Source organism: Fusobacterium sp. (assembly GCF_032477075.1).
GTDB lineage: Bacteria > Fusobacteriota > Fusobacteriia > Fusobacteriales > Fusobacteriaceae > Fusobacterium_A.
In genome coordinates this window covers 57,672-115,342 of sequence record NZ_JAWDXO010000012.1, presented here as the reverse complement: position 1 = coordinate 115,342, position 57,671 = coordinate 57,672, and the positions used below count along the sequence as shown (strand labels likewise).

The following is a 57,671-nucleotide window of genomic DNA, read 5'->3' as shown; positions in this document are numbered from 1 at the left end:
TAAAGGCGACTGTCATTTCTATGACGAAAAAGAATATGAGCTGATAAAGAAAACTTATGGTTCTATGAAGAGATTCCAGACTTTAGATGGAAAGGAGTAACTATGAGAAAGATAGGAGCAATAACAATAGGACAATCTCCGAGAAAGGATATTACCAAAGATATTCTTCCTATATTAGGAGATAAAATAGAATTAATAGAAGCAGGAGCATTGGACGGCTTAAAAAAAGAGGATATAGAGAAAGAAAAACCTGTAAATGGAGAAAAAGGGCTTATTTCTGTTCTTAATGATGGGAGCAGTGTATTTTTTGCTGAGAGATTTATCCAACCTAGAATACAAGAGTGCATTAATAAATTGGAAGAAGCAGGAGCAGAGCTTATACTATTTTTTTGCACTGGAAAATTTTCATATGATTTTAAATCTAAATTTCCAATTATTTTTCCATATGATATATTAAAAAATTTACTTCCTTTGTTCAGTGCGAATTCATCTATTGGAAATATTACTCCAAAAGCAGAACAGCTGGAGTATACTAAAAAGAAATGGTCTTCTATAATAAATAACATAGAAGCAGTACCTGGTTCTCCATATGGGGATATAAAAGAAATAGAAAAAGCAGCACTGGAATTGGAAGATAAAGATATCGATATAATAGTTTTGGATTGTATGGGATATACTTTAGAAATGAAAAAAATAGTAGAAAAAATATCAGGGAAACCTGTAATTTTATCAAGAACTCTTTTAGCAAGAGTGGTATCAGAAATACTGGATAATTAAATAAAAATTTATGGAGCAGGGAGAATAAAAACATTTTTCCTGCTTTTTATTATTCTTATTAATATCTTAATTTTTTGAACCCAAAATATAATTGATTTAATGCATATTTATTTACAACAAATAATGTAGATGTTATAATAAAATAAGTATTTAAGTTTTAATATTACACCAGAGTAATCTATATATGTAACATGGGAGGAAGTAAGTGGGAGAGAAGGAAAGAGTAATAGCACTATACAACTATATTTCAGAAGTTGCTAAAAGCTCAAAAGTAGTGAAAATTAAGGTTGATGAAGAAAAATGGAGTTACTATTTAGATAATTTACCTAAACATGAAAATGTTATTTTGAAATATAGAGACCTGGAAAATCAAGATGCTATTCAAGAAGATGATATAATATTACAAATAAAGAAGCCTAATTTTATAAAACCATTGATAATAGAAAAAGAATTATTGGAATGGATGGTAGGAGATTGGAAAGATTATAAAACAAAAGTAGAAATAAAAGAAAGTAAAATAATAGAAACAATTATTTTAAATGATCAGGGAAAGAATGAAAAAATTAGTGAAATAAAAACAATTCCTAAAGAAATTAAAGAAAAAATATATAAAGAGTTAGAGAAGAGAAAATTATGGGTGGATGAGCAACTTCTTATAGATAGAACAAGAGGTGTGTTTGATAGTTTGTATATTCAATATTTGGAGTTGAATAAGGCTACAGAAACATTGGAGATGTTGGTAGGAAATGGAATAGTAAAAATATCAAATAAGAACATAAGCTATCCAATTTTATTAAAAAGAATAAAAATAGAATTTGAAGCAGAAAATAATGTAATAACTATATTAGATACAGGGTCAGATGAAAATTTTTCATTAGAATTTTACACTAGTTTTTTAAATGGAATAGAAGATATAAATTTAGAAAGTACTTTAGAATTAGAAAATAAAGTCCAAGAAAAGAATTTACATCCAATGGATAAAAACAGTATAAAGAATTTTTTTAGAGAATTTATACATAAATTAAGTGCTAAAGGGCAATTTTCTGAAGATATGGAGATACCAGATCAAGAAGCTATAATTATTGAATATAGACCATTACTTTTTATTAGAAAAAAAGAAGACGGAATAGTAAAAGCAATAGAGAATATAATTGAAAAAATAGAAATTTTTGGAGAAATTCCAGAGCAATTATCTGAGTTAGTTGGAATAGTAAAAATTTCTGAGGATAAAAAAATAGAAAGAAGTATTCAGACTGAAGAAATTTTATTTACTAAAGAGTCTAATAAAGAGCAGATAGAAATAGCAGAAAAAATAGAAAAATATAATGCTGTTGTTGTACAAGGACCACCTGGAACAGGAAAAACACATACTATTGCAAATTTACTTGGACATTTTTTGGCACAAGGAAAGAATGTTTTAGTAACAAGCCATACTCAAAAGGCTTTGAAAGTTTTAAAAGAGAAAATTCCTAAAAATATTCAAGGACTTTGTATTTCAATTTTAGATAATGATAATAGTGATATGAAACGTTCGGTAGCCAGTATTTCAGAAAAAATGGGTTACTTTAATTCAGAAGATTTAAAAAAAGAAGTGGATATTTTAAAAAAAGATAGAATACTAGAATATAAAGAATTAAAAAATATAAAAGATCAAATGTATGCTATAAAATATCAGGAATCTCAATCAATTATTTACAATGGAAAAGGAATTTCTATAAAAGATGTTGGAATATATTTAAGAGAGAATGAAAATAAATTAAATAAAATTCCTGGAGAAATTTCTAAAATGGATCCTTGTCCAATTAATAATGAAGAATTAAAATTTATACAAAAGGAATATAAAAAAATATTAGAAGAAAATGAAGAAAAAGAAATAATTTTGGGGTTAAATGATATTTCTAATTTTATTGAACCAGAAAAATTTAAAGAGTTAATTGAAAAGAAAAAAGAAAATATAGAGAAACTAGAAAAAATTCTAGGAGGACAAAACTATATATTAAAAAATGAAAATCTATATATTGAAGGTCAGAAAATTATAGATTTAAAAAAATTTAAAGAATATGAGAATAGAAGAACAATCATTTCTAAAGAACTAAAAGATATTAGAGAATGGAAAATAGATGCAGCTATAGCAGGAATAACAGCTGGTGGAGATAGAGAAATTTGGGAAAAATTTATTGAAGATACAGAGAAGCTATATAAATATTCTGATAAAATAAAATTAAAACTTTTTAAGAGAGAGATAGAGCTTGATGGGATTAATGTAAAATCTGGAAAAAATCTTGTTTTAGAATTAAAAGAGGGAATAAAAAATCCAGGTTTCATTTTTAAAGGAGCTCTTAAGAAAGCAAAAGAAAATATAGGAACTAAAATAATTTTAGATGAAGAAGTAATTGAAACAATAGAAGAGTGTGATTTAGTATTAGAGTATTTGGAACTATTGTTACAAAAAGAAACGTTAATAAAAAGTTGGAAGGTTCTCATAGAAAATAAAGGTGGGATAGCTAGTGATATTCCAGAAGAAAATTTTATAGAGTACCTATATGAATATTTAGGAGAAATAAAATATTTTTTAAATTGGAATAATCAAGAAAAAAATAGTTTTTTAAATAATATAGAAAAATGTGGAATAGAAAAAGAAAGTATTTTTGAAGATAGAAATATTCATATTTCTTTGGAGGAATTAAGAAAAATATTAAATTCTATTCCTATAATAGAAAAAAGGATAGAAATTGGAGAAAGAGCTTTGGAAGTAATAGAAACTCAGAAAATATTTGAAGAATATTTGAGAAAAATAGAAAAAATAACTAAAGAAAAATCTCCTTTTGACAAAGAATTTAAAACTGTAATAGAAGAGGAAAATATTGAAGGATACTTTAAATATTTTAAAATTTTAAATGAAATGCTGGAAAAAGAAAAAATATATAATAAAAAAGAGAAAATTTTACAGAAAATAGAAAAAGTAGCTAAAAACTGGGCAAAATCTTTAAGAGAAGAAGAAATGATTGAAGAAATGCAAGATGTATATGAGAATTGGAAATGGAAACAGTTATCTCAAGAAATGGAAAGATTGGCAAAAGAGCCATATGAAGAGCTTCAAAAAGAAGCTACAAAAAAAGTTGAAACTTTAAGAAAACTAACTTTAGAACTAGTTGAAAAAAAAGCATGGTATCATGTTTTATGTTTTGTAGAAAAAAAAGAAAATCTTTTAGTGAATCAAGCACTTAGAGGATGGGGACAAACTATTCAAAAAATTGGAAAAGGAACAGGAAAAAATGCTCCATTATATAGAAAACAAGCTAAAGAAAAAATAGCAGCTTGCCAAAAAGCTGTACCTGTATGGATAATGCCAATGGGAAAAGTGATAGAAACTCTAAATCCTGCTGAAAATAAATTTGATATAGTTATAATAGATGAGGCAAGTCAGTCAAACATAAACTCACTGGTATTATTATATATGGGAAAAAAGGTTATTATAGTTGGAGATGACAAACAAGTAAGTCCATCAGATATAGGAGAAAGTGTTGAGAAAAGCAATATGCTTAGAGATAAACATATTAAGGGAAAAATTAGCAATGATGACTTATATGGGCTAAGATCTTCAATTTATTCAATAGCAACAACAACATTTACTCCTTTGATGTTGAGAGAACATTTCAGATGTATTCCAGAAATAATTGGCTATAGTAATAAAACTTCTTATGATTATAAAATTAAACCTTTGAGAGAGTCAAGTGCATCTAAATTAAAACCAGCAGTGGTCAACTATAGAGTCAATGGACAAAGAAATGATAAGAAAAAGATAAATGAGGTAGAAGCTGAAACAATAGTGAGTCTAATAAAAGCTTGTCTGGAACTGGAGGAATATGAAAATGCTTCTTTTGGAGTTATATCTCTTTTAGGCGATGAGCAAGTAGAATTGATTCAAAAATTAATTGTTGAAAAAATAGTAGCAACAGATATAGAAAAACATAGTATTTTATGTGGAAATCCAAGCCATTTTCAAGGTGATGAAAGAGATGTTGTATTTTTGAGTATGGTAGATAGTAATGATGAACCTGGACCTTTAGGAATGAAAAGGGAAGGAATTGAAGATGGGAATAAAAAAAGATACAATGTAGCTGTTAGCCGTGCTAAAGATCAACTTTGGATAGTACATTCTTTAGATATGGCAAATGATTTAAAAGATGGAGATATTAGAAGAGGACTGCTAGAATACAGTGAAAATCCACAAAAAGTTATGGTAGAGGAAAGTGTAAAGAAAAATTCAGATTCAATATTTGAAGAGGAAGTAGCAAAATATCTTTATGCCAGAGATTATAACATAATACAGCAATGGGAAGTAGGAGCTTATCGAATAGATATGGTAGCTTTTTTTGAAAATAAAAGAGTAGCTATAGAGTGTGATGGAGAGCGATGGCATAGTACAGAAGATCAAGTAAAACAGGATATAGAGCGTCAAGATATACTAGAACGTTGTGGATGGGATTTTATTAGAATAAGAGGAAGTAATTATTTTAGAAATCCTGAAGATACAATGAAAGAAGTAGTGGAAAAATTAGAAAAAAAAGGAATATACCCAGAAAAAACTAAAAGTGAAAATTATGAAGCAAAAGAAGAGGAATTATTAAATAAAATAAAAAGCAGATCTTTTGAAATAATGAAATCATGGAAAAGTGAAGCAGACACAGATGAACCAGAAATTGTTAAAGGATTAAATGATATAGAAAGAACAATAAAAGAGGAAAGAATAAAAACTCCAGAATTAAATTTTAAAGCAGAAGATTCTAAAACTGAAAATGAAATGAAATTGCAACAAGAGGAGATGCCTTTTACTAAACAAAAGCAAATTAAAGCAGATGATTCAAAAGAAGAGAAAAATAAGAATGATAAGGATATTTTTTCTCTTTTAAAAGAGGAGAAAATAGAGTATATTGATAATAGAGAACTTTCTGGAATAATTTGGATAATATATGAACCTGAAAAAGAAAAAATAATAGAGAGATTTTTACAAGAGAAAGATTATAAGCATTCATTAGATAAGAGAGGAACAATAACTACAAATAATAGAGCAGCTTGGAGAGTAAAAGCTATTATGGAGGAAGAAGAATGGAAAAGAAAGAATTAAAATTTGAAGTATTAAATGAATTGGGTACTATTTCAGAAGGGAGCAAAGGTTGGAAGAAAGAGCTTACTCGTGTAAGTTGGAATGCTGAAGAGCCTAAATACGATATTAGAACTTGGGATCCAGAACATAAAAAGATGGGAAAAGGTATAACATTAACTGAAGAAGAATTGAGAAAACTAAAAGAATTAATTGATAAGGAAATAGAGCTTTTAGATAGATAAAATTGATAGTGTGAAGTTTTCTCTGTAAATCATAACTTTCTATGATAAAAATTATTTAATTAAAATTTATTTATATACTAAAATATACTAAATATTTTTTCTATGCCAAGGGGCTGTTGCAAATTTAAAATAGTCTAATTACCAAAAAAGCTAACTTGAAGTTTTCCTTCTTGTCAGCTTTTTTTAATAAAAAAAGGTATAAAATACTAAGAATTTTTTCAAACCCTTCTGGTTCTAAAATTTTGATTCCATTTTTAGAGAAAATTTCATCTCAAAATATAGTAACTGACACAGAATATGAAAGTATTTCAAATTATGAATATTTGGAAAAGATGAGCTATACTTCATATATAAAACCAATATATTTTGAAAAGGATAAAACTAAAAAATTTAAAAATGATTTAAATAGAGTAGAAAATTTAATATATAATTCTTCTGAAAATAAGCTATTCAGAAAAGATGAATTAGAATTAAAGTTTCTGTACTCTAATAAAAATAATACAGTTCAATATTTTTGGAATCTTGAAACTAACAAAAAAAATTAAGTACAATGCGAGTTTTAGAATTCTATCAAATAAATCAAAAGAGAATATATCAAGCGATTATGGAAAACAATTAAGAATAAATAGAAGATTTAGGTAGAAGGTGCTTTTGTAGTTTTGAAAGGAGATTTGAAGTTATGAAAATTAAAAATTCGAAGTAAAAAAAGTGTTTTAAGAGAAATATGTCTGTTTTATATTGCTTACAACTTCAATAGATATTTAAACAAAAGCATAAATAATCGCTTAGGGACAACACTTCATTCATTAAAAGTAGCTTAGATAAATAAAAAATCATCTATTTCTTTTTTGATACTTAAAAATAAATATTAAAGTATAAACTAGTAGAAATCTATAAAATGGATTTCTATTTTTTCATAAAAAAATAAATATTGACAAATTAATAACAGAAAAAAAACAAATAAATTACAAAATACTTGTATAATGAAAGAAAAAAGACAGAGGGGAAATAAATATGGAGAAGCAATTACTGAAAAATGCAGTAATTTATACAATGGATGATGAAAAACCACAGGCTGAAAATATCTATATAGAAAATGGAAAAATAAAAAAAATAGATATGAATATTAATGAAATACCAGAAGGAACAAAAATTATTGATATGGAGGGAAAATGTCTGTTACCTGGATTTCATGATAGTCACATGCATATGCTGAATACAGGAATAAATCTTATAGAAGCAGTAGATCTCAAAAGTGCAGAATCAATTGATGATATAATAAAGTTCACAAAAGAGCATATTGAAAAAAATAATATCCCTGCTGGAAATTGGGTATTGGGATTTAACTGGAATCACGAGAAGCTGGAAGAGAAAAGAATGCCAGATAAAAATGATTTAGATAAAATATCTACAGAACATTATATTTTTTTGAAAAGAATCTGTATTCATATAGCCAGTGTGAATAGTAAAGTCTTGGAACTTTCTCTAAGTGATAAAAAAATACAGCTGGAAAATAAAAATATAGGTAAAGATAAAAATGGAAAACCTAATGGATTGATATATGAAGAAGTAATCAATGAATTTTTGGAAAAAAGACTTTCATATACTGTTGAAGAACTGGAAAATATAATGAAAAAAACTTTGAAGCTAATAGCAGCAAAAGGACTTACAGTAATACAGACAGATGATATGAACTTTTTTTCAAAGGATACAGACAGATTAAATATATTGCAGGCTTTTCAAAATCTTTATAACAAAGGAAAACTTCCTATAAGAATATTTGAGCAGTTACAGATAAGTGAATTTTCAACTTTACAGCTCCTTATGAAAAAAAGAGAAGAACTTGGAGAGAATGAATATTTTAATATAAAGACTGTAAAGGTTTTATTAGATGGTTCACTTGGAGGATGGACAGCAGCTCTAAATCATTCTTATGCTGATGCTCCTGATAAAACTGGAATATTAAATTTCAGTGATGAAGAACTTTATAAAATATGTGACTACTGTTACTCAAAGAAAATACAGATAGCCTGTCATGCTATTGGTGACAGAGCAATAGATCAAATTTTAAATATTATAGAAAAAATAAAAGAAAAATATAATAATATAGATTTAAGACCAAGAATTGTACACTGCCAGCTTCCTATTTACAGGCAGATAAAAAAAATGAAGGAATTAGAAGTGATTGCAGATATTCAGCCAATGTTTGTACCATCAGATTATGAACTAGCAGAAAAAAGAATTGATAAAAAATATAGAGATAATATTTATGCGTGGAAGATATTATTAAAAAATGGAATCTCTCTATCAGGAAGTTCAGATAGTCCAGTAGAAGATTTTGCACCACTTTCTGGAATAAGAGCAGCAGTTGAACGAACTACAGAGGATGGTAAACCTCTTGGAGGATGGAGACCTTTTGAAAAACTTACATTGAAAGAAGCATTGGAGTTATATACCACAGGTTCTGCTTATTCAATAGGGATGGAAAATATAATGGGAAAAATAAAAGAAGAATATTATGCTGATATAGTTGTACTCAATGAGGATATATATATAGCAGAAAATATAGACAGAATAAATATTGAAAAAATATTAGTAAATGGAAAATAATTAAAAAAGGAGAGGAATATGATATGGATATGATTATTTTTAATGGTAAAGGTTATACTATGGACAACAATAATTCTAGATTTACTGCTGTAAGTATAAAAGATGGATTGATTTATTCTGTTGGAAGTAATGAAGAGATTTTAAGAGAGAAAACTTCAAAAACCAAATTGATAGATGCCCAAGGAAAAATGATACTTCCAGGTTTTAATGACAGTCATATGCATCTTTTAAGTTATGGATACAGTTTGGAAATGGTGGATCTCAATGATTGTAAAAGTGTAAATGAAATGAAATCAAGGATAAGAAAATATATAACTGAAAATAAAATTGAGAAAGGACAATGGATAGAGGGAAGAGGATGGGATGATAATCTATTCCTAGATAAAAAAATGCCATCAGCAAAGGATTTTGATGAAGAATTTAAAGAATATTATATTGTGCTGACTCGAACTTGTGCTCAAGTTTCTGTAGTAAATACAAAAGTATTAAAATTGGCTGGGATATTTAAACACCCTGTTCAAATAGAAGGGGGAACTATTGAAATAGGTTGTAATGGAGATGCTACAGGAATTCTTACAGGGCTGGCTACAGAAATAGTATATAAAATAATTCCTAAATTGACAACTGAACAGATAGAAAGAGCTATTTTAAAAGCTTCAAACAAATATACAAGTTCAGGAATTACCTCTGTTCAAACAGATGACTTTGAACTTTTGAGAGCAGGAACATTTAGAGATATATTGAAAGTTTATTTTAAATTAGATAGGGAAAATAAACTTCCAATTCGTGTAAATCTTATGTTACATCTGGCTACTTTAGAAGAGATAAAAGATTTTATGACACTGGGATTAAAAAGTGGAGATGGAAGCCCATATTTTAAAATAGGTCCTTTTAAAACTATAATAGATGGTTCACTGGGTGTAAGAACAGCAGCATTGAGAGAACCATATTCAGATAATCCTGAAGATAGAAAAAATAATGCAGGAGAGATGTATCTTACAAAAAATGAATTAAGAGAACTTCATAACTATGCTTTTGAAAATGGTTTTCAATTAGTATCAGATGCCATTGGTGACAGAGCAATGAGAAGTATTTTAGATGTATATATAGAGATATTAGAGAAAAATAAGGGAAAAGATCTTCGTTTTGGAATAGATCATTGTCAGATAACAACTGAAGGGATAATAGAAGATTTTGTAAAATATAATATTATAGGAGGACTGGAATTTATATTTTTATCTTCAGATATTGATATGTTGGAAGATAGAGTAGGAGAAAAAAGAAGAAAGGAATCATATAATTTTAAAAAATTTTATGATTTAGGTTGTGTAATAGCTGCTGGTTCAGACAGCCCTGTTGAAGAATACAATCCTCTTCATGGGATATATGCAGCAGTGACAAGAAAAACATATAACTATCTTCCAGAGGGAGGATATAATCCAGAACAGAAAATAAGTGTAGAGCAGGGAATAAGAGCTTTTACAACAGGGCCAGCTTATGCAACATTTGAAGAGAATAAAAAAGGAAGTTTAGAGGTTGGAAAATATGCAGATATAGTTATTTTAGATGAAGATTTATATGAAGCAGAACCTGATCATATTAAAGATATAAAAATATTGAAGACTATCATAGGAGGGAAAATTGTTTTTGAAGCAGAATAAAAATGGTATGTTGCCAGATACTATTATTTATAATGGAAAATTTGTATCAATGAATGAAAGAGGAGATATTTATTCTTTGATAGGAATTAAAGATGGAAAGATTATAGAGGTTTCAAAGAATAATTTATTGGATGATAAATTAAGTTTTGGAGTAAATATTATAAATTTAGAAGGAAAAACAGTTCTTCCAGGATTTTATGACTGCAATGTTCATGCAGTACAAAATGGAATAGGGCATTATTGTATAAAAATTGAAACAAAAAAAAGAGGGGAGTTTTTAAAAAAACTACAGAAAACTGTGAAGGAATATAAAAAAAATCAGCTTATATGGTGTATAGGATTTAACTGGGAAGAGAAGGAAAGATTAAATCGTTGGGATTTAGACAGAATTTCTTCTCTCCACCCTATTGTTGTGAGCAAAGATGAAATACATTCTACTATTGTCAATACTTATGCCTATAATTTACTGGCAATTCCATCTACTCTCAATGGAGTAGTGAAAGATGAGAAAGGAATGCCTACAGGATATCTTTTTGGAGAGGCCAGTGGTTTTGCCAGAAAAAAAATACAGAAGCTTTTTATAAATTATAAAATGAAAGAGCAGGCTATGAAGATGACAGTGAATGAGGCATTAAGAAATGGAGTTACCACTCTGAATGCCATGGAAGGAGGAGCTTTTTTTGATGATGAGGATATAGAGATAGTACAGAAGTATGAGAAAAAAAATAAAATAGATATATCTATATATGCTCAAAATACAGATATAGAAAAAGCTGTAGAATTTGGTTTGGAAAAAATAGGAGGAAACTTTTATTTAGATGGAACTATTTCTTCTAAGACAGCAGCTCTCTATGAATCTTATGAAAATGAGCCAGAAAATTATGGGATTCTCTATTTTTCCCAGGAAGAATTAAATAAATTTGTATTAGATGCACATAAAAAAAACATGCAGATAGCTCTTTCCTGTATAGGAGAAAGAGCTATAGATCAAGCTTTAGAAGCCTACGAAAATGCGATTAAAAGTTATGGGAGAAAAAATCACAGACATAGACTGGAGCATTTTGTTCTTCCAAATGATGAACAGATAAAAAGAGCAGTACAATTAGGGATAATTTTTTCTATGCAACCAGGTTATGATAACAAATGGGGAGGAAAAAATGGAAAATATATCAAAAATATAGGTGAAAGATATAAAAGAGCTAATCCAATTGGAAAGGTTATCAAATTCGGGGGAGTTGTAGCAGGGGGATCAGAAAGTAATATAACACCTCTTTCACCTATTTATGGAATCTATAGTGCTGTAAATCATACTGAAGAGGAAAATAGAATAAATATAGATGAAGCTATTAAACTATATACTGTAAATGCTGCCTATGCTAATTTTGAAGAGGATAGAAAGGGAAAAATAGAAAGAGGTTTTGATGCAGATTTAGTTGTTTTAGACAAAGATATTTTAACTATAAAAAAAGAACAGATAAAAGATGTAAAGATATTAAAAACTATAAAATATGGTGAACTAGTATATGGATAAAACAAGAATAAATATATATCTTTTAAGTACTCCAAGAATAGAGATAGATGGCAGGGAGATATTTCATGAGATAAGCAGCAAAGGAGCAGGGCTTATTTTTTATCTGTGCATGAACAGCAAAAAGAAATTTTTTAAAAACATTCTAGCAGAAATTTTCTGGCCTGAATCTTCAGCAGAAAAATCAAGTTCAAACCTCAGACAGGTACTTTTTAATATAAAAAAGGTATTGGAGAAAAATGGAGTATTAAATCCTATGATTATTTCAGAAAAGGGAAAGTGTTTCATAAGTGAGGAGTTTGAACTTTGGATTGATGTAAAAGAGTTTTATAAAAATATAGATAATGGAATAAAAAATTCTGATGCAGCTCTTTTGAAGAAAGCTTCTGACTTATACGAACAGGGATTTTTTGAAGGATTTTTTGTAAAAGGAAGTGCTGTTCTTGATGAATGGATAATGTTTGAAAGAGAACACATATCAAGACTTCTTCAAGATGGGATCTATATGGCTGCGGAAGTATATGAAAAACAGGGAGAGATAGAAAAAGGGGAAAATTTATTAAAAAAACTTTTAAAAATAAATAATCTCACAGAAGAAACTCATCTGAAACTAATGGAGCTCTATTTAAAAAACAATGAAAGATACAAAGCTGTTCAACAGTATAATATCTGTGCAGAAATTTTGAGAAAGGAATTAAATATAAGTCCTTCACAGAAATTGAAAGAAATTTATGAAGAAATTATCAATACCAAAAACAGGGAACAAATTTTTCAGGAGGCTCTGCCAAAAAAATCTTCGGTCAAAGAGATAAAATTTTTTAATAACTATATTCTTGAAGAGGGGGCAGAGGTTCTTGAAACATTTCTGAAGAAACAAAAGGGGGAATATATATTTCTGCATACTGGAAATCAAATTTTTCAAATGTTAGAAGGAGAGGGAATATATAATCTTCTGGAAAAAATTATTTTTATAAAAGAGTACCACTATAAAAATTCAAAGGAAGAACTAGCAGTATTATTTCCAGAATTGGACAGTTCCCAAGAAAAGAAAGAGGAAAGTAGTGAAATAAAAATTTTTTATGTAATAAGAAAATTTCTGGAGGAAGCAGCAAATAAAAAGAATATAATAGCTGTTTTTAGAAATTTTATTGAATTAGATGAAAGGAGCAGAAAACTTTTTTATTATCTTTTTCAAAATGTGAAAAATGAAAAGCTAGTAATAGTAGGAACTTATAAAAAAAGTAGGGAAACAGAAAAAATTATAAATGCAGTAGAAAACAGGATAGGGGAGGAATTGTTATGGAAGAAAAAGGATTGAAAAAAGAACTGGGATTATTTCACGCAGTTTCAATAGTTGGTGGAATAATGATAGGTTCAGGAATATTTTATGTCAGTACTTTTGTTTTGCAAAGATCAGGAATGTCACCAGGATTTGCTATTTTAGCATGGTTGATAGCAGGATTGATGTCTTTGATGGCTGCTTTATGTTATGCTGAACTAGGAACATCTATTCCTAAATCAGGAGGAACATATACATATATATCAGAAGCATTCAGTCCAGCAGCTGGTTTTGCAATGGGACTTACAGATTTCTTTATATCACAATCAGGTTCAATCAGTGCTCTGGCAGTAGGTTTTGCCACATATTTCAGCACTATAGTAGGACTTACAGATACCCAGATAAAAATAATGGCAATTGTTATGATACTCGTACTTTCAGGAATTAATATGCTGGGAATAAAAGAAGGTGGAAATGTGCAGGGAATTTTTATGGTAGCGAAGCTTGTACCTATTGCATTAATAATAGTTCTTGGACTTGTAATGGGAGATGTTAATAATCCTATGACAATGGTACCAGGAGAAGGGAAAAGTGTAGTCACAGCTTTTGCTCTTTCAATAGTTGCTGCCCTCTGGGCATTTGATGGGTGGAGTTCTGTATACATAGTATCAGAAGAATTGAAAAATCCCAAGAAGGATCTTCCAAAAGCAGTAACAATAGGAGTAATAGGGGTGACTTTAATATATATACTATTTAATCTTGCTCTTTTAAAGACACTTCCTGCTGTAGATATTGCAGCTAATGATGCACCAGCAGCATTGGCAGCTACAAATTTAATTGGAAAATCAGGAGGACTTCTTGTGGCAATAGGAGCTCTTTTAGCAATATTTGGTTCATGTAACGGATGCATACTGGCATATCCTAGAGAGTATTATGCAATGGCTAGAGATAAGAGATTCTTTTCAGTGTTTGCTAAAATCAATCCTAAAACAGGAACACCTATCAATGCTCAAATAGCAACAGCAGTGGTTTCAAGTGTATTGATTTTATTTGGTACTTTTGAACAGCTGACAGCTCTTGTTGCGTTTTGTGCTTGGATATTCTATACAATGGGAGTTTCATCAGTATTTGTTTTGAGAAAAAAATATCCTAATCTTCCACGACCATATAAAGTAATAGGATATCCATTCTTGCCAATAATAACAATAGTTTTATCACTTGTTGTATTGATAGCTACTTTATATGAAGATCCTAAAAATTCTGTGATAGGTGTAGTGATCCCTATTATTGGTGTGGTCATATACTATCTATTCTTTAAAAAGAATGAAACAGGAAAATCAGTATTTGATGAAATTGATGAGTAATAATTAGTTGAAACATTAAAAGAAGTGACTGTTATATTTATAAGTAAGAGATATTTGTAACAGTCACTTTATTTTAAGTTAATTTTATAGTTTAGAGGGGAAATTTATCATTAAAACTGGAATTTAAATCCTACATAATAATTTCTCTCATATGCAGGGTCATATAAAAATTCATTAGTAGAAGAACTATATGAAACATAATCATAGTATTTTTTATCAAATACATTGTTTACTCCAGCATATAAATTAAGACTTTCAGTAGCTTTAAAGTTAGCTCTGATATTAGCTACAGCATGTGCATTTTTCTTTCCACCTTCATTATTGTTTGTAAGATAAGTTGCACTTTTATAAACAACATCTCCACCAATATTAAATCTTTCATTAAATGAATATAATACACCTAAAGATAATTTATGATTAGGAACATAAGCTATTCTTTTTCCATCTAATTTTTCTCCATTATCATCAGCTTTTTTTACTTTAGCATGTACATAATTATAGCTTTCAGTAAAAGTAAATTTACCTACATCTTGTTTAGCTGCAAGTTCAAAGCCATATCTTTCTGTTTTATCTAAATTTATATTTTCTATTGAATGTTGAGTATTAGATGCATGACCTGAACTTCTAATTTCATCATTTGTCAAAGTATAAAAAATAGCTCCATTTAATTCTGAAATTCCAAATGTATCCCTAAATCCTAACTCAAAAGTGTTATAAGTTTCAGAATCAAGATCATTGAAATAATATAGACCAGCTTTACTTGGATCTGGATGTGAAGTAGAATATCTGTTAGTGATTAAAGCAGGAGCAGGAGATGTGAATCCTCTTTCATACTTTAAATAAACATTACCAGTATCAGAATAAAGATAATTTACTGCTAATTCAACAGCAAAATTATCTGCATCTTTTGTACTTCCACCAAGATCTACTTTCTTTCCAGAACTTTTTCTTTTCATATCATAATCAGCTTTTTCATATCTAAATCCTTGAATAAATTCAAAATCCTGATATTTATATGTATTTAACACAAAACCACTAATAGATTCTTTAGTAGCTTTTAAATCAATGTTAGTCATTGGTATTTTAGTACCCATTTTTTCCATATACATATTCTGTTTTCTGTGCAGTTCATTATCCAAATATTCTAAACCAAAAATAATATTGCTGTCATTTCCATACTTGTATTTTAATTTTGCTGTTGCACCTTTTTTCTCATCATCAAAAGCAGCTTTCATATTCATACCACTTTTAGCAGTAACCATTTTATAGTGCATATCAGTATCCTGGAAATAACCTATTAAATTTAATTCCATATTATCACTTATTTTTCCAGCATATTCTAATGAAAATTCATCTTTATCTCTATCCCATTTATCAATATCACCAGAACTTTTTCCACTTTGTTTTCTATCACTTTCTATTTGAGACTTAGTCAATGAATTAGGAATTTCAGATTCACTATCATATTTTGAATATCTAAAAATAATGCTATGGTCATCAGATATATCATATCTCAATTTAGTATTAAAATGATTCGAATCTTCTTCATTATATTTTCTGTATCCTTTTATTTCATTTCTTGTATAGGCTAAATCTATATCAAGTTTTCCAATTGTATGTCCAGCAGATACTTCATAGGTATTTCCTCTGTAGTTTCCATAACTGTATCCAGCAGTAGCTCTAGGACCAGTTTGCTTTTTAGTAATGACATTTATTACTCCACCAGAAGTACCACTTCCATAGAGGACTGCTCCTCCTCCAGGAATTATTTCTATTCTCTCTATCTGGCTGATAGATATTGTATTTACAGGAGTACCAACATGAGAAGTATCAGAAGCATTGGCACGAATACCATCAACAAGAAGTTGGACATTAGTCATAGCTTTTGCCATTCCTTGCCCTCTCATATCAATTACAGGCATTCCCATTTGATACTGTACATTAACAGCTGGAACATCTTTTAAAGCGTCTTCAATTGAAGGATAATGTTTTTCTTCAATTGTTTCACTTACAACAATAGTGGGATTACTTGCTACATCCCTTACAGTAGTTTCAAAACCTGTACTAGAATAAATAACTGTATTGCCTAGATTTATTCCTTCTACATTTTCAGAATTTGAACTAGCAAAAATTGTAGTTGAAATTAATAATGAGTGTAAAGCTAATTTTTTTAAATTCATTTCTTTCTCCTTATCTTTCCATAGAAATATAGAAAATTTGTGATGTTGTACATTTTTACTTTGAACAAAAGTAAAGCTGAATTCCCCTCAATCATCATTTTTAGTTATAGCTTAGTAAATCAAACTAAATTAATATATGAACTTATAAAATGAAGTTATCTTTTTTATGATAATATTTTTATTTTATTTTGTCAACAAATATTTTGTATATAATAATATTTGTAAAACAAGATAAAAATATTAAGATAAATATGTGATATATCTATAAATGAATATGATCTTAAGAATAGTTATAAAGCTATACTTGATAAGCATATTTAAAAAAGGTATAATTATAAAAATGGAATTATTAGGAGGAATAAAATATGGAATTAAGAGTTTTACGTTATTTTGTTGCTGTGGCTAGAGAAGAAAGTATAACAAGAGCAGCAGAGCTTTTACATGTAACACAACCTACTCTTTCAAGACAACTTATGGAATTAGAAGAAGAATTAGGAAAAAAATTATTTATTCGAGGAAGCAGAAAACTTACTTTGACAGACGAAGGAGCTCTTCTAAGAAAAAGAGCAGAAGAAATAATTGAGCTAGTAGAAAAAACAGAAACAGAAATTATAACTTCTGATGAAGTCATAAATGGGGACATTTATATAGGTGGAGGAGAAACAGATGCCATGAGAATAATTGCTCAAACAGCAAAAAAGTTGCAAGAGGAATATCCTCATATAAGATATCATATATTTAGTGGAAATGCAGAGGATGTTACACAACGATTGGATAAAGGGTTATTGGATTTTGGAATATTAATAGAGCCAGCTGATATAAAAAAATATGAATATATTAAACTCCCTGCAACAGATATATGGGGATTATTAATGAGAAAGGATAGTTCATTAGCGTCATATAATACAATAAAACCAGAAAATTTGTGGAATATTCCACTTTTATGTTCTAGGCAATCAATGGTTGGAAAAGAAATTTCAAAATGGATAGGTTTAGATTATAATAAGCTGAATATTGTAACAACATACAATTTAGTTTATAATGCTTCTCTTATGGTAGAAGAAGGTATTGGGTATGCATTGAGCCTTGATAAATTAGTAAATACTACTGGAAATAGTGTTTTATGTTTTAAACCATTAGAACCTAAATTAGAGGTTGGATTAAATATTGTATGGAAAAAATCTCAAATATTTTCTAAAGCAGCTAAAAAATTTTTAGAAAGATTAGAGATGGAAATATAAAAATTAGATATTCAATAAAAAGAAGAATCATGAATTTTAAAAGAAAATATTATCAAAATTTTATATGTATATCATCAAAAATAAATAATTGTAATAGAAATTTTTTATAAAAATAAAATTTCTGAAAAAAGAAGAACCCATATATTAAAAAATGATTATTTAAAAACTTATGGGTTCTTTGATAGGATATTTTAATATTAAGAGAATTATTTTTCAACTTTCTTTACTATATTCAGTTGATATAACTCTGTATTCATATATAATTCATTGTAATCAAAAAGTTCTCCATTTGATAAATAGGTAACATTTGATAATTTTAGAATAGGTGTTTTAGAAGAAATTTTTAACTTTTCAGCTATACTCTCAGGAGGAAATATAGGAGTTATATTTTGATATGAAATAGAAATTTCCATTCCATGTTTTTTTGCATATTCATATTTAGAACCTTCCAATATTTTCACAGACATCTCAGGGTGTTTAGATATTTCCATATATGTCTTTTCAAAGAGAATAGGGTCATTATCAGCAAATCTAATTCTTTCAATATAATAAATTTTTTCAGTAGGTTTTAATCCCATTATTCTTCCAATATGTTCTCCAACTTTTGCAATATGAAAAGTTTCTACTATTGACCATGGTTTTTTCCCCATATCAAGAATATCTTCAGTAAAACTTTTAAGAAGGGGAGAACGCTTTAAAGTATTTTCTTTTGATACAAAAGATCCTTTTCCCTGTATTCTGTATATGATACCTTTATATGCCAGATTACTTAATGCCTGACGAACTGTAACTCTGGAGCAGTTAAACTTTTCAGATAGTTCTGCTTCTGTAGGAAGAATATCATTAACCTTATAATGGTTACTTTGTATTCCTTCAACTATATAACTCTCAATCAATTGATATTTTGAAACTTTTTTATCTTCCATAATATACCCTCCTTTTTCTTATTTACAACTTTAAAAAAAATAATACAAGTTTTATATAATGTATAATACAACATATAATTTGTATTGACAAGTTATTTTTTATGAATTATAATCAATTTAACTAGAGTATGTCAATAAATAAGGTACATAAATAAAATGTGGAGGTTGATTATGGAAGGGAAAGTTAGTTTAAAAGACAATATTTTTGGCTTAGGGCAGCAATTAGGTAAAGCTATTATGATGCCTATTTCAATTTTACCAGTAGCAGGACTTTTACTTGGTATTTCTGCTGCATTATCATCAGGAGCAGTAATAAAAGCTTATTCTGTTTTAGATAATGCTGTTTTACAGGGATTACTTAAATTAATGAATGCTGTAGGAAATGGAGTTTTTGCTGCATTGCCATTAATTTTTGCTGTTGGTATAGCTGCTGGATTAGCAAAAAATGAAAAGGGGTCTGCTGGTCTTTCAGCAGTTGTTGGTTATTTTGTTCTTTTAACAGGAACAGGGGCATTTATGAGTATTTTTGGAAAAGAAGCTCCTGCTGGTGCAGATATACGTCTTTATGGACAAGCTGTACAGTTTGGAATAAAAACTCTTAATATGAATGTTTTTGGAGGAGTTTTAGCTGGTATTGTAACTGGAATTGTCCATAACAAGTACTATAAAACTAAACTTCCTGATGTATTAGCTTTCTTTGGAGGATCAAGATTTGTTCCAATAGTTAATACAGTTGTATTTATGTTTATATCTTTAATCATGGTTTTTGTTTGGCCAGCAATAGCAGCTATGATTGCTTATTTTGGAGTTCTTACTCAAGGATTAGGAATATTTGGAGCATTTATGTATGGACTTGTTCTTAGAGGATTCTATGTTTTAGGTCTTCATCATGTATTCTATCTTCCATTCTGGACTACAGCTGCTGGAGGAACTCTAGAAGTTGGAGGAAAGGTTATTGAAGGATGGCAGAGTATATTTCTTGCACAACTAGCTGATCACGATACAGTTCATTATTTTTCAAATATAGCTTTATATAATAGTGGAAGATACTTCCATATGATATTTACAATGCCTGCTATATGTTTAGCTATGTATACTGCTATTCCAAAAGGACCAAAAAGAAAGGCAACATTTGGATTTTTACTTTCAATAGGACTTACAAGTTTTTTAACTGGGGTTACTGAACCAATATCATTTGCTTTATTATTTGCTTCACCTTTACTTTTTGTGGCAGAAGCAGTTTCTTTTGCAATATCTTTTGTTATTGCAGCAATAGCTAAAATTACAATAGGGTCTACTTTCTCAGCTGGATTAGTTGAATTTTTATTATTTGGAGTATTCCAAGGAAATTCTAAAACTAATTATATCTGGATACTTATTCTTGGAATCCCAATATTTATAGTAAATTATCTGTTATTTAAATTCTTAATAGAAAAATTAAACGCTAAAACACCTGGAAGAGAAGATGATGAAGAACAAGAAAAAGGACTGAAAGGAAAATATACTTCTGGAGAAGCTAAAACAATAATAGAAGCTTTGGGAGGAATGGGAAATATTTCTGACATTGATAATTGTGCAACAAGATTAAGAGTTACAGTAAAAAAATTAGATGTTGTAAATATTGATTTATTAAAACAAACAGGGGCACATAATGTTGTTACTAGAGGAAAAAATCTTCAAATAATTTATGGGCCAACAGTAAATCTTATCAGAACAGAAATTGATGAATATGTTGCTACATTGTAAAATATAATAATATAAGGATAGTGATTTTATGAATGATAAGAATAAAAAAATAATAGAAGATATAAAAAATGGTTTGATATTATCATGCCAAGTAAAAAAAACAGATCCTCTTTATCTTCCAGAGATAATAGAAAAACTAGTGGCATGTGGTGAATGGGGAGATGCCTGTGGATATAGAATAGATACCCCTGAAAACATAGCTAGAATAAGAAAAATTACTAATAAACCTATAATAGGTCTGTGGAAGATAAATATTGATACAGAAGATGTTTTTATTACTCCAAGTATGAAAGAGGTTGATGAAATAGTAAAAGCTGGAGCTGATATTGTAGCAGTTGATGCTACAAATAGAATAAATAGTTATGGCAGAAAAGCTTATGAACTTATTTCAGAGATAAAAGAAAAATATCCAGATTTATTAATACTTGCTGATATAAGAAATGCTGAAGAAGCAAGAGAGGCTTTAAAAATGGGAGCACATATGGTTGCTCCAACATTATATAGATTTAATGATAATCCAAAATCTACAGACTCTCCAGACTTTGAAGAATTGGCAAGAATTACAGAATTTTGTGAAGGATTAGGACTTGTAATTATGGAAGGAAAAATAGCTTCTCCTGAAGAGGCTGTTCAAAGTCTTTATCTTGGAGCTCATGCTGTTGTAATTGGAAGTGCAATCACAAGACCTCATCTGGCAACATTGAGATTTACAAGTGTTATGAATAAATATAAAAGGAAAATTCCATTAAAATATTAGATAGGCTGGTGAAAAGTTATGAACAAATATAAAATATTATGGAGTGATATGCACAGCAATCTGCATCATGAAAGCATAGATAAGTTGCCTTTATGGTTTGAGCAAGTAAAGGATATTTTTGATTTCTGGCCATTTGCATATTATCCATATTATATGAGAAAAGATGAGTGTGGATTGGGAGTAGAGGATATTTATCCTATGGATAAAGTACAAGCTGATTGGGAATATATAAGAAAATTTACTGAAAAAGTAAATGAAGAAGGGTTTCCTATGTTCATAGGGTATGAATGGCAGGGGGCAGGAAAAGATGGAGATCATAATGTTTTCTTTTTGAAAAATGATCAAAATCCATATTTTCCTCTTAGATATTTAGAGCTTGAAAAAAACTTTAGAGAGGTTGATTGTATAGCTATTCCTCATCACTTGGCTTATGAGCTTGGTCATAGAGGAAAAAACTGGGAGACACATAATGATAAGTTTTCACCATTTGTAGAAATTTATTCATCACATGGTTCTAGTGAAAATGATGAAAGTCAATTTACAATGGACAGACATATTCACATGGGCCCTAGAACAGGAGTAACAGCTGTAGAAAAAGGATGGGAGAAAGGACATCAATTTGGAGTTATAGCTTCAGGTGATAATCATTCTGTTCCTGGAGTTTATGGATTTGGATATATTGCTGTGTTGGCTGAGGATAATACAAAGGAAAGTATCTGGGATGCCTTTATAAATAAAAGAGTCTATGGAGTAAGCAAAGATAGAATAAAAGTAGATTTTTTAATAGATGATACGGTTATGGGGGGAAGTGTAACTCCAAGAAAAGACTCTAAGCTTGTACTGAATGTAGAAGCTTCAAATTCAATAGACAGAATAGAAATCATAGAAGACAATATAACAGCTGAAATGATTCCTCATACTTCAACATGGGAAAAAGAATCTCTTGGTAAAATTGTTCAATTTAAATTTAAAGCAGATTTTGGATGGGGTCCAGATAGAAGAATATTTCCTGATATAAAATCAAGAAACTGGAGTGGTTCACTTTCAACAGAAGGGAAAATTTTATCTATTGAAAAATGTTGGAGTAATTTTGGTCAACGTCTATATGATGTGACAGACAGCAGTTGTAAATTTGATTTGACTTCATATAAAACAACAGCTACAGGAAAATGGATGGGACCCAGTGCAGTAACTACAGAAGGATTTATATTTGAAATATCAGCTCCTATTGATAGTTTTATTATTCTTACAGTTGATGGAAAAGAATATAAGTTTGAAGTAAAAGAATTATTTGAATCTTCTAGATTGATACCATTACTAGAAGAAGCAGAAGAACTTTTAAAGGAAAACTTTAACTTTACAGAGTACTACAGAACTGATCCTTGGTGGCATAATGCCTACAAAATAAAACTTTCCAAAGCTGTTCCTGTTTCAGGATACACAAGAAGAATAGAAAAAACTATAGATACTACCAACATTTCAAATGTTAGAGTAAGAATATGGCAGAAAGATGGTGGAGCTGCATGGAGTTCACCTATATTTGTAAAATAAAGGAGGCTATCAGTCAAAGATGAATGTTATATATATAAATACACATGACAGTGGAAGAATGATGAGTCCTTATGGATATGATATTCCAACTGAAAATCTAAAAAAACTAGCAAAAGACTCTGTAGTCTTTACAAATGCTTTTTGTGCAGGGCCAACTTGTTCTCCAAGCAGAGCTGCTCTTTTAACAGGAACTTTTCCACATCAAAATGGGATGCTTGGATTAGCTCAAAGAGGATTTTCACTTTACAACCCTGAAAGGCATTTAGCTAACTTTTTAAAAGATAATGGATACAATACTTGCTTATGTGGAATACAGCATGAATATGGGTGGTATCTAGATTTAGAAAAAAATGGACTTCATAATTTAGGATATAAAGAAATAATTACAACTGATTCCAAACCATTTAAAAAAGAAGAACTTCATTTATGGGATAGAAATAATGCTGCTGAAGTGGTGAAATGGCTTGATAACTATAATGAAGAAAAACCATTTTTATTATCTTTTGGGATGCACAGCACTCACAGACCTTATCCAGTAGAAGTAGCTGAGTTTATAGATGAAAGATATGTAGTTCCTCCTTATCCAATTACAAGTAATGAAGAAAACAGACATGATCATGCTCAATATATGACAACAGCTCATTATGCAGATGAAAATGTAAAAATGATAGTAGATGCTTTAAAGAGAAATAACCTTTATAAAAATTCTATTATAATTTTTACTACGGATCATGGACTGGCACTTCCATTTAATAAGTGCAATCTTACAGATACTGGAATAGGAGTTTCATTGATAATGAAAGTTCCCAAAGCAGATTCTAATGGAAAAGTTGTGGATAGTCTGGTTTCACAAATAGATGTATTTCCTACATTGTGTGAACTTCTTAATTTAAATAAACCTGATTATCTGGAAGGAAAGTCTTTTGCTGAAGCTTTTGTCAATAATAAGGCTTTGCTTGATGAATATATATTTGCTGAAATCAATTTTCATACATCATACGAACCTGTGAGATGTGTAAGAACAAAACGTTACAAATATATAAAATATTATGATGAAACTTGGAACAAAGTTAATCTTTCAAATATGGATGAGTCTGTACCTAAAGATTTTCTTATGAATAATGGATTAAGAGAAAAAGTTAAGTATAGAGAAGGGCTTTTTGACCTCTATTATGATCCAACAGAAAGAAATAATCTTGTAGATGATATTAAATATAAAGAAATTTTGGAAAATCTAAGAAAAGTATTACTTGAAAAGCAGATTAAAACTGATGATCCCATTTTAAAAGGAGCACTTGAGATAAAAAAAGGATATAAGGTAAATAAAGTAGAGTGTGAAACTGCTTCAAGTAAAAATAAAGATGATTATGTTTCATATAATTAAAAAATAAAAATTTTTGGAAGGCTATAGGCAATTAAAACTGTCTATAGCTTTTTTATTAAGCAAGGATAATGATTTATTAACAAAGATTATATTATAAAAATTATTACTTAATAAATATTAAGGAAAATTTATAGTGGTATATAAAAAATATACTAGTTTATGAAATTAGGATAAGGAAGAACTATTAATCTCCTTTAAAAAATGATACAATTAAAATTATGAATATAATAATTCAAAATAACTGGGGTGGGATATGTCTGATATAAATTTATTTGAAATAAAAAATGGAGTGAAAGAATTAAGTCAAAGTGCAGTAGTATTAGAAAAAGAAATTCAAAATTTAATTGAAAACAATATGGAAACGTTTTTTGGAATTAGATTTTTACAAAGTGAGTATTCTATAACTAATGGAAGAATGGATAGTTTAGGAATAGATGAAAATAATTGTCCAGTTATATTTGAATATAAAAGAAGCAGAGATGAAAATGTTATTAATCAAGGATTATTTTATTTAGACTGGTTATTGGATCATAAGGCAGATTTTCAAATATTGGTTATGGAAAAATTAGGTATTGAGATTGCGAAAAATATAGATTGGTCTGCACCTTGTGTTATCTGTATTGCTAAGGAATTTACTAAATATGATGAACATGCAGTTAATCAAATGCAAAAAAATATAAAATTAGTAAAATATAATAAATTTGAAGATAATCTTCTTCTTTTTGAACATATAAATGCTCCCATGGCAAAACCTATAAAAGAGAAGATAATTACAAATAAAGAAAGTATAAAAGAATGTGATATAGAAGAAAAAATAAAAAAGTCTCCTAAAAATATACAAGAACTATATTTTTCAATAAAGGATTATATATTGTCAAAAGGAGATGATATTTCTGAAAATAAATTAAAACTTTATGTAGCTTTTAAAAAAGTTAAAAATATTGTTTGTTTGCAACTTTATAAAAAAGAGATAGTTTTATATTTGAAATTAAATCCAGACAAAGAAGTATTAATAGAAGGACTTACAAGAGATGTAAGAAATATAGGACATTGGGGAACAGGAGATTTTGAAATAACTATAAAAAATATAGAAGATTATGAAAAAGCTAAAGTGTATTTAGATAAAGTTTATGATATAAATTAAAAAAATAGTTACAAAAAATCATTTTATTTTAATAAAATTTATCTATAAAACTGATAAAATTTTTGAATTCAAAATTATATATACATAGTTTATCCATTGTTTTTAATTAATATATTTAAAATATATATAATAAAATAAAGATAAAAGTTTGATTTTTAAAATTTAGTATGTTAGAATAAGTTACAAAATGATTTTTTTATTTGAAAATATAGTTGTTGGAGCACATAAAAATGGAAAAAAAATATATTGTAGGAAATGCAAAAACTAATCTAGATAATCCTATAACTAAAAATTATAATAGATTCTTTCTAGCATTTATAGTTTCAGAAAAGGATGATATAATTCTGGAAACAGAGGTATCCTCTATCTTAAAAATAACTAATTCTTTTGTGAAAGAGATATTTGTAGGGAAAAATTTTATAAAAGATCAAGATAAAATAATAGCAGAAGTTGAAAGAACTTATTTAGGAAGTTCACAAAAGTCAATAATAGTTGCATATAAAGATGCGATAAAAAAATATATAAAGTCTAAGAATTAAAACACTTGTTTACGGTTAAACATTTAAGTAAGTAAGGTCTAAAATTCTACCATTTCTTTTTGAATGTGTAAATTTTAGACCTTTTTTATTTATAAAACACAGAGGAGGGATTTTATGATATTTGGATTACCAGCATTAATAGGTTTTTTACCATTAGTTATTTATTTGTATCTTGCATTTAAGGGAAAAAATCTGCTTTCAACAGTTATCATCTGCGTTTTAGTGGGAGCAGTTTTGACTGGACAGACACCAGTAAGCTTATCAAATGAAATAGCAAATGGACTTAAGTCATTTTTAGGACTTATTGGATTTATTATCATGATGGGAGCAGGATTAGGAGAAGTATTGACTGAAACAAAAGTTGCCAGAAATCTAGTAGAAATACTGATAAAAAAAGTGGGAATAAAAAGTCAGAATCAAGCTATAATAGTGACTATGGGAACTTCAACTCTGTTAGTTTCTCTTTTAGGAACATTGGCAGGTGCAAATGCTATGATAGCACCAATTTTGATACCAATAGTTGCAAGTTTTGGATTGACACCTAATGCACTGGCAGTTATTCTTCATGGTGCTGGAGCATGTGGATTATTTTTAGGACCATTTGTTCCCCCAGTAATTACATTAATGGGGCTTACAGGACTTACATATGGAGCATATCTGGCTAATGTGGGGGTACCAGTAGCTATTCTTGTGCTTATAACTACTTATTATACTGGAAAAAAAGTACAGAAGCAGTATGAAGGAATTGAAATGTATTCAGCAGAAGATATGGATAAGGATGAAGAATTTGTATCTACACCTGAGATAAATAAAGCAACAATAGTGTTTGCTGTAGTGATGATAGGGATGCTTGCATATGGTATATATGCAAAAGCAGGAGCAGCGTATGCAATTGTAGTTATGCTTGCAGTGGCTTTTACAACAGGGTTAGCAGCAGGAAGAAGTATGATGGATATTATTGGAAGTCTGACAAAAGGAGCAACAAGAATGTTTTGGCTGTTTTTCATGTTTGTATTATATGATCCATTTCTGAAATTTGTAACAATGACAGGAGCATTTACTACATTGGGAGATATGCTGAAACCATTGATAGAAGTAAGTGGAGATATTGGTTTCATAATAATAAGTACGCTTGTAGGAATATTTGGAGTATCAGGTGCAGCTGTTGCACAATCAGTTGTATTAAATGACTTATTTAAAAATATAGTTATGGATATAAATCTTCCTATGACAATATGGGGAACTGTACTTTTGATAGGATCACAGATAACATCTTTTGCTTATCCAACTGGAGATATGATAGGACAGATGGGATTGGCGCGTTCAAAAGATTTAAAAAGTATGATAAGAAATGGAATGTCAATAACAATAGTAATGGTAATATATGTAATAATAAGAGCAATTATTTATTCGATTTAAAATAAAATTCGGAGGGATTGAATAATGGAGAAAAGAATAAGAGAAATAATAAGTGAAAATAGTGGGATAACTGGAATAATAATAAGAGATTCTTTTGGAAAGACAATTATGATAAATGAAGAAAAGGTATTTCCATCAGCAAGTCTAATAAAACTTTTTATTCTCATGGCATTGAAGAAGGAGGATTATAATAAAAAGATAAAATTAAAAAAGGATGTTAAAGTTGGAGGATGTGGAGTATTAAAAGTAATGGAAGATGGACTTCCTCTTACTATAAAGGATATAGCTTATCTTATGATATGTCTCAGTGATAATACAGCAACAAATATACTGATAGATTATATTGGAATGGAAAGAATAAATGAGAACATAAAAGAAAATGGATTTGTAAAAACTATTTTAGGAAGAAAGATGATGGATACAAAAGCTAGAGAAGCTGGAAAAGATAATTTTACTACTCCTAAGGATGTTTTAGGAGTATTGGAAATATTATGTAAGAATCCAGATGATTTAGATATGTTAAGAAATCAGGCATATAGTAGTAAGATACCTCTTTATTTTCCAAGAGAAGTAGATTTTGCTCATAAAACAGGAGAGCTTATGTATATAGAACATGATGCTGGAAGATTATTCTTTGATGGAGGATGGGTGGATATTATAATTCTTACAAAGGATTTAGAGAAAAATGAAGATGGAATCAAAATAAATAGTTTAATAGGGAAAGTAATTTTTGATAACTATTGTAAATAGAAAACTGGAGGAGCAATGGTATTTGATTTAGTTATAAAAAATGGAAAAGTTGTTTTTGGAGGAGAAAAAGCAGCTGAAAATGTAAATATAGGAATAACTGGAGATAGAATAACTGAGATATCATCGGAAAAATTAGAAGGAAAAAAAGTAATAGATGCTTCTGGAAAAATCGTTTCACCAGGATTTATAGATCCACATTGTCATTCTGATTTAGCAGCATTTTTTTCCGAAGAAATGACAAGTAAAATACTTCAGGGAGTGACAACTGAAGTAAGTGGTAACTGTGGAATAGGGATATCTCCAGCAGGAGAAGAATATAATAATGAGTTTAAACAATATGTAAAAGATCATTTTGTATTGCCAGAAGATAATACTGAATTGGAAAATATAAAAAGTATGAAAGATTTAAAAGAAGCAATAAATAGAAAAGGATTTATTACAAATCAGGCTTATCTTGTAGGAACTGGTTGTATAAGAGTAGACAGTGTAGGATTCAGTACTAAAAAATTAAATGAAGATGAGATGAACAATATGTTGGAAGTCTTAGAAAAAGAACTTCAGGAGGGGGCATATGGAGTATCTTTTGGACTTGTATATCAACCAGGAAATTTTATGGATAAAAATGAAATTACTGAAATATTAAAAACTACAGCTAAATATAATAAAACAGCTTCTTTTCATATAAGAAATGAAGGAGAAAATGTTGTAGAATCTATAAAAGAAGTACTGGAATGTGCTGAAAAAAGCAAGTGCAAAGTAAATATCTCGCATTTGAAAATAATGGATAGAAGATTTTGGGGGAAATCAGATGATATTTTGAAGTTGATAATAGAAGCAAGAGAAAAAGGGCTTGATATAACATATGATCAATATCCATATACAGCAACTTCTACTACTCTTATGGTACTTATTCCTGAAAAAATATTTGATGGAGATGTAAAAAAATTCATTGATAGGATAGATACTCTTACCGAAGATGAAAAAAATGATATCATGGATATTGTTTATAAAAGAGGGGGAATATCTAATATATTAATATCTAATAGTTTTCTTTCAGAGAATAAATTTTCTGGAAAAACAGTTTTGGAAATAGTAGAAGAAACTAAAATGAAAGATGTAGAAACAATTCTCTATCTTATAAGAGAAAGTGCTGGAAGGGCAAAAGCAATATATTTTTCTATAGGAGAAGAAGATATGTATAATTTTATGAATACTTCTATAGGAGTAATAGGAAGTGATGGAAGTTCAGTACCAGTTGAAAAAATTCAAAAATTTGGTATTCCACATCCAAGAAACTTTGCAACTTTTCCTAAATTTATAAGAATAAATAGAGAAAGAAAAATGTTTAGCATTGAGGAAATGATAAATAAAATAACTTCTAAAACTGCTGATATCTTTTCTATAAAAGAAAGGGGAAGAATAGAAAAAGGATATTTTGCAGATATAACTATATTTGATTATGAAAAGATTGAAGATAAAGCTGGATTTGAAAATCCTTTCATAAAATCTGAAGGAATAGAATATGTTATAGTTAATGGAAAAATAGCAGTTAAAAATGGAGTATTCACTGGAGAAAGATCAGGAAAGTGTATTTAATTAAGAAATATTTTGCCCAAATAATTTCAGACCCTATTATATTTTTGTCATAAAAAAGTGTTTTCAATTAGGTGGAATAGTCCTTATAACAGGACTATTCCACCTTTTCTATTTACTGTTTTTGATATTCTCATTCATTTATAGTTTGTGAAATTTCTTTTTGGTAAAATTTGATTTTCTCATCCAGTTTATCTCTATGTTCTTGTAACAGCTTAATTTTTTCATTTAGATTTTCACGATGCTGTATCAGCATTTTCATTCTTGTATTTAATGTAGGGTCACCTAGTGCTCGAAGTTCTGCATAGTATTTAATTTCTTTGATAGGCATACCAGTATCTTTCAGTCGTTTGATAAAATCAATCCATTCAATATCTTTATCAGAATAACGGCGGCGGTTGCTAGAATTTCTTTCTGGCATAATCAGATTTTCATGTTCATAGTACCGTAAAGTGTGTATACCTAAATTTGTCAGTTGAGAAAATTCTCCAATTGAATAATTCATAAAAATCACCTTTACCTTCTTGACATAGAGTTAACTCTATATTATATGCTCTTATTATATCAAACACAAGGAGGTTTTTCAAATGATTCAGAAAAAATATATTGTTATTACTGGGGCAAGCTCTGGTATTGGTTATGAAACAGCAAAAGCATTTGCTAGACGCAGTAAAAACTTGATTATAATTGCTCGCCGTAGGAATAAACTTGAAAGTTTAAGGCAGGAAATTTTGGCAGAATATCCGAATGTTGATGTCATAATTAAAACTGTGGACTTATCTATACTAGAAAATGTATATCAGCTATATAGGGATTTGAAAATATATACACTGGAAACATGGATTAACAGTGCAGGTTTTGGGAACTATGAAAGTGTTGCACAGCAAGAGTTACAGAAAATTGAAAAAATGCTTTGCTTGAATGTGACAGCCCTTACTATACTTTCTTCTATGTTTGTTCATGATTATAAAGATGTTGAAGGAACACAACTTATCAATATTTCCTCAAGTGGAGGCTATACAATTGTTCCCACTGCAATAACTTATTGTGCTACAAAATTTTATGTAAGTACTTTTACAGAGGGATTAGCACAGGAATTGAAATTATCTAATGGAAAAATGCAAGTAAAAGTGTTGGCTCCTGCTGCAACAAAAACAGAGTTTGGAAAAGTGGCAAATAATGTCCGTGAGTATAACTATGACAGATTATTTGATACTTATCATACAAGTCAGGAGGTAGCAGAATTTTTGTTAAGATTATATGATAGCAGTTATGTAGTTGGCTTAGTAGATAGGGAAACTTTTGCTTTTGAATTAAGTGAACCAAAATTCCCATACGCAGGAAATTCTACATATAATCAAAAGATTCAGAATTAAAAATTTTTTCTTACAATAACTCCTTTAACATTGGAACTCATTTATTTTTATGTAAGAAAATAAGATTTTTTATTGACTTTTTGGATAAAAAAGTGTAAATTTAAAATATAATATATTCTATAGAATATATAATGTTTAAAAAATGATTGTGACATTATAAAAGCCCAAAGCAGTTCTATAGAAAAATCACTGAGAATAAAGGAGGAAAATTATGGTAATTGATTTAAACTTGTTCCTTACAACTGCATTGGCTGTTATCGTTCTATTGGTGGGAGATTATATTAAAAAAAGAGTAGAAATACTTAGAAAATTTTGCATACCTATACCAGTTATAGGAGGGCTCATTTTTACCACTTTATTATCAATTGGCTACAGCACAGGATTATTTACTTTTAAATTTAATTTTGCTCTCAGTGATGTATTTATGCTTGCATTTTACTCAAGTATAGGATTTACTGCAAGTTATAAATTACTAAAAAAAGGTGGACCAAAGGTTATAAAATTCTTGATAGTTTCTATAATAGTTGTTATTTTACAAAACTTTTTAGGAATATATCTAGCAAAATTATTAGGTTTGAATCCGTTGGTAGGATTGGCAACAGCTTCAATACCAATGACAGGAGGACATGGTACATCTGCAGCATTTGCTCCAGTTTTAGAAGAGGCAGGACTTGAAAATGCGCTTACTATAACTTTAGCAGCAGCTACATTTGGATTGGTAGCAGGAAGTTTGACAGGGGGACCAATAGGAAAATTTCTTATTGAAAAGTATAAACTTTTAACTGGAAAAGCAGCCGAAAAAGTAGAAGGAATAGAAGAAATTGAAAAAGGAAATGAAAAACTTGATGAAAAAAGAATATACTCAGCTGTTTATCAGCTTTTAGTATCCATGGCTCTTGGAAGTATAATATCAATGCTTTTAAAAAAAACTGGACTTACATTTCCAGCTTCTGTTGGAGCTATGATTGCAGCAGCAATAATAAGAAATATTGCTGACTATTCAACTTGGTTAAAAATAAAAGAAAATGAAATTAGAATAATAGGAGATATTTCGCTGATATTATTCTTAGCTTTCTCAATGATGAGTTTAAAATTATGGCAGCTTACAGATCTTGCAGTTCCAATGATAATATTATTAATAGCACAAACTATATTAATGGGATTATGTGCAGTCTTCTTTACATATAGAGTAATGGGAAAAAATTATGAGGCTGCAATGATGGCAGTTGGACATTGTGGATTTGGACTTGGAGCTGTACCAACAGCTATGGCAAATATGCAGTCAATAGAAGAAAAATATGGACCTGCTCCAACAGCATTTTTTATACTTCCATTAGTGGGAAGCTTGTTTATAAACTTTTTTAACTCAGCAATAATAGTGGCTTTTATAAATATATATAAATAATAAAAAATAATATAGAAACATGTAAAATATTAGGAGGTAAATATGAAAAAAATATTAATGGCTAAAGGAGCAAGGGCAATAGTGGAAATAAATTTAGGGGTAAAAGCTGGAGAAAATGTAGTTATAGTTACAGAACCTAAACAAATGAGAATAGCAGAAGCTTTGGCAGCAGCAATAATAGTAGCAGGAGCAGAACCTACTATACATATAATGACACCAAGAGAGAGAGATGGACAGGAACCTCCAAAAACAATAGCAGCTGCAATGAAGGAATCAGATGCATTTATAGGAGCAGTATTTACATCAATAACCCATACTCATGCAGTAAAAGATGCATGTGCAGCTGGTTCAAGAGGAGTAATGCTTACACAGTTCAACGAGGATCAAATGATAACTGGGGGAGTAAATGCAAACTTCTATGAAGCAGCAGAAAATTGTAAGAAAGTAGCAGCTGCAATGGCAGGAGCGGAAGTTATAACTATAACAACTCCTATGGGAACAAACTTAAAACTTTCAGGAAAAGGAAGAAGAGGAAATGCTATGACAGGATTGGTAGAACCTGGAAAATTTGGACCTATACCAACTGTAGAAGCTAATGTATCACCAGTAGAAGGAACTGCAAATGGAGTAATAGTTGCAGATGCAAGTATACCATACATTGGAATAGGATTATTAAAAACTCCAGTAAAAGTAGAAGTAAAAGATGGTTATATTATTCCTGAAAGTATTTCAGGAGGAGAAGAGGCTAAGAAACTCGCAGCTGACTGGATAGATAAAAAAGATCCACAAGTATATAATATAGCAGAAGTTGGAGTAGGTTTAAATCCAGAATGTAAATTTACAGGAAGTATGCTTGAAGATGAAGGAGTATTTGGTTCACTTCATATAGGAGTTGGAACAAGTATAACTTTAGGAGGAATAATAAAGGCAGCTTGCCACTATGATCTTATAATGACAAAACCAACTCTTATTGCTGATGGTGTAGTAATATTAAAAAATGGAGAACTGATGATTTAGTCGATATCCTATATAATCTTAAATTAAAATTACCCCAAAAGAAAAATGATATTTTAGAATTTTATCTAAAAATCTTTCTATCTTTTGGGGTGATTTTTTATAAGGTTTCATTTTTTGTTGTGTCTTTCAAATGGCTCTAGAAGAATTATACTATTAAATATCTTATAATTTTTTAATTTTTAAAAAGATATTTTTTAAATGAATGACCTTTTTTTATATTCCTATACTTTAATTCATTTTATAACCTTATTTTATATTCTTTTCTAAAATATTTCTTAATGTATAAAACTTCCATTTTCTCTCTTTAATCTCCATTAATAAATCTTAACTTTTTTCCTATTTGTCAATTTAGTCATAAAAAACTATACTTTCTATCTTAGATAAATAAGATAGAGGGTGCAGTATAAGTTTTTGGTTTCTTTTTACTATTCTATTTATTCCAAATAAAAATATCATTTTCTTCCAAAAGATTTTCCAAATTATCAAGATATTCTTGATATTTAGAAGGATTTTTTTTCCAAACTTCTTTAACAATGGCTTCAGCCACAATCATATTTGGAATAACTCCATCATTTTTATTGGCGGAATTAGTATCAATGACAATGTTAGCATATTTTGCAATGGGATTTAATATTGTATTTGTTAATAGGATTATAGGAATTTTATTTTTATGACAGTAATCAGAGACAGTAATAGTCCTTTTAGTACAAGGCCACAATGAAGAAACTATTAAGATATCATTACTTCTTAATTTAATAATATTATCAAATAAATATTCAGAATCACTATTTAATTGCTTAACATTGGGAGAAATGCGACCCAACATGGCTTCTAAATATGAAGCAACAGCCTTTGAAGAACGTAATCCTAAGATATTTATTTGTTTTGCTTTTACAATCATTTCCACAGCCTTATTAATTTGTTTAATATTTTGTGGTGTAATAAAATTTTCTATTGATGAAAGCAATTCGTAAGAAACAACACTTAAAATATCAGAATTTTTGTTTTCAGTAATATTTTTAAAACTTTCTTTTAAGCCACCATAAGAAGAAATGTTAGTAGTCATTGAGTTTTTAAAAATATCTTTTTTAAAATGACTAAAGCTAGAATAATTTAAAACTTTTGTTAATCTCAAAATAGTAGTTGTTCCAACACCAGATTTTTCTGACAGTTCATTTATACTCATTAATCCAATTTCAGAATAGTTTAAGATTATATATTCACATAGAATTTTTTGTTTTTTTGGTAAAAAATCTTTTATTTTTACAATTTTTTCTATAATATTAATTTCACTCATAAACTCCCTCACACTTATAAATATTTTATAATAGATTGTATCATAAAAATAAGGAAATATGAAGTTTTAAATAATAATAAAAAGAAATTTATTTATCTTATAAAGGAATAAAAATTCTTTTTTTAAATAAAAAGGTTGACTTTTTGCTTTTTATATAGTAATACATAATTAACACAATCAAAATAAATTAAAAAGGAGGATGTATGATAAATAATTAACTACGCTTTATCATACAAAAGTATTTTATGAAAACAAGGGATATTATTTTTTACAGTGAGTGTGAAAAAATTGTAGGAACTATTTATTTACCTGATGATTATAAGGCTGGGGAGAAGAGACCTTGTATATTAGCAAATTCTGGTTGGACAGGATTAAATATAGTCTATCCCGCTATGTTTGCAAGAGCTTTTACTGCTAGGGGATTTGTATGTTTAGGTTTTGATTATAGAGGATTTAAACCAAGTGAAGGATATCCTAAATATACAACTTTGGAAAGAGAAGTGGAAGATATTTCAAATGCAGTTAATTTTATGAAAGTGCAGCCAGAGGTAGATCCTAATAAGATAGGCTTAGTTGGTTGGGGAGTAGGAGGAGCTGTCTGTGTAGAAGTAGCAGCTAGAGAGGAAGATGTAAAAGCTGTGGCTACATTAAATTCTTTTGTAAATGGTGTACGTTGGATGAGAATGGGTATGGGAAATGATAAATATAATAAAATGCTAAGAATGCTGAAAGAAGATAAAGTAACTAGAGCAACTACTGGAGATCCAGTACTACGACATCCTTATGTATGTTATCCTAATATAGATGAAAGTGGAAATTTCTACATAGATGAAACATTGAAAAAAATTAATGGAGGAGTATCTGATAAGGCTAATGGTATCAATAATGGAGAAGAGTTCCCAACTCCTATGTCTTCTGTCATTGGAGAATCATTTTTACGATTTAATATAGAAAATACTTTATCAAAATTATCACCAAAGGCTCTATTTGTAGGTCATGGAAGATATAACGAATTACATGATAAAATAGAAGCAGAAGAAGCCTATAGATTAGCCAATGGGCCAAAAGAAATATATTATGTGGAAGGAAAGCATAATGAATGGATGTTTGATGAAGATCCAAAATTTGTAGGATTAATAGAAGCAATGGAGGCATTCTTTAAGAAATATTTAAAATAGATAATATACATTAAAATGGGTGCAGCTGATTATTCAAATTCAGCTGCATTCTAAAAAGGGGGAAAAGGATGAGGTTTACAGCATATTCTATGTTAATGGATTTTTGTATAATGTCTGGCTTTTTATTTATAGCACAAATGCTAAGAAGCAAAGTAAAGTTCTTTCAAAATTTTTATATTCCTTCATCACTGATTGCGGGATTTTTAGCATTATTTTCAGGAAAACAATTTTTAAATATAGTTCCTTTTAGTGACCAAACAGGGTCATATGCTTATTTACTTGTTTGTGTTTTATTTTCTGGATTATTTTTAGGAAAAACAGAAAAAGTTAGTTTAAAAGAAACAGTTAATAAAGTTGGAAATACTTTCCTGATAAATATGTCTAGTGAAATAATATGTTTTGGTGCTGCTTGCTTATTTGGTGGAGCTTTGATGATGTTACTATTTCCAAATGTTTTTAAAGAAATTGCATTACTTTTACCTTCAGGATTTATGGGAGGGCATGGATATGCTGCTGCCATTGGTGGAACATTGAATACTATGTTGGGGAGAGATGATGGAATAATAATAGGGCAGACTTTTGCAACATTGGGATTACTTGTGGGAATATTTGGTGGAATTATATGTATTAATTATGCCACTAGAAAGAAAGCTACTAGGATGATAGATGCTATTGGTTCTTTACCTATTGAATGTAAGACAGGAATGATTCCTGAAGAAAAAAGACCTTCTATGGGGGATGAAACAATTCATCCAATGGCAATGGATCCTTTGGCATGGCATATTGCTTTAATATTAGTTACTACAGGAATAGGATATGGTATTTATAATTTATATAAACAATATTTACCAAACATTGAAATTCCACTTATGTGCTTGACTATGATAATTGGAGTTTTTATTCAATGGACTTTAAATAAAGTTGGCTATGGTACTTATGTGGACAAAAAAGTAGTGGATAGAATAGGAAGCTGTGTAACAGATTATTTAGTAGCTTTTGGGATAGCCACAATAAAAATATCAGTTGTTCTTGATTTCCTTGGACCAATAGCTGTACTATGTCTATTAGGAATATTATGGCCATATATTTTAGTATTCTTTGTTGGAAGAAAACTATTCAGAAATTTTTGGTTTGAAAGATCAATTTTTATATTTGGATATATTACAGGAGTTGTGGCAATAGGAATTACATTATTAAGAATAGTTGATCCTGAAATGAAAACAGGAACATTAGATGATTTTGGTACTGCTTATACCCTTCAGTCCATTGTAGAATTATTCTTGGTGACAATGATACCAGTTATAGTAGTAAATACTGGTTTAATTCCTGTGGGAACTGTATTAATGATAGTAGGAGTAGGAATGTTATTAGTAAGCAAGTGGAAATATGGTTCGTATAGCTTAAGTATCCCAATGAGTGAATTGCGATTAGGTGAAAAAGAAATTATTGAGAATTAGATTATTGGAGATTGTATGCTAAAAACAAAATAGTATTGCTACAACTGGATTGGAATTTTGTGGAATATTAATAGGTATTAGTAAGTACATTAAATTCAAGTGTTTTTATATTTAATTATCAAGAATATGATAGAATATTACAGGAGAAAAAATAATGGAAAATAGAAGTCATGCTATAGAATTAATCAAAGGAGCTTATGATTTACATATTCACCCTTATCCATCTCATGTAAAAAGAGCTTTAAATGATTTTCAATTGATGGATGAAGCGGATAAGGTTGGTTTAGGTGGAGTATTAATAAAAAATCATTATGAACCAACTGGAGCAAGGGCATTACTTATGAATTATTCCAAAAAATATAAAACTAAGGCTTATGGAGGAATTGTCTTAAATTGGCCAGTAGGAGGATTAAATCCCTATGCTCTTGAGAGTTCACTGAATTTAGGAGCCTCTATTGTATGGATGCCAACAAGAGATGCTTATAATTGCTTATTACATGGTGATATGGAGGGTGATTTCTTTAAAAGACCAGGAATAAAAATATTAAATGAAAAAGATCAGCTGTTACCAGCTGTATATGATATTTTTGATATTGTCTCAAAATATGGAGTACCTTTGGCTACAGGACATATTTCTGCTAAAGAATCTATAATTCTTTGTAAAGAAGGAAGAAAAAGAAATATAAAAATGGTTTTAACTCATCCAGAATGGGAACGAACTTACATGCCTTTGGAAAAACAAAAAGAATTAGCTGAAATTGGAGTTAAAATTGAAAAATGCTGGTATAATATTGCTGAAAGCAACTGTACAGTTGAGCATATGATAAGGACAATAAGAGAAATTGGAACAGAAAATATTTATATATCTACAGATAGAGGTCAAGTAGAAAGAAAAAAGCCAATAGAAGAATTTATAAACTTTGTAGAAGTACTGCTAAAAAATAATTTTAAAGAAGAAGATATTAAAAATTTAATATGTAATGTACCTAAATTTTTAATTAAAAACTGAGATATGAGGAAGCTAATATATGAAATTATTTGAAGAAAAAAGAACTATAAAATTTTAATTAAAGAAAAGAAATTGTTATTTATGTATTTTATTCAATTATATTAAAGGATAATATCATTTTAAATGATGCTATCCTTTTTTTATATATTTTTTGTAAAGTAAACTCAATAATTATTTTTTAATCTTATTGACTATAAATTTTTTAAATTCATCAAAAGTACCAATAGAAAAACTATCTTTTTTTAATAATAGTCCTTGTTTTTCTCCAATCATTAAGGTATAAATCAATTTATATTCTTTTAGATTTTTAATTTGAATATAATCAAATTCCATTAAGATTGATCCTTCTCTTAAAATTACTTTATTTTCTGTGAATTGAAAAATAGATTCATAAATTTTTCCATTATGTAAATTAAAAGCATTTTTTTTGAGATGTTTTTGATAGATTTTATGGATGGTAATAAGTCGTAATGAAAAAGCTAATAAAAGTATAGCTAATATTAGTATAGGGATTGTTCTTATTTTAAAGATATAAAGGCAACTATAAAATACTCCTAAAATTAAGAGAATATATCCAAGCTTTCTTGTATATTTGCAATGTACATCTTTTATATATTCAACATAAAGATCTTTTTCATTGTAGTATTTGTTTTCAAATAATATGTTCATAATAGCTGTTTCTCCTTTTTCTAGATTTTTTATATCTTAAAATTTAAATAAATATCATTTAAAAACTTCTTTAATATTTTATTTTTTTTCATTTGTTTTTCATATAATAATTAAATAATATTAATAATATTCCTGTAACAATACTTTTATTTCTTTATTATAAAACCTAACATTATAATTTTATCATTTATATTAAATGAATACAATAACAGAAAGAAGGTTTTATATATAAATAATAAAATATGATAAACATAGAAGTAAGAAAAAATTATTTATGTACTTGAATATAACATAGAAATAATAAGATTATTTGTTATAATTTATTCAGAAAATAGAATAATTTTGAAAAATCTAAAGATGGAAAAAGATACAAAATATTAAAAGTAAATAAATTATTCTGTAGAATATATTCTATTTTAAAATTGAATTTATTAATTTTATATAGTAAAATATTCTTGTAAAATAAAGTTTTTATTGGGGAGGAATAATGAAGTTTATAAAATTAGATAATAAAAAAACTTTAAGTGAAAAAGTTTATGACAGATTGAAAGAACTTATAATGGATGGAGAATTAGAAAGAGGAACAAAAATAACAGAAACGTCCATAGCTAAAATGTTTGATGTAAGTCCTACTCCTGTAAGAGAAGCTTTTAGAAAACTTGCTTCAGATGGGCTCATAGAAGTAGCTTCATGGAAAGGTGTAATTGTAAAAGGAATAGAACAAAAAGATTTATTAGAAATATATGAATGTAGAGAAGCTTTAGAAGGAATGGTAGGAAAATTAGCAGTTAGAAATATTACTGAAGAAGATATAAAAGTGTTAGAAAAAATATTAGAGAAATGTAATGAAGCAAAAACTCCCGAAATACTTATAGAATTAAATACAGAATTTCATAATGAATTGTTGAAAATAGCAGGAAATCAAAGATTAAGTAAACTCCTCAATGAGCTTATGGTAGTTATCCTCTATGATAGAGATATTTCAGGAAGATATTCAGTGAGAAGAAAGGAAATAGTACAAGAGCACTTGGATATTCTTGAATATTTGAAAAAAAGAGATGAGAAAAAAGTATCTGAACTTATGGCAAAACATATTAAAAATGGATATGAATTTATAAAAAACCACAATAAATAGCTAAAAAGGTACTTTTTTTATAAAGAATAGAATTTTTTTTTATAAAAGTATATAATTGAAATAGTAGAAATTAAATCATCACAAGGAGAATGGCATGGTAAGTATTGACAAAGAGAAATGTATAGGCTGTGGAGCTTGTGTAAAAGACTGTTTTCCAGAAAATCTTTTTCTAGAAAATAGGAAAGCAGAAATAAAAGGAAGATGTATGCAGTGTGGCCATTGTATAGCAGTATGCCCAGTAAATGCAGTTTCTATTACCAATTATCCACAAGAAGGAATAGAGGAATATGATAAAGAAAAATTTGATATTTCTCCTGATACACTTTTGAATTTTATAAAATTCAGGAGAAGTATACGTCATTATAAAAATAAAGCAGTAGAGAAAGAAAAGTTGGAAAGGATTCTTGAAGCTGGGCGTTATACTGCTACTGGCTCAAATATGCAGGATGTGTCTTATACAGTAGTACAAGAAACTTTAGAAGATATAAAACCAATATTATGGGAAAGTCTGTACGAATTTGCTTTGGAAAATTTAAATGAAAAAGATGTAATTGGAGCATATGCACCTAGGTGGATAAAGATGTATGAAGATTATAAAAAAGATCCAGAGAAAGATATGTTATTTTTTAAAGCACCAGTACTTTTGATTGTTACAGCTCTGTCTCCATTGAATGGAGAATTGGCAGCTTCTAATATTGAACTTATGGCAAATGCAGAAAAATTAGGAGTTTTATTTACAGGATTTATTGAGAGAGCTTTAAAAAATAGCGAAAAAGCTAAAAAAATACTTGGAATAAATAAGAAAGAAATTGTTTTATGTATGCTGATAGGTTATCCAGATATAAAGTTTAAAAGAACTGTTCCTAGAAAAAAGGCAAAAATTTCGTGGAAATAAAGATATAAAGTAGTGGCAGAGATTATGGAGTATTTCTATACAGATGCCACTTTTTTTATTGTATTAGAAAATATAAAAAATTAAATAATTTTAAAAAATATCCAAAATAGATTTAAAAATAAAAAATAACATATTACACGATAATGCTATAAAATTGATTTATTACCAAATTATAATATATTTGCTACACAATAAAAATAGTTGACATTTCAACTATAATAAGTTAGAATATAATTGAAAGTTCAACTGTTATAAAGGGGGTGAGAAAAATAAAAAAATTAAATAATGAGATATTGAGAAAAATAGGAACATTATCCAGAGCTATTCATTCTGTAAGTGATATAAAATATAGAGAGTTATTCTTACAAAAAGGGCAGTTTATATTTCTTACAAGAGTATGTGAAAATCAGGGAATCAATTTTAGAGAATTATCTAGAATATTAGCTGTAGATAAGAGTACTACAACTAAAGCAGTAAAAAAATTGATAGAGGCTGGATATCTGAACAAAGAACAGGATGAAAAAGATAAGAGAGAATATAAGCTATATCCAACTGAAAAAGCATTAAAAGTTTATGAATTTATAATTGATGAGGAAAATAGAAATATAGAAATATGTATGGAAGGATTGACTAAAAAAGAAAGAGAAATGGTTGAAGACTTATTAGAAAAAATGAGTGAGAATGCAGCAAAAGATTGGTTAAAAATAAAAGGGGGAAAAGAATGATAAGAAAAGCTGACATAAAAGACTTAGATAGGATAATGGAGATAATAAAAGCTACTATTAAAGAAATGAAAATGTATGGTAATACACAATGGGATGAAAATTATCCACAAAAAAATGATTTTATTGGAGATGTAGAAAGTGGGTCTCTTTATGTAAATGAAAAAAATGGAGAATTGTATGGCTTTATATGTGCTAACTTTATAGAACCAGATGAATATAAAGATATCAAATGGTCATCAGATGAAAAATGTTTGGTACTTCATAGAATGTCTATAAATCCAAAATATAGAAATCAAGGAACTGCAACAAAACTTATTGAATTTGCAGAAAAAACAGCAAAAGAAAATGGGATGAATTATATTAAAACTGATACATATTCAGTCAATAAAAAAATGAATACACTTTTGTTAAAATTGGGGTATATTCATAGAGGAAATATGAATTTCTTAGGAAAAGAAAAGGAATTCTATTGTTATGATAAAAAGATTTAAAATATTGTGGTAAAATATTTACAGAATAAAGTAAAAAAAGAGGGAAATATGATATATATAGCAGTAGCTTTGACAGCGGAAGCTAGACCATTGATAACATATTTTAGATTAAAAAAAGATAACGAAATAAAAAAATATCAGGTATTTAAAAATGAAGAAATAGTTTTGATAATAACTGGTACTGGAATGCTGCAAGGAGCCATAGGAATTACATATGTATTAGGCAACTTAGATATAAGAGAAGAAGATATTTTTGTTAATTTAGGTATTTGTGGAGCTGTGGAAGAGAGTACCTCTATAGGTGATATAATTCTTTGTAATAAAATTATCAATAATAGCAGCAAAAAAAATTTTTATCCAGATATGTTATTTAAACATGAATTCAGAGAAGGAACTTTGGAAACATTTTTTCATGTTGTAGATAGGGAGATAGAGATAGATAAGATACAGGGTGAAATAGTAGATATGGAAGGAGCAGGCATATATGAAGCAGCATCTTTGTTCTTCTTACAGCATCAGATAAATATAATAAAAATAGTATCAGACCATTTAAATACTTCAGAAATAACAGGAGAGAAAGTTATAGAATTGATAGAAAATAAAATTGATAAAATAGCAAAATGGTTGGGAGAAAGAAAAAGTTTTCATATTGGAAATAAGGAGATATTCTCTTCTGAAGAAAAAGAGAATATAAAAAAAATAGAGAGAAATTTAAAACTCACAGAAAGTATGCATTATGAATTTATAGAACTTATTAAGTATTATAAAATTCAAAATAAAAGTATTGAAAATATAATTTTAAAATATTCTGATATAAAGATAAAGGATAAAAGAGAGGGGAAGATAAATTTTGAAAGAATTAGAAAAGAAATTATTGAACTTTAGCTTTTCACATATATATATAGAAAAAGAAGCTTTTGATTATCCTCTCACGAAAAAAATATTAGAAAAGTTTCCAAATTCCAGTGTTATAGAATTAAAAATATATAAGGAAATTTTTTCTAAAGGAAATCAGAATTTTATCATGCAAAAAAAATCTCCTAAACTTATATTAGCTGTTAAAAAAGAAAACTATCTTTATGAAGGTGCAAAAGTATGTGAAAGTTTTGGAAATGATAATTTTTATTATACATCATCTATAATGAATTGCATATATGACTGTGAGTATTGCTATTTACAAGGAGTATATACATCCGCTAATATAGTTATTTTTGTAAATATAGAAGATTGTTTTAGTGAAATAGAAAGGATTCTTCAAAAAAAATCAATGTATATATGTATCTCTTATGATACTGATCTTTTAGCAATGGAAGGGATAACAGGATTGGTGGGACAGTGGTATGATTTTGTGAGCAGAAATAAAAAATTAAAAATAGAACTTAGAACAAAAAGTGGTAATATAAAAGTATTGAAGAATTTAAAACCAAAAGATAATTTTATACTTGCATGGACACTATCACCAAAGGAATTTGCTGTACAACATGAAAATGGAGCTGCTTCTTTAGAACAAAGATTAAAAGCTGCAAGTGAAATGCTGGAAAAAGGCTGGAAAGTAAGAATTTGCTTTGATCCAGTCATATATATGAAAAATTTTGATGAAGAGTATGGAGAACTTGTAAAAAAAACTTTTAATAAGTTATCTCCTAATAAGATTTTAGATGTAAACATAGGAACATTTAGAATATCTAAAGAATATCTCAAAAGGATGAGAAAATATAGAGCAACTTCAGAAGTACTTTCATATCCATTTTTTTGTAAAGATGGAGTATATAGTTATTATCCACAACATATAAATGAAATGATGGATTTTATGGAAAGAGAAGTAAAGAAATATATAGAAGAGGAAAAAATATTTATCTAATAGGAGAACGAATATGAAAAGTGCTGTTGTAACAGGAGCTACATCAGGAATAGGACTAGCAGTAACAAATAAACTTATAGATATGGGATATACAGTATATGGAATAGGAAGAAATTTTGAAAAGATAACATACAATGATAAATTTAAAAAAATAGTGTGTGATCTTACAAAAATTTTTGATATAGAAAAAATTGTAAAAGAGATAAAAAAAGAAACTGAAATAGAACTTTTAATAAATTGTGCTGGAGTTGGATATTTTGGACCTCATGAAGAAATAAATATAAATAAAATACACAATATGGTCACTCTCAATCTTGAAGCTCCTCTTATTCTTACACAGCTTTTTTTAAGAGATTTAAAAAAAATTAGAGGAACTATTATAAATATTTCATCAATTACAGCTAAGAAATCTAGTACCTACGGATGTGCATATTCAGCTACAAAAGCAGGGTTATCACATTTTTCAAAAGGGCTTTTTGATGAAGTAAGAAAAAGTGGAGTAAAAGTTGTAACCATTCACCCTGATATTACTAAGACATCATTTTATGATCATTTAGATTTTTGTCAAGGAGATGAAGAAAATAGCTATATTACACCTGAATGTGTAGCAGGAGCTGTGGAAATGGTATTATCTCAAAGAGAAGGAACTATCTTAACTGATATAACCCTCCAACCACAAAGACATTTGATAGGCAAAAAAATAAAAAAAGTTATTGACATAAAATGTAAAGTGTAGTATATTAATAATGTAATAAAAATGTAATGGTTACAAAAAGGAAATGAGAAGTAATATCAAGGGAGGAAATGTAAAATGGCAAAGTACAGATGTAAGGTATGTGGAGAAATTATAACTGATGAGAGTATTGACAAATGTCCAGTATGTAAGGCAGGAAGAGACAGATGGGAAGAAGTAGTAGAAGGAACTGAAAAAGTTTGGGCTACTGAACATGTAATTGGAGAAGGATTAGCTTGCGGAGATGAAGAAATTATAATGGGGCTAAGAGCTAACTTTGAAGGAGAATGTACAGAAGTTGGAATGTATCTAGCAATGTCTAGAGCTGCTGATAGAGAAGGATATCCAGAAATTGCTGAAGCTTATAAAAGAATTGCTTTTGAAGAAGCTGAACATGCTGCTAAATTTGCAGAATTATTAGGAGAATGTGTAAGTGCATCATCAGAAGAAAACTTAACAAAAAGAGTTGAAGCTGAATATGGAGCTACATCAGGAAAATTTGACTTAGCTAAGAGAGCTAAAATGCTAGGGTTTGATGCTATTCACGATACAGTTCATGAAATGGCTAAAGATGAAGCTAGACATGGAAGAGCATTTGTTGGATTATTAAATAGATATTTTGGTAAATAATTTTTAACTTTAGTAGGTTGAACTTTGAGGATGATGATAAGTCATCCTCTTTTTATATTTTAAAAATGTATAAATAATATGACAGAAAAGTTTTTTATCTTGTATCTAATGAATAGGTAAAGTATAATGTAAGAAAATTTATCAATGGAGGAAAAATGAAAGAAAATAAATATGATGATAAAATATTTTTTGATAAATACAGTCAAATGGATAGATCAAAAAAAGGATTAGCTGGAGCAGGAGAATGGTATGAATTAAAAAAGATGCTTCCTGATTTTAAAGGAAAAAAAATTCTTGATTTAGGATGTGGATTTGGCTGGCATTGTATATATGCTGTGGAACAGGGAGCAGTTTCAGCTATTGGAATAGATATATCTTCAAAAATGTTGGAAGAGGCAAGAAAGAAAACTAAATTCTCTAATATTGAGTATATTCAAATGCCAATAGAGGATATCAATTTTGAAGAAAATACTTTTGATGTAGTAATAAGTTCTTTAGCTTTTCATTACATAGAATCTTTTGAAAATATTTGTAGAAAAGTAAATAAGTGTTTGGTAGAAGGAGGAGAATTTATTTTTTCTGTTGAGCATCCAGTTTTTACTGCTCAAGGAAAAGAAGAGTGGTATTATGATGAAAATGGAAATATACTCCATTGGCCTGTGGACAGCTACTATTTAGAAGGAAAGAGAGAATCAATTTTTTTAGGAGAAAAAGTAGTAAAATATCATAAAACACTGACAACTTATCTTAATACTCTTTTGAAAACAGGATTTGAAATAACAGGAATTGTAGAAGCACAACCATCAGAAGAAATGCTGAAAATAATTCCAGAAATGAAAGATGAACTTCGTCGTCCAATGATGCTTTTAGTATCAGCAAAGAAAAAATAAATATATTAGGATAAAGAGAGCTAATTTAGAATAGGAAATATTTTAGAATTTTATTAGTTTAAAATTTTAAAGATTAATCTATTTTCTAAATAGTTCTCTTTTTTATTTTTTGAAATTAATATTCAATTTTCTATCTAAGTAATTTTTGGGATACAGGAACTCTTATTTTTTCAAGTGTTTTAAGAAAAAAAAATATATGAAATAATGGAGATTGTTTTCAGAAATAAATAGTGCTAATAATAAAATATATTGATAATCTGGAGGAAAACATGGATATTCAGAAAAAATTAATGAGAAAGAGAATAGAATATCTCATAGGATATGAAGATAATCCTAAAGAAATAATAGAATATTTTGAGAATGAAGCTGAAAGAATAATAAAAGAATTTTCTGCATTTAAATGTGAAGAAGAATATAGAAATTCAATGAAAGATATTGTAAAAATAAAAGAATTATATAAAAATTTGCTTCTGTTAGCGAAACTTTACAAAATAGAAAGAAGTAAATATTATAAAAACCAGAAATTATTAAAAATGATAGAGAAGAGCTTAAAGGATTTTTCAAAATATTTTTACAATAAAAAATCTATAGAACATACAAACTGGTGGCAATGGGAAATAGGGATTCCCCTCATATTGAATGATATTTTTGTACTTTTATATGATGATTTAGGTTATAAAATCATAGAAGAAAATCTTGAAACAAGCAGATATTTTCAACCTGATCCTAGATATTCTGGAAACAATCCTGTTGCAATACATCCAAGCAGAAGTCCTTTCAGAGTTTCTACTGGGGGGAATAGAACAGATACAGTAAAAATATCTTTATTGAGAGGAATACTCTCAAGTGACAGCCAGGAAATAAAATTAGCTCTCTGCTCCCTGTCAGAAGTATGGAAATATAAAGATAAAAATGATTTAGAAGATAAAGATGGTTTTTATAGAGATGGTTCTTTTATACAGCATGGGTCTATCGCATATACAGGAGGTTATGGAGAAGTACTGCTATGCGGAGTGGGAGAGATATTTTTTATCATAGAAGGAACAGAATATGAGAAAAAGGTAGAAGGAATAGAAATATTGTATGAAATAATTTTGAATTCATTTGAACCTTTCTTCTTTCATGGAAGATTTCCAGATATGCTTTCTGGAAGAGGAATAACACGAATGAACAATAGTGATAATATAGTAGGTCATAGACTATTAAATGATATTTTACTTGTTTCAAGTATTTTTTCAGAAAATAAAAAAAGAGAGATAGAAAATATAGTAAAAAGAGAAATAATAAAATATGGAAAAGAAAGATATTTATCTGAAGAAACCTCTCCATTTATCTATCATAAATTGAATAATATTTTAAAAGACTTTAATAATAGAGTTTCATACAATGAAGGACTTAAAATTTGTAATAGAATGGGAAGAATAATGAAAAGAGGGAAAAATTTTGCAGTAGGAATAGCCCTTCATTCTTTCCAAGTGGGAAATTATGAGTGTATGAATGGAGAAAATACTAAAGGTTGGTATACAGGAGATGGAGCATATTATCTATATGATGAAAATCAGAATGAGTATATAAATTTTTGGAGTAATGTAGATTATTACTATATACAGGGAACTACAGAAATAGAAATGAATATGGAAGGAATAGATGCTCAGAGAAACTCAGAAACCTCCTTTGTACAAAATAGATTATCTGGCGGAGTGGTATTGGAAAAGTATGGTGTAGCAGCAATGGATTATATTAATTGGAATGAAAAATTAAAAAGTAAGAAATCATGGTTTTTTACTGAATATGGAATTATTTTTTTAGAAAATAGCATAGAAGGAAAAGGGAAGATATACTCTACTATTATCAATAGAAAATTTGATGAATTTCCAGAGATTAAAATTAATGAAATATTATATAAGGAAATAAAATCAAAACTGAAGGTAAAGAAAATAGAGATAGAGAAATGGAAGTATATATTTCCAGAAGAGAGAGAATTAAATATAGAAATAGAAAAAAAGAAGAACTGTATATTTGTAAAAGTATGGTTGGAATATGGAGAAAATCCTATTGATACTGGATTAGTATGGGGATTGTTCTATGATCTTTCTAAAGAAAAAGAAAATATACTTAGAGGTAATCTTCAGATAACATTATCAGAGAATATTCATCTAATAGAAACAAAAGAGTATAAATATTATGTTAATTGGAAATGTGAGAGTAACAAAGAATCTTTTTGTACTATAGAAAGAAAAGAGGATATGAAAAATAGAAAAATGTATATATAGCGAATAAAAAATAAAATCGAGTTAAAATTTAAATTTATATTTTAAATATAGTATTTTTATATAGGAAATATTAAAAAATAATGATGAAAATTTCAAAAAATAAAGAGATAGAAAATTGTAGATTTAAAATTGAAGATTTACAGAGATAATAGATTATGTAATAATTGACATACAATAATAAGTGTATAAAAATAAAAAAATAAGTTTTGTTAAAGAACAAAAAATAATAAAAAATATAAAAATAAAATCTTTAAGGAGGCAAAATGTTAGATGAATTTTCAATGAACTTTTTTTCATTAAAAGGAAAAACAGCAATAGTAACAGGTGGAAATACAGGTTTGGGTCAAGGATATGTAGTAGCTTTGGCAAAAGCTGGAGCAGATCTATTTGTAGTAACATATGACAGAGATTGGGATTCAACAAGAGAAATGGCTGAAAAAGAGGGAGTAAAAATAGAGTTTTTCCAAGCTGATCTTACAGATAGAGCTCAAATTAAAAATGTAGTAGAAGAGTGTATAAAAGTATATGGGAAAATAGATATTTTAGTAAATAATGCAGGGACAATAAGAAGAGCCCCACTACTGGAATATAAAGATGAAGATTGGGATGCAGTAATGAATATAAATCTTAATTCTGTATATTTTTTAAGTAAAGCGGCAGCTGAAGTAATGGTAAAAAATGGAGGAGGAAAAATAATAAATATAGCTTCTATGCTTTCATTTCAAGGAGGGAAATTTGTTCCTCCATACACAGCAAGTAAACATGGAGTGGCAGGAATAACTAAAGCTTTTGCTAATGAATTGGCTGTACATAATATTCAGACAAATGCAATAGCACCAGGATATATAAAAACAGCGAATACAGAACCTATAAGAGCTGATGAAAAAAGAAATGCAGAGATATTAGGAAGAATACCTGCTGGAAAATGGGCTGATCCATTTGATTTAATGGGAGCAGTAGTATTCCTTGCAAGTAAAGCATCTGATTATATAAATGGACATATTTTAGCTGTAGATGGTGGATGGTTAGTAAGATAGTATTGAATTAAAAATTTGAGGAGGAAATATTAATGAAATTAGATGTAAGATATGCAAATCACCCTGAGGATTCAAAGCATTATACAACAGAAGAGTTAAGAAAACATTATTTTATAGAAACAATATTTACAGCAGATGAGCCAGCTTTAACATATTCTCATGTAGATAGAATAATAGCAGGAGGAATTATGCCTGTTAAGAAAGAGGTGAGACTAGAAGGAAGTAAAGAATTAGGATCTGAATTTTTCTTAGAAAGAAGAGAACTTGGAGTAATAAACATTGGAGGAGCAGGTAAGATAATTATAGATGGAGTTGAATATAAAATGAATCCAAAAGATGGATTATATGTTGGTATGGGTTCTAAGGAATTAGTTTTCATTTCTGATAATGAAAATGAACCAGCTAAATTTTATGTAAATTCAGCCCCAGCACATATGACTTATCCTATTGTAAAAATAGATATAGAAAAGGCTAATCCAGTAAAATTAGGTAGCTTATCAAATTCAAATGAAAGAACTATATTCCAGTATGTTCATCCAGCTGTATGTAAATCTTGTCAGCTTTTAATGGGAATGACAGTATTAGAGCCAAATAATATGTGGAATACAATGCCTTGTCATACTCACGAGAGAAGAATGGAAGTTTATTTCTATTTCAATATGCAGCCTGAAACAAGAGTTTTTCATTTAATGGGAGAACCAACAGAAACTAGACATATAGTAATAGGAAATGAACAGGGAGCTATTTCTCCATCATGGTCAATTCATTCAGGAGTGGGAACAAGCAATTATACATTTATTTGGGGAATGGTAGGAGAAAACCAGACATTTACAGATATGGATCATATAGCAATGAAAGATATTAGATAATTAAATAAATATTTGAGAGAATGATTGGAAAATAAGTCATTCTCTTCAAATAGATTTATATTAAAATAGTTTTTTAAAAATAGGGGTTTAGAAAAATATTCTAATATAAAATTATGGAGGGAAGGAAAATGGCAGAAGTTATATTGAAAAAAGTGGAAAAGTTATATCCTAATGGATTTAAAGCTGTGCATGGAATAGATTTGGAAATAAAAGATGGAGAATTTATGGTGTTTGTAGGTCCATCTGGATGTGCCAAATCGACAACTCTCAGAATGGTTGCTGGACTGGAAGAGATAACAGGAGGAGAAATCTGGATAGGAGATAAAATGGTAAATAATCTTCCACCAAAAGATAGAGGAATAGCAATGGTATTTCAGAACTATGCACTTTATCCTCATATGACAGTATATGATAATATGGCTTTTGGACTAAAAATGGCAAGGACCTCAGTTGGAGAGATAGATAAAAGAGTAAGAGAAGCAGCTGAAAAACTTGAAATAACATCTTTATTGGATAGAAAACCAAAAGAAATGTCAGGAGGTCAAAGACAAAGAGTTGCTGTGGGAAGGGCAATAGTAAGAAAACCAGATGTATTTCTTTTTGATGAACCATTATCTAATCTTGATGCTAAATTGAGAGTAGCAATGAGAGTAAAAATAACACAGCTCCATAAGCAATTAAAAGCAGAAGGGCAGACAGCTACAATGATATATGTAACACATGATCAAGTGGAAGCTATGACTATGGGAGATAGAATATGTGTTTTGAATTATGGAAAAATAATGCAGGTAGATACACCTTTAAATCTATATAATCACCCAAAAAATAAATTTGTAGCAGGATTTATAGGAAGCCCAGCTATGAACTTTATTGAAGGAGCTATTGAAACTAATGGAGAGAATGTAATATTTATATTTGGTTCAAGTAAATATGTAGTTCTTCCTGAAGAAATGGGAGAAAAAGTAAAGGGTTATATGGGAAAAAAAGTTTATCTGGGAATAAGACCTGAAAATATTGGAAATACAATAACTCATCCAGAAGGATATGAGAAAAATTTCTTAGAAGGAAAAGTGAGTATTGTTGAATACATGGGAAATGAAGAATTTATATATTTTGATATAGATGGATATGAGTTTACTTCAAGAATAGAAGCAAGAAAAAGTGAAGGAACAAAGTATGGAGAAAAGGGAAGATTTTATTTTGATGTAGATAAAATTCATATATTTGATGCAGAGACAGAAGAAAATATCACACTATAGGAGGAAGGAATATGAAGATTAAGATAAATGGTTTTGACAGAGATCAAAAAATGCTTTATTTGATATTGCTTCCATTTATTATCTGGTATGCAGTATTTATGTTTAAACCAATGTATGGGTTATTAATAGCATTTAAAGACTATAATCTTTTCAGAGGAATATCTGGAAGTGAATGGGTGGGGTTTAGAAACTTTAAGGAATTTCTTACAAGTCCATATTTCTATGCAACTTTAAAAAATACATTGATGTTAAATTTATATAGTTTATGTCTGGAATTTCCTTTTGCTATACTTATAGCCTTGATGCTCAATGAAGTAAAAAATAAATATTTTAAATCTATTGTACAGACAGCTTCATTTATTCCCTACTTCATAGCAATAGTGGTAGCCACTGGTATTACAATAAATGTATTGTCACCAAGTACAGGAGTTGTAAATGTAATAATGGAAAAATTAGGATTTGAAAAAGTATATTTCTTATCAAAGCCAGAATTTTTCAGAGGAATATTTACAGGATTAAATATCTGGAAAACAACAGGATTCAATGCTGTCATATATCTGGCAGCTCTTACATCAGTGGATGAACAGCTATATGAAGCAGCTAAAATAGATGGGGCAAATAAATTTAAGCAATTAAGGCATATAACAATACCTGCCATTATTCCTACTATTGTAGTTATGCTGGTACTAAAAGTTGGAAGTATGCTCAATGTAGCATTTGAAACAGTTCTTCTTTTATACCAGCCAGCTACATACTCCACAGCAGATGTAATAAGTACATATGTATACAGAACGGGAATGCTTATGCAGGATTTTGGACTTGCAACAGCAGTTGGATTATTTAACGCTCTGGTAGGATTTATTCTTGTATATAGCGCAAATAAATGGAGTAAAAAAGTTACTCAGTCAAGTCTTTGGTAATTTTGAGGAGGAGCAAAATGAAAAACAGAATCAAAATGGAAATGGATGAAAAAGTATTTAATATAGCAAATTATGCACTTCTTGCTGTATTTGCTGCGATATTTATCTATCCAATCATATATGTTTTTTCAGCAGCAGTTAGTAAACCTTATTTAGTAGAGTCAGGGGCAGTAACACTTTTTCCTAAGGGATTTACAATGGAGTCATTTAAAAGTGCAATGGCTTTAACAGGAATGTGGCGTGCATATGGGAATTCAATATTTATAACAGTTGTAGGAACTGCTGTAAGTATGATATTCACAATAACAGGGGCATATGTCTTGTCTAAACCTGAATTGAAATATAGAAAAACCATTACACTTTTAGTAATAATGACTATGTGGTTTGATCCTGGAATAATTCCGAAATATCTTAATTTCAGAGATTTAAGACTTATAAATAGCTATACAGGAGTAATTTTAGGATTTGCAGTTAATACCTTTAATGTTATAATTTTGAAGTCATTCTTTGAAGCAGTTCCAAAATCTCTGGAAGAATCAGCAAGAATAGATGGAGCTTCTCAATTTCAGATAATGACAAAAATATATCTTCCTCTGTCTACATCTGCATTGACAACAGTATCTCTGTTTTATGCAGTATCAAGATGGAATGGATATTTCTGGACAATGGTATTGCTTATAGATGACAGCAAAGCACCATTACAGGTATTTTTGAAAAAACTGATAATAGAAAAGGATATGGCAGGAGAAGCAAGTCAGCTTATAACAATGAGCAGTACAACATCTCCTCAGACAATTATTTATGCTGTAATAGCTATGTCACTTATACCTATTTTGATAGTATATCCATTTATACAGAAATTCTTTAAAAAAGGTGTAACACTTGGAGCTGTAAAAGGATAATTTGAAAGCAGGGGGAAATTATGAAATTAAAAAATATTATTTATGGAATATTAATAGCAGTTTTTTTTATTGGGTGTGGAACAAAAGAGAAAAAAGTAGAAGGTCCCATAAGAAAACTTGAAGGATCAGTTATAACTGAGCAACCAAAGGAATTTACTATATTTGGAATATTTCTGGGAAAGGCTTTTGATGGCGAACTTCCTGTATACAAGAAAGCCTTTGATATGACTAATGTAAGATTGGTAGGGACAGCTTCTAAAAATCAAAGTGAAGAAGTGCAGGCATTTAATCTAATGCTTTCATCAGGTATACTTCCTGATATTATTGCTTATGAGCTGACTGATGATCTGGAAAAATTAGGGATAGATGGAGGAGTGATACCTTTGGAGAATTTGATAGATAAATACGCTCCAAATATAAAAAAATTCTGGGAAGAAAATCCTAGATATAAAAAAGATGCAATAGCAGCAGATGGGCATATCTATATGATTCCAAACTATAATGACTATTTTAATTTGAGCTGTTCTCAAGGATACTATATAAGAAAAGACTGGCTGGAAAAATTAGGACTAAAAGAACCAGAAACAACAGAAGAGTTGTACAAAGTATTAAAAGCTTTTAAGGAACAGGACCCAAATGAAAATGGAAAAAAAGATGAAGTTCCCTTATTCCTTAGAGCTAATGTAAATAGAAAAATTATGGCAACATTGACAGATATATTTAAAGTACAGTTTACTTGGTATGAAAAAAATGGAGAACCTGTTTTTGGACCTTCTGAACCTGAATATAAAGAGGCCATGATAGAACTTGCAAAATGGTATAAAGAAGGATTGATAGATCAGGAAATATTTACAAGGGGATTATCTTCAAGAGACTATATGCTTAGTAATAATCTTGGTGGATTTACAAATGACTGGTTTTCAAGTACAGGATCATATAATGAAAAACTTAAAGATATAATACCAAATTTTGATTTTTCAGTAATATTACCCCCAAAATATAAAGAAAATGGGAAAACTTCCCATGCTAGACCTACATATATGGGAGGTTGGGGAATAACTTTAGTGGCTAAAGACCCTGAAACAATCATTAAGTATTTTGATTTCTGGTATAGTGAAGAAGGAAGAAGATTATGGAATTTTGGTGTAGAGAGAGATACATACACTATGATAGATGGAGAACCTCATTTTACAGATAAAGTTTTAAAAAATCCAGAAGGAAAAAATGCTCTGGCAGTAATAAGAGAAACTGGAGCACAGTACAGACTGGGAATGTTTCAGGATGCTGAAAATGAAAAACAATGGGCAGATGATGTGACAGTAGAAGCTATGGAAAAATATATGAATAGTGGAGTTATTGAAGAACCAATGCCTATTTTAAAATATACAAAGGCTGAAATGAAAGAATTATTAAAAATAGAATCACAGCTTCGTTCTGTATCAGAAGAGATGGCTCAAATCTGGCTGTTAGGAGTATCTGATGTGGAAAAAGACTGGGCTGGATATATAAAAAGGCTGGATACAATAGGGTTGCAAAGATCAAAAGAGATACAAAAGACAGCATATGATAGATTTATGAAATAGAAATACTTATAAAAATATATACCATGTGTGGAGGTAAAAAAGAATGGGGAAGAGGAAAAAACTACTGATAGTAGCATTAATAGTTATATCTAATATAGCAATATATGGAGCAACAGAATTAGAAAAATATGAAGGTTCAACAACAACAATTAATAATGGTAATGATTATATAAATAAGATAGAACAAACAGTAAATACTGGAAAATGGCTTCATATAACAAATGGAACTGTGACAAATGAAGGTACAGTTATAGGTGAGCTTCAAGGAGGAACAGCAATATTCCAACTTGCTGGAAAAGTAATAGAAGATGGAGAAGGTGGAACAAAAACAACTGCCGAATTTATAAATGCTACAAATGGAAAAATAATAGTAAATGGCGGAAAAGGATTTTATATTACTGTAGGAAAAATAGAAAATAGTGGAGAAATAAAAGTGACTGCAGGAATAGGAATAGATATGACTAATAATAATGCTGATGCTGCAGTTTTTAAAAATGAAACAGGTGGAAAAATAGAAGTAACAGGTGGAACAGGAATAAGCTTAACTAAAGGAAGTTTCAATAACTTAGGAACAATTGAGGCAAAGTCAGAAAGAAAAGCAACCCCTTCAGTTATAACTGCAATTCAAACTAATGGAGCAGTAACTTTTAATAATCAGGGGACTATAAAAGCTGATGGATTAGATGTAAGAGGGATAACTATAAAGGGAACAGGACAAATAGAAAATTCAAACACTATTGAAGTTTTATCTGGTGGAATTGGAGCTTATTTTGATATTGCAAGTTCTAATTTTATAAATAATGAGGGAGCTTCTATAATTGTAAAAGAAATGACAGAAAAGGAGGGAACTACAACAAAAACATCATCAAGAGGAATATTTCTAAATAAGTCTGGAAAAGCAAAAAATAAAGGAAAAATAGCTGTAGGAGGAACAGCTACAGGAGAAGCAGGAGCAATAGGAGTACAGGTAAATAATGCAGATGCTAATTTTACAAATGAAAGTAAAGGAACAATAGAAGCAACAGGAACAAACTCACAAGGAATACAGTTAAATATTGGAAAAGCAACAAATGAAGGTAATATTCAAGCAACAGAAGGAGCTTTAGGAGTATATGTAAATGGAGAATTAGGGAGCTTTATTAATAATTCAGTAGGAACAATAGAAGCAATAGGAACAAACTCAAAAGGAATACAGGTAAATGCTGGAGAAGCAATAAATGATGGATATATTGAGGTAACAGAAGGAGCTTCTGGAGTATATGTAAATGAAGGAGAGGGGAAAAAAGGAAGTTTTACTAATAATTCAACAGGAGTAATAACTGCATCAGGAGCAAATTCAAAGGGGATATTTTTTGGTTCAGGTGGAGGAACAGCAGAAAATAATGGAACTATATCAGTAACAGAAAAAGGGATAGGAGTATACTTTGGAGAAACAGGAACATTTGTTAAGGCAGGAAAATTTACCAATAAAGATAAAATTCAAGTACTAGGAACAGAATCAAAAGGAATATATCTAAATTTAGAAGGAACAGCAGAAAATGAAGGAACAATAATAGTTGGCGGAACAGCTGCAGAAGAAGCAGGAGCAATAGGTGTACAGGTAAATAATGCAAATGCTAAATTTACAAATAGTTCATCAGAAGAAAAAGGAATATTTGTAATAGGAACAAACTCAAAAGGAATACAGGTAAATGCTGGAGAAGCAATAAATAATGGATATATTCAGGCAACAGAAGGAGCTTCTGGAATATATGTACATGGGGTATCAGGAAAATTTACTAATAATTCAACAGGAACAATAACTACATCAGGAGCAAATTCAAAGGGAATATTTTTTGGTTCAAATGGAGGAACAGCAGAGAATAGCGGGACTATAGAAGTAAGTGATGGAGCTAGTGGAGTATTTTTTTATCAGGGAGATAATAATAATTTTATTAATAATTCAGATGGAAAAATTAATGTAAATGGAGAAAAATCAGTTGGACTTTTGCTTAATGCAAAAGGAACAGCAGAAAATAAAGGAACTATTAAAGTAAATAGTGGAAAAGGTGTTGTTCTAGGAGGAAGTACTTTTATAAATACTGGAACTATTGATGCTGGAGAAGATGGAATAGCTATTGAATCTTCAAAAGATACAAATAATACTCTTATTCTTAAAAGTGAGAATACATCTAGAAATATTACTTCTGGGTCATCTATAATTGGAAAAATAGTTGGAAGCACAGGAATAGATGTTCTTGTTTTAGATAATGCCTCATATTC

General features: G+C 28.9%; 47 protein-coding genes and 1 pseudogene (2 of these 48 cut by a window edge). 43 read left to right on the top strand and 5 right to left on the bottom strand.

The window, feature by feature from the left end; translation table 11 throughout:
- The 10 genes and pseudogenes from E6771_RS07045 to E6771_RS07000 all read left to right on the top strand — a co-directional run.
- Positions 1 to 100, top strand: partial view of a DUF1177 domain-containing protein gene (locus tag E6771_RS07045; RefSeq protein ID WP_316090521.1) — the final stretch only. Its footprint begins 842 nt before the window's first position; 100 of the gene's 942 nt are visible here — the last part of the coding sequence; the start codon falls outside the window, past its left edge; it ends in the stop codon at positions 98 to 100.
- Between the two features lie 2 nt (positions 101 to 102).
- Entirely contained in the window at positions 103 to 777 is a 675-nt protein-coding gene (locus tag E6771_RS07040) for an AroM family protein (RefSeq protein ID WP_316090520.1), read from the top strand.
- 205 nt (positions 778 to 982) lie between these two features.
- The gene (locus E6771_RS07035) at positions 983 to 5,905 is read left to right on the top strand and encodes an AAA domain-containing protein (RefSeq protein WP_316090519.1); all 4,923 of its coding nucleotides are present in this window, start codon (positions 983 to 985) and stop codon (positions 5,903 to 5,905) included.
- Positions 5,887 to 6,126, top strand: a complete 240-nt coding sequence (locus tag E6771_RS07030; RefSeq protein WP_316090518.1) for a YdbC family protein — start codon at positions 5,887 to 5,889, stop codon at positions 6,124 to 6,126. The genes E6771_RS07035 and E6771_RS07030 overlap by 19 nt, the downstream gene beginning before the upstream one ends.
- A 212-nt stretch (positions 6,127 to 6,338) precedes the next feature.
- A pseudogene (locus E6771_RS07025) lies at positions 6,339 to 6,947 on the top strand (transposase); the annotation flags it as partial.
- A 193-nt stretch (positions 6,948 to 7,140) separates the two neighbouring features.
- Entirely contained in the window at positions 7,141 to 8,736 is a 1,596-nt protein-coding gene (locus E6771_RS07020; RefSeq protein ID WP_316090517.1) for an amidohydrolase, read from the top strand.
- A 23-nt stretch (positions 8,737 to 8,759) separates the two neighbouring features.
- On the top strand, positions 8,760 to 10,397 hold the full coding sequence (locus E6771_RS07015; protein ID WP_316090516.1) for an amidohydrolase: 1,638 nt from the start codon (positions 8,760 to 8,762) through the stop codon (positions 10,395 to 10,397).
- Positions 10,378 to 11,928: an amidohydrolase gene (locus tag E6771_RS07010; RefSeq protein ID WP_316090515.1), complete on the top strand. Its 1,551-nt coding sequence runs from the start codon at positions 10,378 to 10,380 to the stop codon at positions 11,926 to 11,928. Before E6771_RS07015 ends, E6771_RS07010 begins: the two co-directional genes overlap by 20 nt.
- Positions 11,921 to 13,243 (top strand): bacterial transcriptional activator domain-containing protein, encoded by a 1,323-nt coding sequence (locus tag E6771_RS07005; RefSeq protein WP_316090514.1) that lies wholly within the window; start codon positions 11,921 to 11,923, stop codon positions 13,241 to 13,243. Before E6771_RS07010 ends, E6771_RS07005 begins: the two co-directional genes overlap by 8 nt.
- Positions 13,225 to 14,568 (top strand): APC family permease, encoded by a 1,344-nt coding sequence (locus E6771_RS07000; RefSeq protein ID WP_316090513.1) that lies wholly within the window; start codon positions 13,225 to 13,227, stop codon positions 14,566 to 14,568. The genes E6771_RS07005 and E6771_RS07000 overlap by 19 nt, the downstream gene beginning before the upstream one ends.
- Positions 14,569 to 14,678: 110 nt before the next feature.
- Here the strand turns inward: E6771_RS07000 and E6771_RS06995 are convergent, their stop codons facing one another.
- On the bottom strand, positions 14,679 to 16,748 hold the full coding sequence (locus E6771_RS06995; protein ID WP_316090512.1) for a TonB-dependent receptor: 2,070 nt from the start codon (positions 16,746 to 16,748) through the stop codon (positions 14,679 to 14,681).
- A 365-nt stretch (positions 16,749 to 17,113) separates the two neighbouring features.
- On the opposite strand from E6771_RS06995, the gene E6771_RS06990 reads away from it, so the two are divergent.
- Positions 17,114 to 17,989, top strand: a complete 876-nt coding sequence (locus E6771_RS06990) for a LysR family transcriptional regulator (RefSeq protein ID WP_316090511.1) — start codon at positions 17,114 to 17,116, stop codon at positions 17,987 to 17,989.
- A 206-nt stretch (positions 17,990 to 18,195) separates the two neighbouring features.
- Here the strand turns inward: E6771_RS06990 and E6771_RS06985 are convergent, their stop codons facing one another.
- The gene (locus E6771_RS06985) at positions 18,196 to 18,915 is read right to left on the bottom strand and encodes a GntR family transcriptional regulator (RefSeq protein WP_316090510.1); all 720 of its coding nucleotides are present in this window, start codon (positions 18,913 to 18,915) and stop codon (positions 18,196 to 18,198) included.
- 171 nt (positions 18,916 to 19,086) lie between these two features.
- On the opposite strand from E6771_RS06985, the gene E6771_RS06980 reads away from it, so the two are divergent.
- The 9 genes from E6771_RS06980 (at position 19,087) to E6771_RS06940 (ending at position 29,801) form a co-directional block, all read left to right on the top strand.
- Positions 19,087 to 20,661, top strand: a complete 1,575-nt coding sequence (locus E6771_RS06980; protein WP_316090509.1) for a PTS transporter subunit EIIC — start codon at positions 19,087 to 19,089, stop codon at positions 20,659 to 20,661.
- A 28-nt stretch (positions 20,662 to 20,689) separates the two neighbouring features.
- On the top strand, positions 20,690 to 21,418 hold the full coding sequence (locus E6771_RS06975; RefSeq protein WP_316090508.1) for a putative N-acetylmannosamine-6-phosphate 2-epimerase: 729 nt from the start codon (positions 20,690 to 20,692) through the stop codon (positions 21,416 to 21,418).
- A gap of 18 nt (positions 21,419 to 21,436) precedes the next feature.
- Positions 21,437 to 22,969, top strand: coding sequence for a DUF3604 domain-containing protein (locus tag E6771_RS06970; protein ID WP_316090507.1), 1,533 nt, complete (start codon positions 21,437 to 21,439; stop codon positions 22,967 to 22,969).
- Between the two features lie 19 nt (positions 22,970 to 22,988).
- Positions 22,989 to 24,353: a sulfatase gene (locus E6771_RS06965; protein WP_316090505.1), complete on the top strand. Its 1,365-nt coding sequence runs from the start codon at positions 22,989 to 22,991 to the stop codon at positions 24,351 to 24,353.
- A 253-nt stretch (positions 24,354 to 24,606) separates the two neighbouring features.
- A complete protein-coding gene (locus E6771_RS06960; RefSeq protein WP_316090504.1) occupies positions 24,607 to 25,497 on the top strand; it encodes an endonuclease NucS domain-containing protein in 891 nt (296 codons plus the stop codon).
- Between the two features lie 230 nt (positions 25,498 to 25,727).
- Positions 25,728 to 26,036, top strand: coding sequence for a DUF3870 domain-containing protein (locus E6771_RS06955; protein ID WP_316090503.1), 309 nt, complete (start codon positions 25,728 to 25,730; stop codon positions 26,034 to 26,036).
- 114 nt (positions 26,037 to 26,150) lie between these two features.
- On the top strand, positions 26,151 to 27,455 hold the full coding sequence (locus tag E6771_RS06950) for a Na+/H+ antiporter NhaC family protein (protein ID WP_316090502.1): 1,305 nt from the start codon (positions 26,151 to 26,153) through the stop codon (positions 27,453 to 27,455).
- 24 nt (positions 27,456 to 27,479) lie between these two features.
- A complete protein-coding gene (locus E6771_RS06945; RefSeq protein ID WP_316090501.1) occupies positions 27,480 to 28,205 on the top strand; it encodes a serine hydrolase in 726 nt (241 codons plus the stop codon).
- Between the two features lie 15 nt (positions 28,206 to 28,220).
- Positions 28,221 to 29,801, top strand: a complete 1,581-nt coding sequence (locus E6771_RS06940) for an N-acyl-D-amino-acid deacylase family protein (protein ID WP_316090500.1) — start codon at positions 28,221 to 28,223, stop codon at positions 29,799 to 29,801.
- 130 nt (positions 29,802 to 29,931) lie between these two features.
- Here the strand turns inward: E6771_RS06940 and E6771_RS06935 are convergent, their stop codons facing one another.
- Positions 29,932 to 30,303 carry a MerR family transcriptional regulator gene (locus tag E6771_RS06935; protein ID WP_316090499.1) on the bottom strand — a complete coding sequence of 124 codons (372 nt, stop codon included), beginning with the start codon at positions 30,301 to 30,303 and terminating at the stop codon, positions 29,932 to 29,934.
- Between the two features lie 82 nt (positions 30,304 to 30,385).
- Here E6771_RS06935 and E6771_RS06930 point away from each other — a divergent pair, with 82 nt between their 5' ends.
- The 3 genes from E6771_RS06930 to E6771_RS06920 all read left to right on the top strand — a co-directional run bounded on the left by E6771_RS06930 (position 30,386) and on the right by E6771_RS06920 (position 33,596).
- Entirely contained in the window at positions 30,386 to 31,174 is a 789-nt protein-coding gene (locus E6771_RS06930; RefSeq protein WP_316090498.1) for an SDR family NAD(P)-dependent oxidoreductase, read from the top strand.
- A 211-nt stretch (positions 31,175 to 31,385) separates the two neighbouring features.
- Positions 31,386 to 32,579 (top strand): sodium/glutamate symporter, encoded by a 1,194-nt coding sequence (gltS, locus tag E6771_RS06925; RefSeq protein WP_316090496.1) that lies wholly within the window; start codon positions 31,386 to 31,388, stop codon positions 32,577 to 32,579.
- 42 nt (positions 32,580 to 32,621) lie between these two features.
- The gene (locus tag E6771_RS06920; RefSeq protein WP_316090495.1) at positions 32,622 to 33,596 is read left to right on the top strand and encodes a leucyl aminopeptidase; all 975 of its coding nucleotides are present in this window, start codon (positions 32,622 to 32,624) and stop codon (positions 33,594 to 33,596) included.
- A 430-nt stretch (positions 33,597 to 34,026) separates the two neighbouring features.
- Here the strand turns inward: E6771_RS06920 and E6771_RS06915 are convergent, their stop codons facing one another.
- Positions 34,027 to 34,893, bottom strand: a complete 867-nt coding sequence (locus E6771_RS06915) for a MurR/RpiR family transcriptional regulator (RefSeq protein WP_316090494.1) — start codon at positions 34,891 to 34,893, stop codon at positions 34,027 to 34,029.
- Between the two features lie 245 nt (positions 34,894 to 35,138).
- Here E6771_RS06915 and E6771_RS06910 point away from each other — a divergent pair, with 245 nt between their 5' ends.
- The 3 genes from E6771_RS06910 (at position 35,139) to E6771_RS06900 (ending at position 38,537) form a co-directional block, all read left to right on the top strand.
- Positions 35,139 to 36,071 (top strand): alpha/beta hydrolase, encoded by a 933-nt coding sequence (locus E6771_RS06910; RefSeq protein WP_316090493.1) that lies wholly within the window; start codon positions 35,139 to 35,141, stop codon positions 36,069 to 36,071.
- 68 nt (positions 36,072 to 36,139) lie between these two features.
- Positions 36,140 to 37,528, top strand: coding sequence for a sodium/glutamate symporter (locus E6771_RS06905; RefSeq protein ID WP_316090492.1), 1,389 nt, complete (start codon positions 36,140 to 36,142; stop codon positions 37,526 to 37,528).
- Between the two features lie 154 nt (positions 37,529 to 37,682).
- Entirely contained in the window at positions 37,683 to 38,537 is an 855-nt protein-coding gene (locus E6771_RS06900; RefSeq protein WP_316090491.1) for a DUF6282 family protein, read from the top strand.
- A gap of 171 nt (positions 38,538 to 38,708) precedes the next feature.
- Here the strand turns inward: E6771_RS06900 and E6771_RS06895 are convergent, their stop codons facing one another.
- Complete coding sequence (locus E6771_RS06895) at positions 38,709 to 39,206, bottom strand: YcxB family protein (protein ID WP_316090490.1); 498 nt, start codon at positions 39,204 to 39,206, stop codon at positions 38,709 to 38,711.
- A 487-nt stretch (positions 39,207 to 39,693) separates the two neighbouring features.
- Here E6771_RS06895 and E6771_RS06890 point away from each other — a divergent pair, with 487 nt between their 5' ends.
- The 17 genes from E6771_RS06890 to E6771_RS06810 all read left to right on the top strand — a co-directional run.
- Positions 39,694 to 40,341 (top strand): GntR family transcriptional regulator, encoded by a 648-nt coding sequence (locus E6771_RS06890; RefSeq protein WP_316090489.1) that lies wholly within the window; start codon positions 39,694 to 39,696, stop codon positions 40,339 to 40,341.
- A 94-nt stretch (positions 40,342 to 40,435) separates the two neighbouring features.
- A complete protein-coding gene (locus E6771_RS06885) occupies positions 40,436 to 41,236 on the top strand; it encodes a nitroreductase family protein (protein ID WP_316090488.1) in 801 nt (266 codons plus the stop codon).
- Between the two features lie 293 nt (positions 41,237 to 41,529).
- Positions 41,530 to 41,961 carry a MarR family winged helix-turn-helix transcriptional regulator gene (locus tag E6771_RS06880; protein ID WP_316090487.1) on the top strand — a complete coding sequence of 144 codons (432 nt, stop codon included), beginning with the start codon at positions 41,530 to 41,532 and terminating at the stop codon, positions 41,959 to 41,961.
- The gene (locus E6771_RS06875) at positions 41,958 to 42,452 is read left to right on the top strand and encodes a GNAT family N-acetyltransferase (RefSeq protein WP_316090486.1); all 495 of its coding nucleotides are present in this window, start codon (positions 41,958 to 41,960) and stop codon (positions 42,450 to 42,452) included. Before E6771_RS06880 ends, E6771_RS06875 begins: the two co-directional genes overlap by 4 nt.
- A 48-nt stretch (positions 42,453 to 42,500) precedes the next feature.
- Positions 42,501 to 43,337: a spore photoproduct lyase gene (locus tag E6771_RS06870; protein WP_316090485.1), complete on the top strand. Its 837-nt coding sequence runs from the start codon at positions 42,501 to 42,503 to the stop codon at positions 43,335 to 43,337.
- A complete protein-coding gene (locus tag E6771_RS06865) occupies positions 43,303 to 44,313 on the top strand; it encodes an SPL family radical SAM protein (protein ID WP_316090484.1) in 1,011 nt (336 codons plus the stop codon). The genes E6771_RS06870 and E6771_RS06865 overlap by 35 nt, the downstream gene beginning before the upstream one ends.
- Positions 44,314 to 44,326: 13 nt before the next feature.
- The gene (locus E6771_RS06860) at positions 44,327 to 45,049 is read left to right on the top strand and encodes an SDR family NAD(P)-dependent oxidoreductase (protein ID WP_316090483.1); all 723 of its coding nucleotides are present in this window, start codon (positions 44,327 to 44,329) and stop codon (positions 45,047 to 45,049) included.
- A gap of 75 nt (positions 45,050 to 45,124) precedes the next feature.
- Positions 45,125 to 45,676, top strand: a complete 552-nt coding sequence (locus E6771_RS06855; protein WP_316090482.1) for a ferritin family protein — start codon at positions 45,125 to 45,127, stop codon at positions 45,674 to 45,676.
- A 155-nt stretch (positions 45,677 to 45,831) separates the two neighbouring features.
- Positions 45,832 to 46,566 (top strand): class I SAM-dependent methyltransferase, encoded by a 735-nt coding sequence (locus E6771_RS06850; RefSeq protein ID WP_316090481.1) that lies wholly within the window; start codon positions 45,832 to 45,834, stop codon positions 46,564 to 46,566.
- Between the two features lie 269 nt (positions 46,567 to 46,835).
- Positions 46,836 to 48,839, top strand: coding sequence for a polysaccharide lyase family 8 super-sandwich domain-containing protein (locus E6771_RS06845; protein WP_316090480.1), 2,004 nt, complete (start codon positions 46,836 to 46,838; stop codon positions 48,837 to 48,839).
- A 263-nt stretch (positions 48,840 to 49,102) separates the two neighbouring features.
- Positions 49,103 to 49,876 carry a 2-dehydro-3-deoxy-D-gluconate 5-dehydrogenase KduD gene (gene kduD / locus E6771_RS06840; RefSeq protein ID WP_316090479.1) on the top strand — a complete coding sequence of 258 codons (774 nt, stop codon included), beginning with the start codon at positions 49,103 to 49,105 and terminating at the stop codon, positions 49,874 to 49,876.
- Positions 49,877 to 49,908: 32 nt separating this feature from the next.
- Positions 49,909 to 50,745, top strand: a complete 837-nt coding sequence (kduI, locus tag E6771_RS06835; RefSeq protein ID WP_316090478.1) for a 5-dehydro-4-deoxy-D-glucuronate isomerase — start codon at positions 49,909 to 49,911, stop codon at positions 50,743 to 50,745.
- A gap of 128 nt (positions 50,746 to 50,873) precedes the next feature.
- Positions 50,874 to 52,004 carry a sn-glycerol-3-phosphate ABC transporter ATP-binding protein UgpC gene (locus E6771_RS06830; RefSeq protein WP_316090477.1) on the top strand — a complete coding sequence of 377 codons (1,131 nt, stop codon included), beginning with the start codon at positions 50,874 to 50,876 and terminating at the stop codon, positions 52,002 to 52,004.
- Between the two features lie 11 nt (positions 52,005 to 52,015).
- Positions 52,016 to 52,924, top strand: a complete 909-nt coding sequence (locus E6771_RS06825; RefSeq protein ID WP_316090476.1) for an ABC transporter permease — start codon at positions 52,016 to 52,018, stop codon at positions 52,922 to 52,924.
- A gap of 17 nt (positions 52,925 to 52,941) precedes the next feature.
- Positions 52,942 to 53,826 (top strand): carbohydrate ABC transporter permease, encoded by an 885-nt coding sequence (locus E6771_RS06820; RefSeq protein WP_316090475.1) that lies wholly within the window; start codon positions 52,942 to 52,944, stop codon positions 53,824 to 53,826.
- Between the two features lie 20 nt (positions 53,827 to 53,846).
- The gene (locus tag E6771_RS06815; RefSeq protein ID WP_316090474.1) at positions 53,847 to 55,409 is read left to right on the top strand and encodes an extracellular solute-binding protein; all 1,563 of its coding nucleotides are present in this window, start codon (positions 53,847 to 53,849) and stop codon (positions 55,407 to 55,409) included.
- Positions 55,410 to 55,452: 43 nt separating this feature from the next.
- Positions 55,453 to 57,671, top strand: the start of a protein-coding gene (locus tag E6771_RS06810; RefSeq protein ID WP_316090472.1) for a hypothetical protein. Its footprint extends 2,581 nt past the window's final position; the window shows 2,219 of its 4,800 coding nt (coding positions 1–2,219); the start codon lies at positions 55,453 to 55,455; the stop codon falls past the right edge of the window.

What these genes read in the sequence shown, in the direction of transcription:
- E6771_RS07040 (WP_316090520.1), top strand. Translation starts at nt 103, where the DNA reads ATGAGAAAGATAGGAGCAATAACAATAGGACAATCTCCGAGAAAGGAT.
- E6771_RS07030 (WP_316090518.1), top strand. Translation starts at nt 5,887, where the DNA reads ATGGAAAAGAAAGAATTAAAATTTGAAGTATTAAATGAATTGGGTACT.
- E6771_RS07020 (WP_316090517.1), top strand. Translation starts at nt 7,141, where the DNA reads ATGGAGAAGCAATTACTGAAAAATGCAGTAATTTATACAATGGATGAT.
- E6771_RS07015 (WP_316090516.1), top strand. Translation starts at nt 8,760, where the DNA reads ATGGATATGATTATTTTTAATGGTAAAGGTTATACTATGGACAACAAT.
- E6771_RS07005 (WP_316090514.1), top strand. Translation starts at nt 11,921, where the DNA reads ATGGATAAAACAAGAATAAATATATATCTTTTAAGTACTCCAAGAATA.
- E6771_RS07000 (WP_316090513.1), top strand. Translation starts at nt 13,225, where the DNA reads ATGGAAGAAAAAGGATTGAAAAAAGAACTGGGATTATTTCACGCAGTT.
- E6771_RS06995 (WP_316090512.1), bottom strand. Translation starts at nt 16,748, where the DNA reads ATGAATTTAAAAAAATTAGCTTTACACTCATTATTAATTTCAACTACA.
- E6771_RS06990 (WP_316090511.1), top strand. Translation starts at nt 17,114, where the DNA reads ATGGAATTAAGAGTTTTACGTTATTTTGTTGCTGTGGCTAGAGAAGAA.
- E6771_RS06985 (WP_316090510.1), bottom strand. Translation starts at nt 18,915, where the DNA reads ATGGAAGATAAAAAAGTTTCAAAATATCAATTGATTGAGAGTTATATA.
- E6771_RS06980 (WP_316090509.1), top strand. Translation starts at nt 19,087, where the DNA reads ATGGAAGGGAAAGTTAGTTTAAAAGACAATATTTTTGGCTTAGGGCAG.
- E6771_RS06975 (WP_316090508.1), top strand. Translation starts at nt 20,690, where the DNA reads ATGAATGATAAGAATAAAAAAATAATAGAAGATATAAAAAATGGTTTG.
- E6771_RS06970 (WP_316090507.1), top strand. Translation starts at nt 21,437, where the DNA reads ATGAACAAATATAAAATATTATGGAGTGATATGCACAGCAATCTGCAT.
- E6771_RS06965 (WP_316090505.1), top strand. Translation starts at nt 22,989, where the DNA reads ATGAATGTTATATATATAAATACACATGACAGTGGAAGAATGATGAGT.
- E6771_RS06960 (WP_316090504.1), top strand. Translation starts at nt 24,607, where the DNA reads ATGTCTGATATAAATTTATTTGAAATAAAAAATGGAGTGAAAGAATTA.
- E6771_RS06955 (WP_316090503.1), top strand. Translation starts at nt 25,728, where the DNA reads ATGGAAAAAAAATATATTGTAGGAAATGCAAAAACTAATCTAGATAAT.
- E6771_RS06950 (WP_316090502.1), top strand. Translation starts at nt 26,151, where the DNA reads ATGATATTTGGATTACCAGCATTAATAGGTTTTTTACCATTAGTTATT.
- E6771_RS06945 (WP_316090501.1), top strand. Translation starts at nt 27,480, where the DNA reads ATGGAGAAAAGAATAAGAGAAATAATAAGTGAAAATAGTGGGATAACT.
- E6771_RS06940 (WP_316090500.1), top strand. Translation starts at nt 28,221, where the DNA reads ATGGTATTTGATTTAGTTATAAAAAATGGAAAAGTTGTTTTTGGAGGA.
- E6771_RS06935 (WP_316090499.1), bottom strand. Translation starts at nt 30,303, where the DNA reads ATGAATTATTCAATTGGAGAATTTTCTCAACTGACAAATTTAGGTATA.
- E6771_RS06930 (WP_316090498.1), top strand. Translation starts at nt 30,386, where the DNA reads ATGATTCAGAAAAAATATATTGTTATTACTGGGGCAAGCTCTGGTATT.
- gltS (WP_316090496.1), top strand. Translation starts at nt 31,386, where the DNA reads ATGGTAATTGATTTAAACTTGTTCCTTACAACTGCATTGGCTGTTATC.
- E6771_RS06920 (WP_316090495.1), top strand. Translation starts at nt 32,622, where the DNA reads ATGAAAAAAATATTAATGGCTAAAGGAGCAAGGGCAATAGTGGAAATA.
- E6771_RS06915 (WP_316090494.1), bottom strand. Translation starts at nt 34,893, where the DNA reads ATGAGTGAAATTAATATTATAGAAAAAATTGTAAAAATAAAAGATTTT.
- E6771_RS06910 (WP_316090493.1), top strand. Translation starts at nt 35,139, where the DNA reads ATGAAAACAAGGGATATTATTTTTTACAGTGAGTGTGAAAAAATTGTA.
- E6771_RS06905 (WP_316090492.1), top strand. Translation starts at nt 36,140, where the DNA reads ATGAGGTTTACAGCATATTCTATGTTAATGGATTTTTGTATAATGTCT.
- E6771_RS06900 (WP_316090491.1), top strand. Translation starts at nt 37,683, where the DNA reads ATGGAAAATAGAAGTCATGCTATAGAATTAATCAAAGGAGCTTATGAT.
- E6771_RS06895 (WP_316090490.1), bottom strand. Translation starts at nt 39,206, where the DNA reads ATGAACATATTATTTGAAAACAAATACTACAATGAAAAAGATCTTTAT.
- E6771_RS06890 (WP_316090489.1), top strand. Translation starts at nt 39,694, where the DNA reads ATGAAGTTTATAAAATTAGATAATAAAAAAACTTTAAGTGAAAAAGTT.
- E6771_RS06885 (WP_316090488.1), top strand. Translation starts at nt 40,436, where the DNA reads ATGGTAAGTATTGACAAAGAGAAATGTATAGGCTGTGGAGCTTGTGTA.
- E6771_RS06875 (WP_316090486.1), top strand. Translation starts at nt 41,958, where the DNA reads ATGATAAGAAAAGCTGACATAAAAGACTTAGATAGGATAATGGAGATA.
- E6771_RS06870 (WP_316090485.1), top strand. Translation starts at nt 42,501, where the DNA reads ATGATATATATAGCAGTAGCTTTGACAGCGGAAGCTAGACCATTGATA.
- E6771_RS06860 (WP_316090483.1), top strand. Translation starts at nt 44,327, where the DNA reads ATGAAAAGTGCTGTTGTAACAGGAGCTACATCAGGAATAGGACTAGCA.
- E6771_RS06855 (WP_316090482.1), top strand. Translation starts at nt 45,125, where the DNA reads ATGGCAAAGTACAGATGTAAGGTATGTGGAGAAATTATAACTGATGAG.
- E6771_RS06850 (WP_316090481.1), top strand. Translation starts at nt 45,832, where the DNA reads ATGAAAGAAAATAAATATGATGATAAAATATTTTTTGATAAATACAGT.
- E6771_RS06845 (WP_316090480.1), top strand. Translation starts at nt 46,836, where the DNA reads ATGGATATTCAGAAAAAATTAATGAGAAAGAGAATAGAATATCTCATA.
- kduD (WP_316090479.1), top strand. Translation starts at nt 49,103, where the DNA reads ATGTTAGATGAATTTTCAATGAACTTTTTTTCATTAAAAGGAAAAACA.
- kduI (WP_316090478.1), top strand. Translation starts at nt 49,909, where the DNA reads ATGAAATTAGATGTAAGATATGCAAATCACCCTGAGGATTCAAAGCAT.
- E6771_RS06830 (WP_316090477.1), top strand. Translation starts at nt 50,874, where the DNA reads ATGGCAGAAGTTATATTGAAAAAAGTGGAAAAGTTATATCCTAATGGA.
- E6771_RS06825 (WP_316090476.1), top strand. Translation starts at nt 52,016, where the DNA reads ATGAAGATTAAGATAAATGGTTTTGACAGAGATCAAAAAATGCTTTAT.
- E6771_RS06820 (WP_316090475.1), top strand. Translation starts at nt 52,942, where the DNA reads ATGAAAAACAGAATCAAAATGGAAATGGATGAAAAAGTATTTAATATA.
- E6771_RS06815 (WP_316090474.1), top strand. Translation starts at nt 53,847, where the DNA reads ATGAAATTAAAAAATATTATTTATGGAATATTAATAGCAGTTTTTTTT.